This is a genomic window from Rossellomorea vietnamensis, assembly GCF_008180615.1.
Classification (GTDB): Bacteria; Bacillota; Bacilli; order Bacillales; family Bacillaceae_B; genus Rossellomorea; species Rossellomorea vietnamensis_D.
In genome coordinates this window covers 57,672-111,429 of sequence record NZ_VTEH01000015.1, presented here as the reverse complement: position 1 = coordinate 111,429, position 53,758 = coordinate 57,672, and the positions used below count along the sequence as shown (strand labels likewise).

The window sequence follows — 53,758 nt, the reverse complement described above, 5'->3', positions numbered from 1 at the left end:
GTGCCGCCCTATTCGAACGGCACTTGTTCTTCCCTAACAACAGAGCTACGATCCGAAAACCTTCATCACTCACGCGGCGTTGCTCCGTCAGACTTTCGTCCATTGCGGAAGATTCCCTACTGCTGCCTCCCGTAGGAGTCTGGGCCGTGTCTCAGTCCCAGTGTGGCCGATCACCCTCTCAGGTCGGCTACGCATCGTTGCCTTGGTGAGCCGTTACCTCACCAACTAGCTAATGCGCCGCGGGTCCATCTGTAAGTGGCAGCCGAAGCCGCCTTTCCACTTTTCCTCATGCGAGGAAAAGAACTATCCGGTATTAGCCCCGGTTTCCCGGAGTTATCCCAGTCTTACAGGCAGGTTACCCACGTGTTACTCACCCGTCCGCCGCTGACTTCAGGGAGCAAGCTCCCATCAGTCCGCTCGACTTGCATGTATTAGGCACGCCGCCAGCGTTCGTCCTGAGCCAGGATCAAACTCTCCGAAAGAAGTTTGACTTGCTCATTTGCTAATTAAAGTGTTAGCAACTTTGTAAGAAACATGTTCTTACTAGATTTACGTTGACGTTTTGTTTGTTGTTTTGTTCAGTTTTCAAGGTTCAAGGTTCAAGCTTCGTTCGCTGTGTTTCAAAAGCGACTTTATTATCATAACACCGCACTCCCTTAATGTCAAACATTTTTTTAAAATGTTTTTTTGAAGCGGTGTGTTTTGTTTTGTCGTTTGCAGCGACGAATAATAATATATCATGATAATATTATTCGTGCAATACTTTTTTGAAATCTTTTTTGAAAATCATAATTCTTTTCCTTCCTGCATAGATTTCATTGTATACATATAGAGGAAAGGAGTCCTATTAATCTAATGGTCGTACAAGCCGCCCTTATTCTTTCATTTATCATGGCTATATATTTGTTTGCCTTTTCTTTTGTACAAGCTATCCAAATTGGTGAATCTGAAACAGAGGTCAGGGGAGGAACATTTATTTTCTCAGTGGTCATGGCATTTGTTTTCTCTGGACTCACTTATGTTTTTATTCAATAAAACAAAAATGGAGGAAGGCCCGCCAGGTACCCTTCCTCCATTTTTTATATTGAGCAGAATAGTATTATCTCATTATCTTTCATAGTCTTCCTGCAATAGTGCAGACAGGGATGCATCGACAAACTTACCTTTTTCGAAGAAACGTTTTCGCTGTGTTCCTTCATATACAAAGCCGCACTTCTCAAGAGCGTTTCTGGACCTATCATTCGCAGGGTCATAAAAGGCTTCGATTCGATTAATTCCCATCTCTTTGAAGGCGTATGTAAATATGGCATTCAACGCTTCATTCATTATTCCTCTGCCCCAGTAATCGGGACTAAGTTCATATCCAGTTTCTACTTTATAATGTTCTTTTTCGATTTCATGAAAGCCGCAGGTTCCTATTAATTCATTTTCAGGTTTAAGAGTGATCGCCCATCTCAATTGGGTATGGGTCTTGAAACCCGCAGCAATTTTTTTTATGAGCGCTTCCGCTTGAGCGACTTCCGTAAAAGTTTCCAGGTCATAGTATTCGGTTACTCGGTCATCGGAAAAATTTTTATATAGGGCGTTTGCATCTTCCGGTATGATTTCTCTTAACATCAATCTCTCTGTTTCCAGACCCGGAAACTGTCTAAAGGCCTTCTCCATTGTTATTATCCTCCTTTCAACCTTAAGGCTGTTTGCTTTTTGATTTTCCGTTCTTCCCGCACAAAGAGGAAGATCCCCAATAAGATAATTCCACCGCCAATTACCTGAGACATAATAACCGCTTCACTCAAAAGATAATAAGCTAGTACCGAAGCGCCGATCGGCTCCAACAGGATCGCCATTGAAATGGTTGAGGTGCTAAGCCATTTCAGAGACCAATTAAACAAGGTATGCCCAAGCAAGGTGGGTATGATAGCCAGCAGTATAAAGTAAATCCATTCTTCTTTTGGATAAGGACCAAGTTTTTCTCCTTTAATTAGTACATAGAAAAACAGCACAATTGTACTCATTAGATATACGATAAATGTGTAAGTAATCAAAGACAGCCGTTTTCTAACATTCTGGCCGAACAATAAGTAGGCCGTTACCAATGCACATGCCAAAAGCGCAAGCAGATCTCCCCACAAAGCCATTCCGCTTATACGGAAATCTCCCCAGCTGATGATGACACTTCCGCCAATAGCGAGCAGGGCTGATAGCAGTGCTGCTCTGCTGAACTTTTCTTTAAAGAAAAGATAAGTCCCCGCAAAAGCAAAGAGAGGCTGCAGCGTGACCAGTACTGTGGAACTGGCAACGGATGTGTAATTCAATGATTCAAACCAAAGAATAAAATGAAAAGCCAGAAAGAATCCGGCTGCTACTGTGGATCCCCAATCTTTTATGGTAATGTTCTTTAGTTCATTTCTATACTTTAATAAAAACACTGGAGACATCAGCAAGATGGTGAATAACAGTCTGTAAAATGCGATGGTTCCCGCATCTGCGCTGGACACCTTTACCAAGATGGCTGATGTTGAAACTGATATTACCCCAATCATAAGAATGAAATAGGGATTCATGCGGATTTCCGGCATCTCCACGTCTCCTTTCACACTGCGGTATCCTATCTTACCCAAGTCTACTCTCAGGAGGTATTAAATTCTACCCTTAAATAAAAATGTCCTTCACGAACTTCAGAAAAGTGAATTCGTAAGCTCAACATTGTTGATTCTTCCTCATCAGGATACAAGAGTTATTAAGCTGCAAAAGAACACAAAAAACCGACCTTATTTTGGCCGGTTTTCTCAAGTTCTTTTATTTATATTCGCCGAAGTGATAAATGACATCCCCTGCATTTTCTCCAGTAAATCAGCTAAATCGGTTTTCTGCTTAATGGATAAAGAAAGAGTATATTTCAACAGTCCTTTATCATCCGATTTATCTTCTTCAAGATTAAATTGGGTAATCTCAATAGAGTGCGAAAAAAGTTCAGTATTAATCCTCTTGATATGCCCTTCCCCTCTGCTCAAGGCAATCGTCATAAGCATATGTTCTTTTGTATCTACCTTTTTTTTGTAGAGTTTTTCAAATCTGTTTAAAAAGAATAATGTGGTTATAATGATGATTGTCGCCAGGACTGCTTCATAATACATACCTATTCCAACCACAATCCCGAGACCGGCCACAACCCAAATACTCGCAGCCGTGGTCAGTCCTTTGACTGTTATGCCCCCCTGAACGAGTATGGTCCCTGCTCCAAGGAAGCCAATTCCGGAAATGATGTAAGAGGGGATCCTGCTCGGGTCGAAACCTCTCATATCCTCGTGGGCTCTGATATAATCCTCGAATCCAAAGAGTGACACAAGTGTCAGCATACATGACCCCACCCCAACCACAATGTGGGTCCTCAACCCCGCGGGATGATTCTTGACCTCCCTCTCAATACCAATGAGCCCGCTCAAGAGTACAATAACCAGTAACCTTATAGTAGAAGTTAACATTTCATCAGTAAAAAAAGACATCTATTCTCCTGCCTCTCCCTTACACTTTCACTTTTGTTCTCTGCATTTTTTCATATTATTTAACCTAAAAGAAGCTTGATTAAACAGCTGGCTGAGAGGGAATACTCGAAATGCGCGGCGGAAGAGCTGTTCACCTGTCTTTACTATTTATATGCAGATCTCCCGTCTTCATTAAAATTATTTCGAAATATATAAGGGGGCTTTATGGAAGAGTGGCAGAATCTTTTCGAAAAATGGCAGCAGGAAAATAAGCTCTTGAATGTAGAATACCTCATTGAAAGAAAGGGGAAATTCTCCTTGACCGGCCGTTTACTTCAATACTCCCCCGCAAACCGAATAGTCATTTTCTATGATGACGATACAAAAACGGTCCTTTCCCTCCATTTAAATCAGATAGAGAATATTTCACAAGCAATAGACTGAGAATATTTGGAAACATCCATTTCCTTGCCATATCTGGCAGCCAGGAGGAATAAAAAGCCTTCTCCAACAGGGCCTCAGCCTTAAAAATCACAGCAAAACAGCCACATCCAACCCTCTTGACGAAATAATTCAAGGGTGATAGGATTAACTTAATTGTTTTTGTTCGGTAACACTGAAAGATTCGTCTTGATAGATTGTTTAGAGCAAGAATGGTAATACATTGTGGCCTAAAGCCACGCAGGAGGAAACACATATGTTACAAGGTAAAGTAAAATGGTTCAACGCAGAAAAAGGTTTCGGTTTCATCGAAGTTGAAGGTCAAGAAGATGTATTCGTTCACTTCTCTGCTATCCAAGGCGAAGGTTTCAAATCTCTAGATGAAGGTCAAACAGTTTCTTTCGAAATCGAAGAAGGCGCTCGCGGACCTCAAGCTGCTAACGTAACTAAGTAATAATGATAAAGGACTCCCAATTTGGGGGTCTTTTTTTATGTCTTTTTCTTTTTGGTATGGATCCGTTCAGACAGAGGGACCTCAAGGTACTGGTACGTTAAGCCAGAAAACGTTCCATTAAGTATGAGCAGCGCAAAGATATCGGTATGATTAACAGAGTAACGCACCATTAAATCTGGGCACCTCAAAGATGTTGGTATGATTAACAGAGAAACGTACCATTAAGTCTGGGCACCTCAAAGATATTGGTATGATTAACAGAGTAACGTACCATTAAGTCTGGGCACCTCAAAGATATTGGTGCGGTTGCAAAGGAAGCGTACTATTAACCACTGCACGTTTACTAAAAGCATTCTTACTAACTAACCAGGGAGAACCCAATTATTTTAGTTTGCTTTACGAAAAATTCAGGTAAGTATATAATGAACATAACATCATACAATAAAAAAAGAGCCCTGACGGCAATCAGGACTCTCTTACAGCGAATACCTGCATGGACATGCAGCGGCTCAACTTTAAGCTGAATCCAAGAAGTAATCATCTATAACCTTTGGCCGGGGATGGGATGGTTACTTCTTTTTTTCTGTCACCGCGATAATCGCGACAACCAGAGTACCAAACGCAATCATGATCTGAAGAACGTCTCCAATAGCAACCATAAGCGTATCACCTCCCTTCATCCGGGAGTATGAGCCGCTGCCCCATCCTGTATTTCACTGTATCTCTATTATACCATCCTAAGGCTTTTTTTAACTCGGCAAAAAGACCCCAAAAAAGCAGAGGCTGCAAATCACCTCCGCTTTCTCCGCTATAATTTCTTCAGTTCATTTGAAAGGAATTCTACATCTGTACCGACGACCACTTGCAGATCTTTTTGATTCAGTTTGATGACTCCTTTGGCACCCAGGCCTTTCAGCTCCGGTTCGTTCACGAGTCCTGTATCTTCCACCAAAAGCCTCAGCCTGGTCACACAGTTATCGATGGATATAATATTCCCCTTCCCGCCTAGTGCAGCAAGGTATTTTTCAGCCAGCTCTTTATAATTCCCGCCTGCACCTGGAGAGAACTCTCCTTCCACTTCGACTTCGCGGCCTGGTGTTTTTAAATTAAATTTGATGATCATGAAGTAGAAAATCACAAAGTAAAGGACTCCATATACGAGACCAAGTCCCAGGAGCAAAAGAGGCTTCTGGGCAATATTAAAGTTTAGGATATAATCAATCGCTCCGGCTGAGAAGCCAAATCCGTGGTGTATATCGAGAACATAAGCCAGTGACATGGCAGCTCCTGTTAACACGGCATGAGCAAGATAAAGGACAGGCGACAAGAACATGAACAAGAACTCAATCGGTTCGGTGATTCCTGTCAGAAAAGAAGTAAACGCAATTCCTATCATCGCTCCGCTGATCAACTTACGCCTTTCTTTTTTCGCTGCGGCAATCATGGCCAAAGCAGCTGCAGGCAGACCGAACATCATGACAGGAAAGAAGCCGGTCATAAAGGCACCTGCATCAGGATCTTTGGCGAAAAATCGCGTCAAGTCGCCCTTGACGACTTCACCGGCTGCGTTCGTAAATTCCCCAAACTCAAACCATACCAAAGTATTTAAAACATGATGCAGACCAAGCGGGATAAGCAATCGGTTCAAGAAGCCAAACATGCCGACCCCCAGTGCACCTGCTCCGACAATCCATTCACCAATCCCATTGATTGCATCTTGAATCGGCGGCCACACATAACCAAATACACCGGCCAACAGGATCATCACCAGTGAGGTTATAATAGGAACAAAACGGCGGCCCCCAAAGAAGCCAAGGTAATCAGGCAGCTTCTTATCATGGTATCGGTTATAAAGCAGGCCGGCTATGACCCCTGACAATATCCCCCCTAAAACCCCCATATTAATATCAGCACTAATCGCTTTCGTTCCCTCTCCTAATACAAGAAATCCAATGGCACCCGCTAAACCGGCTGCACCGTTCCCATCCTTGGAAAGACCAATCGCAACACCAATGGCAAATAATAAGGCCAAATGGTCAAAAATTGCTTTACCCGCAGCAGAAACAAAGGCAATATCCAATAAGTCAGGCTGTCCCAGCCGCAAAAGCAATGCAGCTGCTGGAAGGACAGCGATTGGAAGCATCAAAGCTTTACCGATCCGTTGCAAAAATCCTAACATGTCAATCCCCTCTCTCCTATAATAGTAGTAATCCTTATAAGGGCCCGTACTCTAAAATATGAGAAAGAGAGGTCAGATTAGAACATTACCAAAGAAATAAGAGCGCTTCATCAAGAAAGCGCTCTTGGCATGCCGGTAAATAGATGCTATAGAGTTACCGGAAAAAATAGTCTATAACTTTTCCTGTTTCAGCATTTACCTTTATTTCAATCCTGTGAGGTGCATAGCCATAGGGCTGTTCAACTTCTGCTATCCAAAAATGTTCAGTCTGATTGATAGTGACATAGGGTGTTTCCTTGAATGCAGTGACATACTCGTCTTGATTCACTTCTACGTTCTTTCCATCCTTTTTCAAAATGTATACACCATTCTCTTCGGTACCCACAGACTCCCCGGTATGATTTTCGAACCATTCATTGATCTCCCTGTCTCTCCTAGCGAGATCAATGATATTCTCTTCGGTCACTTCCTGTTCCGGAAACGAAACATCCAAGAGAAAATGTTGATTTAACGCACAGGTTTCTTGGCTTTTTTCACTGTACTTTCCCTCGTAGCCACATACATCCAGCATAATTCCCTCAAGCGGAAGTTGATGGTTTTCGATCTTTTCCAGCCCGTTAGCAGACACTAAGAATTTCTGCGCTTCCCTGACAGCATATCCGTGCCGGTTTCCTTCAGAACTGATGGTGTAATACTGAATTCCCGACTGGTTAAACATCTCTGAAGATAGAGCATCAAGATGGCTGAAGAAGTAGATAGCTTCTGATTCTTCAGAGATCATCATCCCTTCTTCCTGCCGGTACCTCTTTATCTTCAGATTTTTTTCCTCGTCAAGCTGAAGATGGTAATTGACATAACCATCGGGAGACGGCTCTATCAGCTTGATATCCAGAGAATAAAGTTCACCGTCCTTGTCAAAAGTCGTTTCAAATCTTTTAACGACAGAATAACTTCCCATTCCCAGCTCCTCTTGCACTTTCTTCCACTCTTCTTCAAAACTGATGCTATTCAAATGATGACTTTCCAACTCAACAACCGCCGGCCATTCATAAGCTGTTTTTTGTAGAAGGGGAATCGCCAGAGAGATCAGAAAGACTGCAAAACCGAGAAAGGCAGCCTCCCGCTTTCTTTTAAAATTTGTATCAGGCTTGAAAAATAATATAAAAACGATGAAGCCAAGGGGCAGCTTTATAGTATTAAAGCCAAATGAAAATGCCCCAAGAGTACTGTAGCCAGCTAATTTCAGCAGAATATTAGGTTCGTCTGTTTTGGACCTGGAATAAATATAGAAAATGCCCATCGCCTGAAGAAGAAACAACGCCCCCATTATTATGTTATCCATAAAATTCTTCCTTTCATCTGAAGCACTTCCTATTAAGAATCCTATGCTATAATTTCTCAGGAATAGAAATACCCTTAAAATCTTGCTATATTATAAAGGTAGACAAGCAACGAAAGGATGTTGTGATATGACAAGCAATGACGAGAACCAAAACGAAAACATTGTTTACTATAAAGACGAACCTGATGAAGTCAGCGGCAGGTGTGAATGCGGAAACAAGCTGTTCAAATCGACCGTTAAAGACGGCATGTTTTACCGTAAGTGCAGAGAATGCGGCAAAACGAAAATCGTGTAAAAAAAGGCGGCTCTTCAAAGGCAGCTACAATCAGACAGTTCAAAAATACAGCCTTCCCCAATAAGGAAGGCTACATTTTTACATTCGTGTTTCGGTCATTGTCATACTTCTTAAATAACTGTCTTCCTGCAATGACGAGCAGCGCTAACGCTGCATATACCATAAACAGAACCAGGAATCCCCATAACCCGATGACTGCATCTGCAAATTCCATATTGCCCCTGTTTGTGATGGCCTGCTGGATCTCGATTGCAAACACTAGTACGAACATGAAAGTCATCGTATATAAAAAGGATATCATCGTAATTCCAAAAGGCATTTTTGACAGCCACTTCGTTACCGCAAAGATAAAGAAAAAGACACCGATCCCGATAACTCCCATAATCCAGAAATGCAGTTCTTTGTCTGTTAAATTAAGCCCCAGTACATCATTGGAAATTCTAATCAAAATATCATGAAGTCCATTCACCGCTTCTGCCCAGCAGCTTTATGCCATCTCTCAATTCTTCTCACCCATTTCTCGCTGAAAATTATTTCTTTTCATTATAACAATATAGAAAAGGGTGTGATACATGTATAGTGGTTGATCCTGCATTTTGGTTCAGATGAGTCCCAGAATCCGTATTTCCCCCTGGATACTTTGGTTTTTGCTTGTACCAACAGAGAGTGTTTTTCTCTCTTGCTTAAGAGGATTTTTCCGTTTTCATTAGCTAACAGCCGGAAACTTTATAAAAAGACTCTTTCAACAAACCTTCCCCCTCAGCTATGAACCGTGACCGGACTTGATGAATGCCACCTATTGATAAAAGCACTCTCGATAAAAGAATTGTTTTGGCCGTACAAGCGGATAACATCTTTAATTTCCTCTGGCAGGTATTTCTCATTTCGATTATGAGCCAGATCCGGGTAACCTGAACCTCTCTGTAAGTAATCCGATGAGCCCGCTTTATACCACCTATCTTCTTCAAGCGGCTTTTCCCCAATCAGAATTTGATTAACCTTGGTACCGTCATGCTCTATTTTTGCTCCGGAAACGTGCAGCCTTCCCACAAATCTTCCTCTGAACCCCGGCCCTTTTCCATCCGCCAGGCAGACTTGTGCATCAAGCGACTGCTCGATCGCTGCTTTCAAATGTTTCCCCTGTATTTCAAAGATCGTCGGGTTCAAAGGCGATGGACAAATCTCTATTAGTTTTTTATTAGAAAGATAATCAAAAGCCCCTGCATTCACGATACCGCTGTTGATCAACCCAATATCAGCGTCCAATATATCTTTTAATCCATCTGCGATTAAGTTGCTGATTGGGTTTTCCTCCACTACATCATGCCAAAGCGGCCGTGGCAGAGGGTAGAGCGGCTCGCTTAGTACTGAGATGGCTTTTTCTTTACTTTGATTTAAAAGGAAGACCACTTCCTCGTCCTCTTGTTCGCCCCTGGTCGGCAGCGTTTCAGAGTGAATTAATTTCACTCCTTCTGCTGACACTTCCACTTCGATAAGACCGACATGTTCTCCATAGCAGCCGGCACTGTTCAAAATCGTATCATTGATGACTTTGGCTTTTGTATAAAGCTGATGATCATGAGAAGAAATGACGATATCTATGCCGTCTAATTCCTTTGCGAGTTCATCATCCGCAAAGGTGCCAACATGGTTCAGCACAATGCTGACATCATATTTACCTTTATTCCGATCCAGTTCCTGAAGAAGTGCTTCTTTATAAGGACTGATATGGACTCCCAATCCATCATTAAAATCTCCAAGATCCGGAGAAGATCCCGTAATCAATATCCGGAGGCCATTCTTCTCTATAATGGTTGAAGTGACCACTCCATCCAGAACAGACTTATCTTTTCTTAGCAGGTTATTGCTGATAAATGGAACTGAACTTCTGCTTGCCATAAATTGCAGTGTCTCCACTCCATTGAACGTTTCATTATTGCCGATGGTGATGGCATCATATTCGGCGGACTCCAGCAGTTCAATCGCAGCCGCTCCCCGTGTTCCTTGAAGTTCAATACTTTTAAAGTCAGCAAAATCGCCCGCATCCAGGAGCAATGTATGTTCATCCTTAAGCTTTCTTATCAGTGATACAGCTCTCGAATAGTGGTCAAAGTGACTATGCAGATCGTTTGTATGCAAAATTTTTAATTTCATGTTCCACCTCAGTTTTCTATAGACATCCAGTCCATCTCTAGTCTTTCTAAAAACTTTTCCATATTCCTGCAAAAAAATAAAAATTCGCAATATTTTAATTCCATTTTCTTCTTATTAAACTGTTTAAATTTGTCTCATTTAGGCTATAATACCTATAGGAACGGAGATGTTATATATGAATAAAGACATTGAAACCCTGATGTTTATCAAAGAGCTGGGCAGATTGCTCGATGATTATAAAAGATGTCCTGACATTCAATTAAAAGCGTTTATAGAGGACGATATAAATTTATTAACACAGATTATACATCCAAACTAACTTTACCATAACAGCCTTGCTCCAGATTTTGGAGGAGGCTTATTTTTTGTTTCTAACTTTAGTATGTTAAAACACTAAAAGGGACTGTCCCTTTTAGTGTTTTAGAGTGTTGAAGCATAAAATCACTTTCCTGCTTCCTCCTTTGAAATATATGGATTTTTTTACTAGAATGGTCAGGTTAGCAGTTACTAATCTATTTCATGTGGTAATATAATATCGATAGCCAACTGAGTATACGAGAGATGCTCGTAATTATATTGCTGGAGGAAGAAAAATGACGACTGAAATTCAAGCATTGGGTAAAATGTTATTAATAAAGAAGCACGAAATTTCATTAGAGATACATAAAGATAGAATGGCTGATGTGCCGTTGACTGAATCACAAAAGCGCGATTTTGCAAAAATTGAACCGAAGATCCTTGAATTACGAGCAGAATTCATCAGTCTGTTTGGGGAAGCTTTAGCTGAACATGAGGATAAACAAAAAGCGATGGAGCGGGTCCGTGAGTGGGGAACCAAGAACGGGGAGTATTTTTTCCATTTGGGTGCACCGTTGAAAGAAGCACTGAGAGACACCAGTTTTTACAGAGAGTATATTTGGAAGGCAATTAGGAAGGCAGCTGAAGAGAGTCCGATTTCATCTGACACTCTTTTTGAGATTGTATTTATCATTGATCCTTTACTGGATAGTGCCGTCTATTATTTCAGTCTCACTTACGTTGACAGCTTTCAGCGGTCGATGGAAAATGCCCGTTCTGCTTTTATGGAATTATCAGTACCTGTTGTTCCGCTTGGACCGGAAGTCGGCATCTTGCCTTTGATTGGAAATATTGATACGGAACGAGCAAGGCTTTTAATGGAAGAAACCCTGAGGCAGTCCGAAAGTTTAAAACTGAGCACCCTCGTCCTCGACCTGTCAGGGGTCCTGACCGTCGATACCATGGTAGCCGATCAATTATTCAAAGTAATTGAAGCCTTGTCGCTCATCGGGGTGAAGACGATTATTACGGGTATCCGCCCTGAGGTTTCCCATACTATGGTGACCTTGGGAGTGGATCTGAATCACCTGACGATCAAAGGAACTCTTCACCAGGCACTGAAGGACCTGAAGTTTTATTCTCTATCTTAAATGGTTTTTCCAGGCAGGCACGGTATAACGTGCCTGCCTTTTTTATTTAGGAGGTTTTTGCGAACATTATTGTATTTGAAGAAGGCTGTACTTAATGAAGGACTGATTGAAGTATAAGGGAGATAAACACCATACTAGAATGCGAAATCACCTTTATAGCAGGTGTCGGCTGCTTTGACAACATGCTAGAGTGCCAGTTCATCTTTTTGCTAGGTTATTTACCGCTTAAACACCATACTAAAATGGCTATTCATCTTTTTAGTAGGGGGTTTACCGCTTAAACACCATACTAAAGTGGCTATTCATCTTTTTAGTAGGGGGATTACCGCCTAAACACCATACTAAAACGCCAATTTATCTTTTTAGTATGGTGATTACCGCTTAAACACCATACTAAAATGGCTATTTATCTTTTTAGTATGGGGATTACCGCCTAAACACCATACTAAAATGGCTATTCATCTTTTTAGTAGGGGGATTACCGCTTAAACGCCATACTAAAACGCCAATCCATCTTTTTAGTAGGGTGATTACCGCTTAAACAACATACTAAAACACCAATTCATCCTTTTAGTAGGGGGATTACCGCCTAAACACCATACTATAGTGGCTATTCATCTTTTTAGTAGGGGGATTACGGGATACATGAGTGTTTTCAATCGTACTAATGGGCGGGGCTGCATTGAGGCAAGTTCCTTATGTTTCAAATCATCCAAAGCCAGGCACTTGATACATTGAATGTTTAGAGAGGAAATCACACCAGAATATAGTCTCATTTTAAATCCTCTTCTAATCATTACAAAGCTTCCTCTCAACCTAAAAAATGTTATCCCTCCTTTATTCAGTAAAATACCTTACCGTCCTGCCTATCCTTTATATAGCGAATTTATCATACACCGTTTTAATGTATTTACCGCTATTGTTGTAGAAGACTTCTTTCATATAGTACCAGTGAGAGTCTTTGTCGCTGTATATTTTTATATACCCGGTAGAAGTGTAGGTCGTTTTGACGTATGTCCATGTGTGTCCTTCTCCTATCGGAACATACAATGGGCTGATTTCATCTTCAGCTTGGATCTCTGCTGTTTCCTCAGATCCTGCTGCTGAAGCCCCTTCAGCACCTATTAGTCCTGCTGCAAAAATTGTTCCTGCCATACTTATTGCTGCTTTTTTACTAACCATCATTGTCTCCCCCTGTACTTTCACTTTTAAAAAAACTATTTCATTTTCTGTTATTCTAGCTTTATCATATAGTTCTATTCTCTTATACTTCCGCATATCCCTTCCGATGTGTTGAAATTCAGGTGCTGATTTAATCATTCTTTTTGTCCATATTCCTCCAATGGCCCCTGGAGCCAGAATGAAGCAGGGTGATTAAAGAGGAACAGTCCCTTCAGCGCTCTAACCAATTAAGTCCTTTCAATCAAAAAAACCCTCAATCAACATGAGTTAATTGAGGGTTTGCTTTCCGTATATAAGTTATCTTACATTCATTTCATTCGGATGAGGACCTTTGCGTCGATCCTTGTTAAGACCGTCAATTTGCTTCATCTCTTCAGCAGAAAGTTCAAAGTCAAAGACATTGAAGTTTTCTTCAATTCTGGATGGAGTGACTGATTTCGGGATGACAATCGTATTGTTTTGCAGGTGCCAGCGAAGCACCACTTGTGCAGGCGACTTGCCATGAGCTTCAGCAATCTTGGTAATTACTTCATTTTGCAGTACTTCACCGCCCTGCTCCAGCGGACTCCAGGCTTCAACAAAAATGTCATGCTTCTCACAGAATTCCTTCAATTCATTTTGGGCAAGGTGTGGATGACATTCCACCTGGTTTAAAACAGGCTTGACTTCACACTCTTTCATCAGGCGCTCCAAATGTTCAATCTCAAAGTTACAGACACCGATTGCTTTAACTTTACCGTCATTATAAAGCTTTTCAAGTGCTTTATATGTATCCACATACTCATCAAATTCAGGAGTCGGCCAATGAATCAGGTACAAGTCTACGTATTCCAGTCCAAGTCTCTCTAAGCTTTCATCAAAAGCACGCAGTGTATTCTCATACCCTTGATCGCTGTTCCAGACTTTCGTCGTGATAAATAACTCTTCACGAGGAACAGTCATTTCTTTCAAGGCTTTTCCAACACCTTCTTCGTTTTGATAAATCATGGCAGTGTCGATAGATGTATAACCAGTTTCAATAGCCTTTGAGACTGCAGCCGTCGCTTGATCATTCTCTACCTGCCATACCCCGAACCCAAGCTGCGGCATCTTAAGACCGTTATTTAGAGTCACGAAATTCATTGTACATTTCTCCTTTTTCATAAATTCCTTATAAGAGTTGAACAATTATAAGGTTTACTCCGTGCGCTTTCTTTATTCAAGCCATCACCATGCGGCCTATTGTCATTATACAAAAGCCTGCCTTCTTTTTAAAAGCAACTTGACTCAAAAAAATGGGACGAAACCAATTTGATTTCGTCCCGATTTGTAATCCTGAAAAAATTACTTCCCAGGAGCCAATTCTGCCGCAACCTTCTTATTCACCGGCATTTCCTCCAACGGATCTTCTGCTGGTGTCGAGCGTTTAATGAATAAAGATAAAACCAGTGCTGCGCCAGCAATGAAAGCTGCTACCAGGAATGCATCATTTATTCCTTGGAGCATCGCTTCCATGCCAACCTGCTGCTGCAATTGAGCCAAAGCAGCTTCTGTCGGCTGACCAGTAAGGTTCTTCATAGCATCCTGCATCAATTCTTTGGTGTGAGTGACAGTCCGGTTTGACATTATCGTGATCAGCAATGCTGTCCCTATCGCACCGGATACCTGGTTCAATGTATTATTCATGGCTGTTCCATGAGGATAAAAACGGGCCGGCAGTTGATTCAACCCATTTGTTGAAACAGGCATCATGACCATGGACATCCCGAACATCCGGATCGAGTTCAAAACGACCAAGTTCGTGTAGGATGTATCCTGAGTCAGTTTACTGAACAGGTACGTAGTCACGACCGTAATCATCAATCCGCTTGTCGCCAGAACCCGGCCGCCGAATTTATCGAACAGCTTCCCAGTGATTGGTGACATGAATGCCATCACAAGAGCACCTGGCAGCATCAACAAACCGGCATCCAGAGGAGAAATCCCCCTGATTGTCTGTACATAGATCGGGATCATTAACATCCCGGAAAACAGAGCCATATTCAATACCATCGTAATGGATGATGATAGTGCAAACATTGGATATTTGAAGACTCCGAAGTTCAGCATTGGTCTTTCCATTTTTGATTGACGAAGGATAAATACCACTAAGGAAACAACCCCTAGAACAATCGTCCCGTAAACCCAAGGACTATCCCAGCCTTTTGTACCTGCCGAGCTGAAGCCATACAGTACACTTCCGAAACCGGCACTGGACAAAATCACTGAAATGAAGTCCAGGCGGATATCCACCTTTTCCTTTTTATCCTTCAATAGGAAAAAGCCGATTAAAAAGACGATTATGGCAATCGGTGTGACAAAGTGGAACAGCATTCTCCAGTCATAATTCTCTACGATCCAGCCGGACAGTGTCGGGCCGATGGCAGGAGCCGCCATCATGATCAATCCGAACATCCCCATTGCCGCTCCCCTTTTTTCAACCGGGAAGCTGACTAACATGACATTCATGAGCAGCGGCATAAGGATCGCAGTCCCGGATGCCTGAATCATTCGGCCGGCAAGCAAGACAGGGAACACATGGGCTATCCCTGCTAGCAGGGTACCAACTGTAAACAAGCCCATTGCCACCAGGAATAACCGGCGCACAGAATACTTTTCAATTAGAAATGCGGTTGTCGGGATCAAGACTCCGTTAACCAGCATAAAGCCGGTTGTCAGCCATTGAACGGTAGATGCTTCAATCTCCAGCTCCACCATTATAGACGGAAGTGCTATGTTCAATAATGTATTATTTAAAAATGCGATAAAAGCTCCTACCATTAAAACTGCCAATATCCCATATTGAGGACGTACATTCTTTTTTGTACTCTCCATTCATTCTCCCCCTTATACTAACAGTCCATTTTTTTATACTGTCATTTTAAACAAGATATATCATATACCATCGGTCCAAAAATTTCAATTGGAAATTTAATTTTCCCTATAAAAGTTTGTAGAAATAGCGGTATTGGGGTATCATCGACTTTATACAGTCAGTATAGTCAAGGAGGAAATCATGAATAAAAGAAAGCAGCATGTCATCACCAAAGCACATGGGCTGTTTATCGAAAAAGGATTTCAGCAGACATCCATACAAGACATCTTGGATTACAGCGGCATCTCGAAGGGAACTTTCTACAATTACTTTTCCTCAAAGAATGAATTATTGATAGAACTGTTCAAATCCATTTACAGTGAAATTGAAAAAAAGCGAAATGACCTGCTGATCAGCCAGGATCCTTCCAATATAGAAATATTCATTAAACAAATCGAAATACAAATGATTGAAAATAAGGAAAATAAACTGATCCCGCTCTATGAGGAAGTCATGATGTCGAATGACGAGGACTTGAAAAACTCGGTCAAAAGAGGGCAATTGAAGATGATCTATTGGCTTCACGGCCGATTCCTGGACATTTTCGGCGAGAGCAAGAGACCATACCTTTTGGACTGTGCAATCACATTCCTCGGCATCCTCCATCACAACCTTAGATATTATTCAATGGTCAACAACACGACAACCGGCCTTCACCGTGTAGTCCATTACAGTGTTGATCGAATCGTCAATATCGCCGAGGAACTAGGTAAAGGACATAAACCGCTGTTTCAGCCTGAACTCCTGAAGGTCTGGTTTCCTGAACATCAGTGCGGCATCCAGAATACAAAACAAGAGCTACAGCATACTGTTTTATTTCTGAAGCAGCAGATCACCGACACCACTGATCAGGTGAAATACCAGGAATTATTGGATTTTATCCAGGAAGAATTACTCCACAGCGAATCTCCACGGAAGTTTCTTATTAAAAGTGCTTTCGCTTCTTTGAAAGAAGGAGAAGAATTATTTGAGGAGAGCCATTTTAATAAGCTGGAAGAATTGATAGAAAAGTTAATTGTATAAATCTAAAGAGATGCACATAATTTGCGCATCTCTTTTTTGTCTGCAATATAACCTCAAGCGCTCGTTCCTTTTCACCTTCAGGATTCACTTTATAGCTTGCTTACACCACTTATGTTAAATCTTTTTATAACACACGCATGATAATAACTTCTCTAGTTATCTACTATAAAAAATCCAATTGTAATTAGCAGCAATCAGCTTAAGACACCTGCGGAATTCTGTGCATAAAGTAAAAATTCAATACTTAAATAGAGCCACAATCTCTGCGAGAAAATAAAAAAACGCAACCCATGAGGTTGCGTTTTTCAAGTATGGAGCATAGCGGGATCGAACCGCTGACCTCCACGCTGCCAGCGTGGCGCTCTCCCAGCTGAGCTAATGCCCCGCAATAGAATGTTGCGACGTTTTTTATTATATAAAGATTATTCTGTTTTAGCAAGTAGTTTGGTGAAAATTTTCTTTTTTTATTTCCTCTTCTTCTCGAAAGTGTTGTAAACGTTTTCTTTACCTTCTATAATGAAAGAAAATTCAGATTTCTTTAAGGGGGATTTTATGCTGCAAGCTGAAGTTTTGCCAGAACAGAAAAAGCCGTTCAACGAGTCCCATATAGGAACCAGTGAGATGCAGAAAAGCTATCGAGTGGATCTTCGCACGTTTTCTGAGAAAGAGTATAACAAGTTCGTCAAAGTGAACACAGTCAGTGACTGGTCACCGCTGTCCTGGAAAGATGTCGGCCGTCCGTTTGAGGTTAAAAACTATTCTGTGGATAGACATCAATATGAAGAAGAGCATGGCAAACCCATGAGTGCTCATACTTCCTGGCAGTATTTCAACAGATCTTTTCATGAGTGGTTTTCGAAGGATGTTCCTCTGGAAAAGCAGAGAGAAAAAGAAAAATTCCTGGAAAGCCTCAAGTCCTTCAAGGCAGGGACAGTAAAGGCTGCCCTTGGCGATGTTGTGAGAATTCAGCTTTGGAATTATGTACATCGGATACAGGACGGCATCTGGGATCCGCGTGGAAAACGGGCATTATTTGAGGGCCTTGATGTGTCCAAGCCGCGTATTCTATTTCTCGGTGCAGCCGAGGGGTATGAAGCAATGCAGCTTGCCGCCATGTACCCTGGGTCAAAAGTGACGATGGTGGATTATGATGAGTATTGCAAGACTACGAGGTATGAACACTTCCCGGATTCCTATCCATTCCTTGGTGAAAATCCGCAAACCGGCCAGCCCAAAGTCTATTATAAGGATGAATTAAATATTGAGTATGTCATAGACGATATTCGCAATCTTTCTTATGGAAAGGAATTTGACATTGTCATATCGGTTGGCCTGCTTGAGCATTTTCCTGACGAGTATAAACCGGAAGTAGTGGACTGGCACCGGAAATTTCTCAAACCGAATGGCTATGTGGTCATGACGACGCCGCGTAATCAATTGCGGTCGCGAATTTATTATAATATTTTTGCTGATGTGATGAATCACACGTACCGTGAGCTGATGACGGTCGAACAGATGGGTTTATATATGTATGAAAACGGCTTGGATATAGTAAATTCCGGTTATATCAAGGTTCATAATGGCATCATTGCAAAAGCTCGATAAGGTTTATTTTTCCTCCTATGTAACATTTTCATATCATCTTCGTCTACTTCAGTAACAAATGAAATGATTGGAGTGATGAAGATGAAAAAGCTATGGATCGGAGCTGGGGTCCTCCTGCTCGCTGCTGCACTCGTGTTTGTTTATTTTAAGCAGCCTGCTGTAAAAACCGGCGCTCAAAACAACGATAGAAATATTGTCCTTTCTGATAAAACATGGAACCTCGAGTTTTCTCAGCCCCTTAAGAAACTCAGCAAAGATGCTATTTATGTAAAAAATCAAAATGGCGAAAAGGTCCCTGTTAACATCGCCATCAGCGATGACCGTAAAAGCGTCCTCATCCATCCGCCCGAAGAAGGCTATTCTACCGAAACAGAATCTTTCACCCTGCATATTTCCTCTGCGGTTAAATCTTCTCTGGGGCTTCCGGTCCGAGGAAATAAAACAGTAGAATTTGCAGTTGTCCCTGCCCTTCCGGAAGTAAAATCACAGAAAGACCTTCAACAGTATTTCAAGTACGCCATTAAAAGAGAAAAAGAAAACAGGCCGAAGTTTTCTATATTTGACAGGGGTGTCTCAGAAGACTCTGCAGACGACAGCGGCTCCGGAGCTGAAGGAGCGATGGAGACCCAGCAGGAGTCTTCTTCCAATGAGCACAGCACGACCAATAACCAGGTTCAGGGAGTGGACGAAGCTGACATCGTCAAAACGGACGGCACCTACATCTATCAGATTGCCTCACAGCAGCTGGTCATAACAAAGGCTGAGCCAGTCAGTGATATGGAGATTGTTTCATCCATATCCTATGGAAATAATTTCTCCCCTCAGCACCTGTTTCTAGAGGATGACAAACTGGTTGTCATCGGAAACAGCTGGAATGACGAATACCAGGACAGACCTCATGCCGAAAAAAGCTCGGTTGAAGCTCACATCATGCCGATGCACAGCATGATGAAAACCCATATTTATGATATCTCTGACAAGACAAAACCAGAGCTGTTAAGGGAGTTCAGCATGGAAGGAAATTATGTTGCAGCCCGTAAAGCAGGTTCTTACGTATACCTTGCTGCCAGCCACCACCCGGACTACTGGATGCTAGAGGAGAAAGATAATGTTGAGCTGAGACCTCGGATTTCAGACAGCTTAAACGGTGAATCACCCTCTTTCCTTCAATATGAGAACATAAAGTATATGCCCCAGTCCACTGAAACCAACTTTACCTTGCTTGCGGCAATCAATCTTGATGAGGTTACTTCCGACATTCTCGTCGAATCTTATCTGGGAAGCGGCCATCAAATCTATATGTCTAAAGAAAATCTTTATATGGCATTATCCAGATATAACCCTGCAGGGGAAAATCCATTGGCATCTGCAGACACGGAAGTCTATAAGTTTTCAATAGACCAATCCCACATCGAATTCGCAGGAATGGCGAATGTAAGAGGAACAGTCCTCAATCAGTTTTCTATGGATGAATACGAAGGGAATTTCCGGATTGCCACAACCAAAGGAAACACATGGGGAGACGACCGCAGCCCCTCGGCCAATAACCTGTATATCCTTGATGAAAATTTGAAGCATATTGGAAAAGTCGAAGACCTCGCCAAGGGGGAGCGGATCTATTCGGTCCGTTTTATGGGAGACAAAGCTTATATGGTAACATTCAAACAGGTTGACCCGCTCTTTGTCATTGACACAAGCGACCCTTACTCACCTGAAGTTCTCGGAGAGTTGAAGATCCCCGGGTTCAGCAACTACCTCCACCCATTGGATGAAAACCATCTAATCGGTTTCGGCTATGACACCAAGCTTGTAAAGGATGACAAATCGTCTAATACAGAGCCACTGGTCCTGACAGGCGGCATGAAAATCTCTCTGTTTGATGTCTCTGATTTCCATAATCCAAAGGAAAAAGATACCGAGATCATCGGCGGCCGCGGAACCCATTCTTATTTAATGGAGGACCATAAAGCTCTCTTTCAGCATCGAGAGAAAAGCTTGTTCGGATTCCCAGTTTCCGTTTACCAGGATAAAGAAGGAAGTATGTATGAACAGATTTTTGACTACCAAGGCTCTCTTGTTTACGAAATCACCCCTGAAAATGGAATCGTCAGAAAGGCACAGATAACGAATTCTGAAGAAGATGAGATCTATGAGCGCTGGGAGCATCAGGTGCAGCGGATGCTCTATATCGGAGAAAATCTCTACACCCTTTCTCCTGAACAGATTCAAGCTTACAAACTGAATGACTTCACTAAAATGGGAGTTGATTTCATGCGGTTCTTTCATTTTAATTGGCTCTATTTGAAAGATGTTGCTTTTAAGGTTATTTATCGATTTTTCCTGAACGTAGACGGATTGGAGCGGAAGGTGTGCGACCTCCTGCGGGACTAGCGGGACAGGTGAGACCCCACAGGCAAAGCCGAGGAGGCTCACCGCCCGCCCCGCGGAGTCGTGCACCTGGAGCGGAAATCCATTCTTTTTACTCAGCCACAATCTTTGCGAAGAGAGCTTTTTATTATGGTTTTGTCCCAGCCTCTTTCATATTTACGGATTTATTTTACCTCTGAAAAATCTTTGCTCATAGAAATAGGATAAAAACCACTACAACTTTTTTTACAATATTAGCCTATTTTTTATGTATAAAGGCAATAATGGATAGCAATGCGGAAAGGAGACTTTGCATATGAGTGTTTCTTTTTATCAGAGATTTCTGAGGTGGCCCATCCTTGTGAGAACTTTGGTCATAGCCCTTACAGCCATTTCTGCTTTTGGAATCCTAATACATATTATAGAACCTGTCAATTTCCCTACTATTTTTGATGGCATATGGTGGGCGTTGATTACGACTTCAACAGTCGGATATGGAGATTACGTCCCTTTAACAATTTTGGGGAGAATCATTGCCATGCTGCTCATTTTTCTGGGAGCCGGTTTTCTGACAACCTATTTTGTCACGCTGGCTGCCTCTACTGTTACCACGCAAAATGCTTACTTAGAAGGGAAAGCTTCTTTTATGGGAAAGGAACATACAATCATTGTTGGCTGGAACGAACGGTCAAGAGAAATCATTGATCAATTGCTTTCCTTTGACGGCAGCAATCTGGTTACCTTAATCGATGATTCCTTAACGGAGAATCCTTATAAAAATCCCCGCATCCATTTTATAAAAGGACAGTCATTTAGGGATGATATTTTAAAAAAGGCAGGAGTCGATACTGCTGAAATTGCAGTCATCACCGCCGATCAGAATAAAAATGAAATCGACGCAGACATGAACACAGTGATGACACTGCTGGCAATGAAAGGAATCAACCCGAAGCTTTACTGCGTAGCTGAAATTCTGACAGGAGATCACATCGCCAATGCTGAACGAGCAGGTGCTGATGAAGTCATCCAGACGAATAAACAGACCAGTTATATTATTATGGACAGTATTTTATCCAAAGGAATGAGCACAACCATTCTTGAGCTCTTGAATCATCTAAAGGGAAATAATCTTCAAGTGATCGATCCCATAGAAGAATGCCATAATAAAACATTTCAAGAAATAAGCAATTTGCTCCTGGAGCGGAATATTATCCTTTTGGGATTAAAAAAAGGAGAGCGCACAATTGTGAACCCTCCATTGGAAACAATCATTTATGCTGACGACGGACTACTGGTGATTTCCACTGAAAAGTCCAAAAAGAAATCAAGTTAGCAGCTGGTCTTCCAGTTCTTTCACCAGCTCCACGCCAACAGAAATATATTCTTCTGGAAAACTGGCGTCTGGATCCTGCGGCTCCGAGAACTGGTTGGTCGTCCCAGAAAATGTTCCGGTGGAGGCGTGGTCATCCAACCCGCGCTGATATTTGTGAGAAAGCAGGAACGGCCTTCCGAATTCCACTGTGGCTCCGCGGGAATCCAGCTGCCCGTCCACGGCAGCGAACGGCAGGCGCAAAAATTGATACCCGACCTCATCGTCGATTTTATAATCAAAATATCCATGATCATAATCCCAATTTCCGCCAATATCATATCCTAACGGCTTCAGCTGCTGCTCCAGCTTATACAACTGAAAATGCTGCCCCTCCAGTTTTGAAGGAAGTTCAATCATCCCAAACACTCCTTTCTTTTACGTTAGTTTTTCCCAGAGTGAATGGAATAAGTCATTAAAAACAAAAAGCATTGAGTGAATAGAAGTGTGAAGGCGTCTGGAGTATAAAACATTCAGTTCAGATAATTACTAAGCGCCTGTTGTTGAACTGGCGGGCAAACCATTTCCATCAGCCACCTCTGGAATCCTGGTTTACGGGCCGTTATCCTCCAAAAGAGAGCTGCTCAATGGGCCGCAAATCCTGGTTACTGGCCATTATCCTTCAAAAAGGGGAGCTCATTGGACCGCAAATCTTGGTTATGGGTCATTATCCTTCAAAAAGGGGAGCTCATTGGACCGCAAATTCTTCTTACGGGCCATTATCCTTCAAAAAGGGGAGCTCATTGGACCGCAAATTCTTCTTACGGGCCATTATCCTCCAAAAAAGGGGAGCTCATTGGATCGCAAATCTTGGTTACGGGCCATTATCCTTCAAAAAGGGGAGCTCATTGGACCGCAAATCTTGGTTATGGTCCATTATCCTTCAAAAATAGGGAGCTCATTGGACCGCAAATCCTGGTTACGGGCCATTATCCTTCAAAAATGGGGAGCTCATTGGACCGCAAATCCTTCTACAGATTAGTTACTACTTTTACTCTGTTTGATTTATTAACAAAGTGGAGATTGAGTTTATACAAAAAAGCTGACACCCAGTGGATGTCAGCTTTTCTATTTCTTATTTCAAACGCTTCTCAAGCTCTGCTTTCTTTTCTTCAAATCCTGGTTTACCTAATAGAGCGAACATGTTCACTTTGTAAGCCTCTACTCCAGGCTGGTCGAATGGGTTGACTCCCAGAAGGTAGCCGCTGATTGCACAAGCTTTTTCAAAGAAGTAAACAAGATATCCGAATGTGTAGGCATCCATTGCCGGTATCTCGACAATCAGGTTCGGCACGCCGCCGTCTGTATGAGCAAGCAATGTTCCTTGGAACGCTTTGTTGTTCACAAAGTCGACTGTTTGGCCTGCCAGATAATTCAAGCCGTCAAGATCGCTATCCGCTTCTTCAATGGTCAGTTCATGGCGTGGTTCTGAAACCTTGATGACCGTTTCAAACAGGTCTCTTCTTCCTTCCTGGACATACTGCCCCATAGAATGAAGATCAGTGGAGAAATTAGCTGATGCAGGGAAAATTCCTTTCTGGTCTTTTCCTTCACTTTCGCCGAACAGCTGCTTCCACCACTCTGAGAAGTATTGAAGACCCGGCTCATAGTTGATCAGCATTTCAATTGTTTTTCCTTTATTGTAAAGGACATTTCTTACTGCTGCATATTGGTACGCAGGATTCTCTTCTAAGTTGTCCGTGCTGAAGTCCTGGCGAGCTGCAGCTGCACCTTTCATCATGGCATCAATATCGATTCCACTAACAGCGATGGGCAGAAGCCCCACTGCTGTAAGAACAGAATAGCGTCCACCTACATCATCAGGTACCACGAATGTTTCGTATCCTTCGTCGTTCGCTAATGTTTTAAGGGCGCCTTTAGCTTTATCCGTTGTTGCATAGATACGTTTTTTCGCTTCCTCTGCACCGTATTTCTCTTCCAACTTTTTGCGGAAGATACGGAATGCGATGGCAGGTTCCGTTGTTGTTCCTGACTTGGAAATGACGTTGATGGAGAAATCCTTATTTTCAAGAAGATCCATCAAATCAGTCATATAAGTGGAGCTGATATTGTTTCCTAAAAACAGGACTTGAGGCGTCTTGCGCTGTTCACCGGAAAGCGCGTTATAAAAGCTGTGGTTAAGCATTTCAAGAGCTGCCCTTGCTCCCAAATACGAACCGCCGATTCCAATAACAAGAAGGACATCAGAATCATTTTTAATTTTCTCGGAAGCTTTCTGGATGCGGGAAAACTCTTCTTTATCATAATTTTCCGGAAGGTCGACCCATCCTAGAAAGTCGCTTCCTGCCCCTGTTCCTTCATGTAAAGAGTTGTGCGCCGTTTTTACAGCATCTTTCAAGTATGTAATTTCATGTTCTCCAAAAAAGGAAAGAGCTTTTGAATAATCAAAGCGTACATGTGTCATATCTATTACCTCCTATTAAATTATTCCTTAATCCACTTTATCGAAAGCCGTGATGATAATCAAGAAAGGAACTGATGTGAAAGCGATACCAAATGGTTTTTTCTATAAACTTTCACGAAATAGCCGTGAATCGTTCAGAATCCTCCATGCAATCAGCTTATATCCCTTCTCATTCGGATGCAGGGAGTCACTGAAATATTCCTCTTTGGACTTGTTTTTAAAAACTCCGTTCAGGGGGATGAAATATATTCCCTCATACTCTGCCGCAAGCTTCTTATTCAAGTCGTTCCATTGGTCGATGTGTCTTTCTATCTCCGAACTACCGGGATACGGATTATATAGACCGATTAAGTGAATGGGCGCAGAATGATTTTCTTCTCTTAAGGTATTCAAAATCGAAGTCAAATTCCTGCGGTAATCTTCCTTTCCTTCGTGGATTTTCGCTTCTTGAAGATTATCCAAGTCGCCTCCGTTGCTGTTGATCAAGTCATTGGTGCCAATAAATACAATCATTCCGTCGGCTTTACTTGCTTCTTCACGGGTTTCCGGGTTCTCGAGCTGGTTCAGTATGCCGTTGGTTTCCTGCCCGACAATTCCATAGTTGGCAATCTCAATCGGCCCTGTCTCGTATTTTTGGTTAAGGACAGATTCAAGCTTATCAACATACCCTTCATCTCCCTTATCCCCCAAGCCATAGGTCAGGGAATCTCCAAACGCAACGATGGTTCTCTCCTTTGACTCATAGTGTGCCCAGCCCAATAAAGCAGAAACCGCAAAGATGCCCAAAATCGCATAAAATACAGGTCTCATTTAAAAATCCTTTCCTGTAATGGGACTAAGATGAACAAAGGGGACTGCACCCGTTAAAGGACAGTCCCATAGTAATCTTTATAGTGAAGCTTTCAAGATAGCTTTTACATCCTCATGTTTCAAGGAGCTGAAATAACCAAATTCTCCATTGGCCATTGCTTTGTCCGCCATTACATCGATGTTCTCGTCATTGATGTCATAATCGGCAAGTTTTGAAGGAGCTCCGAGGCTGCTCCAGAATGCGGAGAGCTTATCGATTCCTTCCAAACCGATTTCCTTATCTGTTTTACCCTCAGGGTCCACATCGAAAACACGAACAGCCATTTGTGCAAAACGGGCTGGATTGACGTCAATATTATGTCTCATCCAGTTTGGGAAAAGAATTGCCAAACCGCCTGCATGCGGAATATCGTATACAGCTGATACGGCATGCTCGATATTATGAGTCGCCCAGTCACCGCGATAGCCCATTTGAAGCATTCCGTTCAGGGCAATTGTACCGGAGTAAAGGATAGTTTCTCTATGCTCGTAGCTTTCCAGGTTGTCCAGAAGCTGTGGCGCTGTTTCAATCACTGTTTTCAATGTGGATTCACACAATCTGTCCTGCAAAGGAGTATGCGTCGCATTATGGAAGTACTGTTCAAACACATGCGACATCATATCAACCATTCCATATATGGTTTGGTCTCTAGGTACTGTAAAGGTATTCTGCGGATCTAGAATCGAGAATTTAGGGAATACAGCCGGACTTCCCCAGCCATATTTCTCATGTGTTTCCCAATTGGTGATGACCGATCCAGCATTCATTTCCGATCCTGTCGCAGCAAGTGTAAGAACGGTTCCAAACGGAAGGGCTTCTTCAGCAGCAGCTTTCTTTGTCACAAGATCCCAAGCGTCGCCATCATACTTAGCGCCCGCAGCAACAGCTTTGGTGCAGTCGATGACACTTCCGCCTCCTACTGCCAGCAATACCTCGATGCCTTCGTTTTTACAGATTTCCACTCCTCTTCTTACAGTGGAGATACGCGGATTCGGTTCCACACCGGAAAGTTCATGGACTTCAGCATCTATTTCTTTTAAAAGGCCAGTCACTCTATCGTAGAGACCATTGCGTTTAATGCTTCCTCCTCCGTAAACTAGAAGAACCTTTTTCCCGTACTGAGGAATTTCTTCCTTTAATTTTTCCACTTCATCTTTACCAAAGATCAATTTCGTCGGATTATAAAAAGCAAAACTGTTCATTTAGTTGCCTCCTCTATTTACTATGCAGCATCTTTAATTCTCATTTGTTTATAAGGGATACCCCATATGTAAAAGCTTGGGTTTCCTTACCTTGTCTTTATTATCGAGTATAATGTTCCCTTATTGCAAAGAAAATGCACAGCGATATTTTTTTAAAAGGGAATGCATAATAAAACAGGAAAAACAACAAGCTATGAGTGAAACATTAAATAAAAAGTGCCGAGTGTACTTTCTATCGTAACCGGCGCCTACTCAATAAGGAGGTAACAACATGAGTACAATTCAACGCATTGCACTGGTCCTTACTATCATTGGAGCTATCAACTGGGGCCTTGTAGGGTTCTTCCAATTTGATCTTGTTGCCGCTATCTTCGGCGGACAAGATTCAGCGCTTGCCCGTCTGATTTATGGTTTGGTCGGGATCGCCGGCTTAATCAATATTGGTCTTCTGTTTGCTCCTTCTGAAGAAGCAGAGCAGTCTCCTGAAGCCCGTCCAACTCGATAAAAATGACAAAAGACAAACTCCGGAAAAGGGAGTTTGTCTTTTTTTGGGAGCTAAGTTTACTGCGTTAACCACATCCAGCTTCAACGCCTGAGGGTCCGTACCCACTAGAACGGAATTAGCCCCTCGGAGTCAAATAACCCTCAGAGAATAAGAGGGAAGACCGCTTTTTTTCTCTGAGGAACATTTGCCTGTCGGGGCTGTTCAAGGCGCTTACGCTTTTGTTTCGTCCAGCTTCAGCGCCTAGCCCCTCGGGGTCAAATAACCCAAAGAGAATAAAAGGGAAAACCGCCTTTTTTTCTCTTTGGAACATTTGCCTGTCGGGGCTGTGCAAGGCGCTTACGCTTTTGTTTCTATTTTAGAAGTCTGCGCAGGATTTTCAGCCCATTTTTGGAGTTGGGGTATTTAAACGAAAAATCAAAACGCGTGGTTTGCTTCAGGATACTTTTATAATGTGAAAACGTCGAGAAACTGCTCTCACCATGATAGCTGCCTATCCCGCTTTCCCCTACACCTCCAAATGGAAGATGAGGAGTCACGATATGCATGAGCGTGTCATTTATGCATCCGCCCCCAAAGGAAAGATTTTCAGTAATGTCTCTTTCTACATTTTCGCTTCCAGTAAACAAGTAAAGAGCAAGCGGCTTAGGCCTGCTTGTAACAAAAGACTTAACCTCTTCCAGGCTGCCATAGGTAAGCACCGGGAAGATCGGTCCGAAAATCTCTTCTGTCATGACAGGGACTTCGGTTGAACGGGGCTTCAACAGAGTAGGTTGAATCTGAAGAGTCTCGTCACTGAAACCTCCTCCATAAATCACTTCTCCATCACTTAAATAGCTTTTCAAGCGTGTATAGTGACGCTCATTCACTACCTTACCATACTGATCACTTTGGAAAGGCTCGTTCCCATAGAACTCATGAACCGCTTTCTTGTATTCTTCTACGAATGATTCTTTCACATTTTCATGGACGAACAGGTAATCCGGTGCTATGCAGGTCTGTCCGGAATTGGCCAGTTTTCCGAATGCCACCCTCTTCGCCGCGAGAGACAAGTCTGCATCCTCGTGCACAATACAAGGGCTCTTTCCTCCTAATTCAAGCGTGACAGGAATCAAACGCTTCGATGCTGCTTCCATCACTATTTTCCCTACAGGAACGCTTCCTGTAAAAAATATATAATCGAATGGCTGATCCAGAAGAAGCTGATTCGTTTCGACGCCGCCCTCCAAGACATGAATTAATCCCTTTTCAAAGTCATCAAAGATTTCAGCCAGAACCCTGGAGGTATTCGGAGTGATTTCAGATGGTTTCAAAATGGCTGTGTTCCCTGCCGCCAAAGCCCCGATTAACGGTGAAATCGCCAGCTGGATAGGGTAATTCCACGGCGCGATGATTAAAGAAACGCCATATGGTTCCGGTATACGATACCCTTTAGAACCAAAATGGGTCACCGCTGTTTTCACTTTTTTCGGCTTTGCCCAAGAGTCCAGATTCTTCAATGTAAAGTTGATTTCTTCAAGTAAGATCCCTATTTCCGTCGTGTAGGCTTCTCTTTCAGATTTATTTAAATCATCATGCAAAGCTTTCAGGATTTTGGATTCATTCTCACGAAGCACTTCACCCAATTTCTTGAGGTGAGCTTTTCTTGCTTCCAGCGGTCTTGTTTTGCCTGACCCATAATAGGCTTTCTGAAGGTCAACCGCTGCCGTCACTTCCTCTTTTGATTTCTCTGGTATGGTTATTCCGCTCATTAAAAACTCTCCTTGAATTGAGTGATTTAGTATCATTATATACCTTTACCCGAGTATTTACTTTTAAACTTCGGTTGTCCTGCTCTCTAAATTGGTTTCAGGTGATTCAACTTCCGTGCTGGAGCCGCCGGGCAGAGTATCGGCGGTAAAAGAGGATTTTTCGGCGAGAGCCGCTCTTTTATCAGCGGTTCCCTAAGTTTATCGGCATTATTTAAAATTTATCGGCGAAAAACACGTGTTTATCGGCGAAACGACATTTCTCTAAAAGCTGTAGCTATTAGGTTCCAGCGCCAGTGAGCCGCCATTCCTTAAAAACTAAAAAAACCGAACAGGCACAAAACCTGATCGGCATTCTTTTAAACCCAGCCTCTGAACCTGGAAGCTTCCGCCATCTTGCGGGCTCCTACCATGTAGGCTGCCAAGCGCATGTTGACTCTGCGGTTCATAGACGTTTCATAAACATTATTGAACGCATCCACGATTTTGGAGTGAAGTTTTTCATTCACTTCTTCTTCTGTCCAGTAATAACCTTGGTTATTCTGCACCCACTCAAAGTATGAAACCGTTACTCCTCCGGCACTCGCCAATACGTCCGGCACTAGGAGAATGTCCCTCTCTGAGAGGATCCTTGTTGCTTCAAACGTTGTTGGGCCATTCGCTGCCTCGACTACGATGGATGCTTTGATTTTATCGGCATTGTTTTCAGTGATTTGATTGGAAATGGCCGCAGGGACAAGAATGTCGCAGTCCAGTTCCAATAATTCCTGATTAGAGATGATGTTATCAAATAAGGTTGTGACGGTTCCAAAGCTGTCACGGCGATCTAACAGATAATCAATATCCAAGCCTTTAGGATCATGAAGTGCTCCGTGTGCATCTGATATTGCTATGACTTTCGCGCCTGCATCATGCATGAATTTTGCCAGAAAGCTGCCCGCATTACCGAAGCCCTGCACGACAACCCTGGCACCTTTTATATCGATGCCTTTTTTCTTGGCAGCTTCCTCGATGCAGATTGTGACGCCTTGAGCTGTTGCTTTTTCACGCCCTTGCGATCCGCCCAGAACCAATGGCTTTCCTGTGATAAATCCAGGGGAATCATTTTCACGCAGACGGCTGTATTCATCCATCATCCAAGCCATGATCTGTGAGTTTGTATAAACGTCAGGGGCCGGGATGTCTTTCGTCGGACCGACAATCTGGCTGATTGCCCGGACGTAGCCTCGGCTGAGCTTCTCCAGCTCAGTGAAGGACATCGTTCTCGGATCACAGATAATACCGCCTTTTCCCCCGCCATACGGCAGATCGACAATTCCGCATTTCAAGCTCATCCACATCGATAATGCTTTCACTTCTTCTTCATCCACTTCAGGATGGAAGCGGACGCCGCCTTTTGTAGGGCCGACTGCATCATTATGCTGAGCTCTGTAACCTGTAAAAACTTTAATGCTTCCATCATCCATACGTACAGGGATACGTACAGTCAGCATACGAATCGGCTCTTTCAGCAGCTCGAACATTTCTTCGTTATAGCCAAGCTTGCCAAGAGCATCGTTGATGACATGTTGAGTAGATGTAAACAGATTCAGGTTTTCTCCCATTGAAAAATTCGCCTCTTTATTGTGTAGTCTAAACCGTTGTTATTGTAACATACAACCTTACTATTTCTTAATATATTACAGGATATTAAATGCTATATTTCGTAAACATATCCCAAGTATAAAGTAGATTTCCGCTCCAGGCGTACGACTCCGCAGGGCGGGCGCTGAGCCTCCTCGGCTTCGCCTGTGGAGTCTCACCTGTCTTCAAAAGTGGAAGCACCTTGGTCAGCCCCGACAGGCAAATGTTCTCAAGAGAAAAAAAGCGGTCTTCCTTTTTATCTCTTGGGGTTATTTGACCCCGAGGGGCTAGGTGCTGGAACTAGACGCCCGCTAATCCCGCAGGAGATCGCACACCTTCCGCTCCAATCATACCTCGTTAAAACATTGGGTTGGATATTTATATTCCTTGGAAACACCCATAAAAATATAAAACTGTATGAAAGGACGATTTCCAATACATTTAATATAGGGTATTCTACTCAAATCAGGGGCCTTACTATGTGAAGAGCCAAGGACCGGCCGGCCTCACTACACCCATTCAACCTACATGTCTCATTCAGCTTCTGATGACAGACAGCTGATTAAACCTTGAAGAAAATAGAAACCTTATTTTGAAAGGACTTTCTGGATGCGCTCAATCGCCCAATCAAGGTCTTCCTGGCTGATGATCAATGGAGGAGCGAACCTGATGACTGTTTCATGAGTTTCTTTGCACAACAGGCCTTCTTCTTTCAGCTGCTCACAGTAGCCGCGGGCAGGTTCAGTCAGCTCAACACCGATGAATAATCCTCTTCCACGGACTTCCTTGATCTTAGGGTTATCAATCTCCCTCAGCTTGTTCATAAAGTACTCTCCCAATTCAAGGGAACGCTCGGAAAGCTTTTCATCTTCCAGCACTTCCAGTGACGCAACCGATACGGCACATGCCATAGGGTTTCCTCCAAAAGTTGAACCGTGGGAACCTGGATTGAATACACCCAGCACCTCGTTGTCAGCCACAACACAGGAGATTGGGAAAACACCGCCGCCCAGGGCTTTGCCAAGGATATACATATCCGGTTCAACATCTTCCCACTCACAGGCAAACATTTTTCCAGTACGCGCAAGACCGGCCTGAATTTCGTCCGCGATGAACAAGACATTATTTTCTTTACACAGCTCATATGCTGCTTTCAAGAATCCTTCAGGAGGGATTACGATTCCTGCTTCCCCTTGAATCGGTTCAATCAAAAATGCAGCTGTATTTGGAGTGATCGCTTCTTTCAATGCTTCGATGTCTCCGTACGGCACCAGGTTAATCCCCGGAAGCATCGGTCCGAAGCCTCTCTTGTATTCTTCTTCAGAAGAAAGAGAAACAGCGGACATTGTACGGCCGTGGAAGTTTCCTACACAAGCGATGATTTCAGCCTGATTATCTGCCACACCTTTCTTGTCATAGGCCCAGCGGCGAGCAGTTTTGATAGCTGTCTCAACGGCTTCAGCACCCGTGTTCATCGGAAGTGCCATATCTTTATTTGTCAGTTTACAGATTTTTTCATACCATGGTCCAAGCTGGTCATTGTGGAACGCGCGTGAAGTCAGTGTCACACGGTCAGCTTGATCTTTAAGGGCCTGGATGATTTTCGGATGGCGGTGGCCTTGATTCACCGCGGAATACGCACTGAGCATATCCATGTATTTGTTTCCTTCAGGATCTTTCACCCATACACCTTCAGCTTCAGAGATGACGATTGGCAGTGGATGATAGTTATTTGCACCATATTCTTGGGTTTGATCAATGATAGATTGAGAGTTTTTTGACATTCGAATTTCCTCCTGATCAATTAGTTTTAGTAAGTATGAAAAAAAAATTATGAAAATATGTCTATTTATAAGGCTCTTTTCGTAAACTTTGTTGCGGTTTATTATCACTTCGAAAAATATCTCTTATTAACCTGAAGCATCCTGGTAAGCCTGAAAGAAAAGAGCTGCTCTCTCCATTGAGCGGAAAAATTTAGTATCCAGAAAAAAATCCGGCTCTTGAGATTTTCCCGAAAGCAACGATCTTTAAGAAAATAGCCATTTATAATCAATGGAGCCTCCGCTTGAAGGCTCCATTATATTGTCAGTCTTATAGCATTTCTGATGTTGTTTTAGCTTGCATATGAAGAAGCAAGTAGTCTGGTCCGCCCGCTTTGGAATCGGTACCGGACATATTGAACCCGCCGAATGGCTGGTATCCAACGATTGCTCCTGTACATCCGCGGTTGAAGTATAGGTTACCGACATGGAAATCTTCACGAGCCTGCTCGATGTGTGCACGGTTATTCGTGATGACGGCACCAGTCAAGCCGTAGTCTGTGTTATTCGCTACTTCGATGGCATGGTTGAAGTCTTTTGCTTTTGAGAAAGCGACAACAGGTCCAAAGATTTCTTCTTTCATGATGCGTGCTTCCGGATCAAGGTGTGCAAAGATCGTTGGCTTGATGAAGTAACCTTTAGAGTCGTCCCCTTCTCCGCCGATCATCAATTCGCCTTCTTCTTTACCGATTTCGATGTAGCTCATGATCTTATCGAATGCAGCCTGGTCATTAACAGGTCCCATGAATGTTTCACGGTCTGTGGTATCGCCGACTGTTAATTCTTTTGTCAGTTCAACGGCACGTTCAAGAACTTGATCGTAGACATCTTCCACAATGATTGCACGGGAGCATGCAGAACATTTTTGGCCTGAGAATCCGAATGCGGAAGCCACGATTGATTTAGCCGCTAATTCAAGGTCTGCTTCTTTATCAACCACAATTGTATCTTTACCGCCCATTTCAGCAATGACACGCTTCAGCCAGATTTGGCCAGGCTGTACTTTAGATGCACGCTCATAGATGCGTGTTCCTACATCGCGTGAGCCTGTGAACGATACGAAACGTGTTTTCGGATGATCGACGATATAATCGCCCATCTCAGATCCGCTTCCTGGAATAAAGTTGATTACACCTTTAGGAAGTCCGGCTTCCTCAAGAACTTCGATGAACTTGGCTGCAACAACAGGAGTCGTTGATGCCGGCTTCAGAAGGACTGTATTACCGGAAACGATTGCCGCAACAGCTGTACCAGCCATGATTGCGAATGCAAAGTTCCAAGGGGAAATGACTACACCTACTCCCAGTGGAATGTAGTTGAATTGATTGTATTCGCCAGGACGGCTTTCCACTTTGAAGCCTTCTGCGATGCGCAGCATTTGGCGGCCGTAGTATTCCATGAAGTCAATTGCTTCCGCTGTATCTGCGTCTGCTTCATTCCAAGGCTTACCTGCTTCTCTTACAAGGATAGCCGAGAATTCGTGCTTGCGGCGGCGTACAATCGCAGCTGCTTTAAATAGAATGTCTGCACGAGTCTCAGGCTTTACTTTTCTCCAAGTCTGAAACGTGTCATATGCTTCGTTCATTGCTTTTTCAGCTAATTCACGGCTTGCTTTTGAAACACGTCCGACAACCTGCTCCTTGTTTGCCGGGTTCACAGAAACGATCTTATCTTCAGTCGTAATCTTTTCTCCGCCGATTGTCAAAGGATAATCTTGACCCAGATAGCTGTCCACCAGCTTTAGGCCCTCTTTAAAAGCTTGCTGATTTTCTTCTTTAGAAAAATCTGTGAATGGTTCATGTTTGTACGGAATCAAATTCATTTCCCCCTTTATCTAGAATAAAAAATTAGTATTTTCATTTTATGAAGGATTAGAAGCGCAAAAAATATTTGCATTCGGAAAACCCTTACATATATAATAATGCAAAAGATAGTTGCGTTTTTCAAGCTTTTTGTTTAATTTTTTTACAATTCTTTAAAAACGGTTGAACTTCATATGTATGAAGGTGGATTTTCGTCCATTCATGAAAAGCTTCAAACGCTTGCTGAAAAACTATCTTGCACATTACACTATTACACTGTTAAACAGCCTTTCAAACTTATAAACCTGATTCTTTGAAATTTTCCTGAAACTTTTACAGAGGAAGCAGACAAAAAGGAGAGAAACCATATGCTTGGGAACGGGATGCAGGAGTTAGTATATCTCTATGAAAAAGTAGTGGACTCTATCGATGCAGGCGTTCATGTTATTAACTCAGAAGGAAAAACGATAATATATAACCAAAAAATGATGAATATTGAGGGAATGGATGTCGAGGACGTACTCGATAAAAACCTTCTAGAAGTCTTTCAATTTCACTATGGCGAAGAGAGCACCCTGCTGAAGGTACTGCGTACGGGAATCCCTGCGCTGAATGTCAAGCAGACTTACTTTAATGTAAAAGGCAGCGAGATCACCACCATTAACAACACTTATCCTATTTTCCATGACGGCGTGCTTTCCGGGGCGATGGAAATTGCGCGCGATGTTACCAAATTGGAAAAACTCATCCGCGAGAATCGCAGCAAGAAAGAAGATTTTCATTATACATTTGACCATATTATCGGAGAGGATTCCGGATTCAGGGAAGTGGTGGAAAACGGCAGGCGTGCTTCCAGGACTTCTTCCCCTGTCTTGATTTCAGGTGAAACAGGAACGGGTAAAGAACTTTTCGCCCAGAGCATCCATAACGGCAGCCCCCGGGCAAAGGAACCTGTGATCAATCAAAACTGTTCAGCTTTGCCCGACTCTGTAATGGAGGAATTGTTATTCGGTGTTCATAAAAAGGTTTCTGAAGAGACCATTGAAAGCCCCGGCTTATTCGAACAGGCTGGAAACGGAACATTGATTCTTGATGAAATCAATACGCTGAGCCTGCCGCTGCAAACAAAGCTGTTAAGAGCATTGCGGGAGAAGAAAGTCCGCCGGCTCGGCTCGGATGCCGGCAGCCCCATAGAATGCAGGATGATATGCACCATAAACGAAGATCCCATTGATGCCATTTCGGAGGGCAGACTTCGGAAAGAACTCTACTATCAGCTCAGCGTCGTTTCCATCTTTATTCCACCGTTGCGGGAAAGAATGGGTGATTTGGAAACATTGATTCATTTCTTCATCGAAAAATATAACGGGCTTTTCGGCATGGAAATCAAGGGCTTGGAAGATTCCGTGCTGGATAGATTCAAAAACTATGACTGGCCCGGGAATGTTCGCGAATTGGAACATGTCATTGAAGGCGCCTTTAATTTGATGGGCACTGAAGACACCATCGGCTACACCCAGCTGCCAGTCCATTTCAGGCAGCGGACACAGCTTTCAAGTGAGAAGGAGCTGGACACGAATGCTGAAGATTTTCTGTTTGACGGAGACAAAGAGATCAAACCACTGGAAGAGTACATGGCGCAGGCGGAAATCTACTACATTCAGAAAGCTCTTTTACATCATGACTACAATGTCACCAAAACGGCAAAAGTCCTCGGGATGAGCAGGCAGAATCTGCAATACCGAATCAAGAAATTTGATATTGGGCGTCCAGATTAAAAAAGAATAAAAATAAAGCAGCTGACCGAAATGGGCCAGCTGCTTTATTGGTTGTTGGGATTCCTTGCTTATAGATTTAGACTAGTCAGCTGCTAATAATGGCAGGGCTGCTTTACTCTTTTTTATCTTCTTCGTCTTTTTCGTCTTCTTCTTTCAACTCTTCCATAGCCTGGTGTGTCTGAGGAAAGCCATTTGCCGACCATTCAGCTCGGTAAGCGTGGTCCAATTCTGTAAGGCCTTTTTCCTCGTCTGTTTTATCCGCATCGGGACTTTCCCTCTGATCAATCTTCTTGCTGTTTCTCATATCTGTATCCTCTATCACTTCAGGATCATCACCTTTCTTCTTCTTGATGGCTGCCGTAGCCAGTGCTGCTCCACCTGCTGAAACCAGTGATCCCACGATCAGACCCTTAGTCGATTTTTTCATGGTAACCCTCCATTTCAATTTTGTGTCTATTACTCTATACCCTTTTCCCCGTCTTTTAAAAACTTGGTTTTCAAAAGACTATAGTGAGCAGAGGATTTTGGTGCCTGATGATTCACTCCGCAATATCCTGTACGAGGGAAACCTGACATAAGAAAATACGCACGCTGGTGTTTCTCAAAAAGACGACGAGGAACACCTCACATGTAAAAATCGCACGCTGAGATCTCTCAGGAAGACAACGAGGGTCACCTGACACCCCAAAAGCGCATTCTGGTGTCACTCAAGAAAACGACGAGGAACACCTGACACCAAAAATGCGCATTCTGGTGTCACTCAAGAAAACGACGAGGGACACCTAACACCCAAAAAGTGCATTCTGGTGTCACTCAAGAAAACGACGAGTGACACCTGACAAGTAAAAAGCGCATTCTGGTGTCTCTCAGGAAGACGTCGAGGGACACCTGACACCAAAAAAGCGCATTTTGGTGTCACTCAAGAAAACGATGAGGGACACCTGACACCCAAAATGCGCATTCTGGTGTCACTCAAGAAAACCACGAGGGACACCTAACACGTAAAAATCGCACGCTGGTGTCACTCAAGAAAACGACGAGGAACACCTGACACCAAAAATGCGCATTCTGGTGTCACTCAAGAAAACGACGAGGGACACCTAACACCCAAAAAGTGCATTCTGGTGTCACACAAGAAAACCACGAGGGACACCTAACACGTAAAAATCGCACGCTGGTGTCACTCAAGAAAACGACGAGGAACACCTGACACCCAAAAAGCGCATTCTGGTGTCACTCAAGAAAACCACGAGGGACACCTAACACGTAAAAATCGCACGCTGGTGTCACTCAAGAAAACGACGAGTGACACCTAACACGTAAAAATCGCATTCTGGTGTCACTCAAGAAAACCACGAGGGACACCTAACACGTAAAAATCGCACGCTGGTGTCACTCAAGAAAACGACGAGGAACACCTGACACCAAAAATGCGCATTCTGATGTCACTCAAGAAAACGACGAGGGACACCTGACACCCAAAAAGTGCATTCTGGTGTCACTCAAAAAGCCAAAAAGGGACACAAAAAATAACAACCAAACTCACAAGAAGAGTTTTTTTACACAAAAAAAAGAACCGGCTGCAAAAAGCCGGTTCCGGTTCTCATTCAAAAATTACTTCTTGATAAGGTCTTGACGCTCGGATTGCTCGATCCACTCTTCAAGCTTGTCTTTAAGAGTGTTGAAGCCCGTTGGAGCAGCTTCAGTTGCCGGAGCAGGTTTTACGCTTCCTTGACGGCGCTTAGGCTTTTTCACAGCAGCTGCAGCTTTTGGCTCTTCTGCAGGAGGCTCTTCAGTCGCGCGGATAGAAAGGCTGATTTTGCCTGCCGCTTCATCAACTGATAAAACTTTTACATTAACTTCATCTCCGACACTTAGATGCTCATTGACATCTTTAACGAATCCGTGTGTGATTTCGGAAATATGAACAAGTCCTTGTGTATTTTCATCAAGAGCAACAAATGCACCGTATGGCTGAATGCCTGTTACTTTACCTGTTACAACGTTTCCTGTTTCGTATTTTGTACTCATGGGAACAACTCCTAATTATATATAAATTTTCTCCTTTTTACGCAATTATAAATTATATCACAGTTGGCAAGCTTACGCAAAAGTTCTCTACTTCTTATTAGATAGTTTTCCCGTTTTACCTATCATAAAACATCCATCACAACAGTTTTTTCCCTTAATTTTAACGTTCATAAGGCAAATAAAATTCATCCCAGTGAGCAGGTTCAGTAAAACCATTCTCTTTCAACTTTTGATAGTAAGGCATGATTCGTCCAACAGTTTCTGAATCAGGATGAAGCTCAATCATTTTCTCAAAGGATTCTTTTATATCCTCTTTCAACGTTCCATCTCCATGAAAAAGAGGCTGCGCAGGGGATCCTTTAATATAGGCCCTCAGCAAGGTATTGTATTCCATTTCGAACTCTTCAAGAAATTCAGAGCCTTCAGGAAGACCTTCAAGCGTTTCTTCATAAAGAAGAAGGTCTCCACCCGCTCTCATCCAGTTCGTGGTAATGATGCCGTCATTCAGGCTTTCCGGTAAACTCTTTAGTCTTAGGACATTTCTAAAGGCATCGGGAAGTTCAGAAGATGAAAGTATGAATGAAATATATTCCAGATCAGTTTCTGCCTGGAAATGCCCGGAAACTTCTGAGTAAGTTAGTAAAATTCCATTGTCCGTTGCACCTTCCACCAATCGAATCAATTCCTCCGAGTAGCTGCTCTCTCTATCCATCAAAAGATCGCGGCTCTCAAGGCTCCCATCTGAAGCCTCTTCCTCCCACTCTTTTCTGTATTTCAGCATTTCATCTTCATATATCGGCAAAAGCCCTTGTTGGATCTTATGATACTCCTTTACCCACTGACCTGCTTCTTTTTCCGTAAGTGTTTTTCCTTTTATATCAAACAGAATTTGCTGAGGTGTTCTTAACATATCATCCAGGTTTTCCTTCACTCTTTTCAAGTGATTACCGTCCTGTACTGGCACTTCTCCCTCTTTTAATTGCTGCAGATTGAAGGAAACATACTCTTCTGCAACTCCTCCCATTTCTGATCGCCGGAATCCTTCTCCCGTCATGCCAAGGCTTCCAACCGCCTGTGTTTTTCGGATAGTGTAATGGCTTTCTATTTCATGGGCAATCTCCTCCGGGTCTGAAGCCGGCATCTCCGCCTGTTCCCTGTCATTAAGCAATCCAGCGCTTTCTCCTCCAATAAATTGAACCATCAGGATAGAGGCAATGACCAGAACACCGATAAAGCTTGCAGCGTATGGCCAATGAATGCCAGGCCGGTTCTGTTTTGCGGGTTTTTGCTCTTTTTCGATGGCCTTCATAACTTGAGATACATCTGTTTTAGCAGGCATCCTCTCATACTGATCATTGAGCTTGTTCATCCGTTCTTTCAATGATTGATCATCCATGTTTCTTCCCCTCCTTCTTTTCTTCTTCTGTAAGAGCTTTTTTCAGCAGGTTCTTCCCTCTGAGCAGCCTGGTCTTGACAGTCGAGAGATTCAACGAAAGGATGTCTTGGATCTCTTCGTACTTCTTATCATGAAAATAATAGAGAATAATCGGGATTCGGTACTTTTCATCTAGTTTTTTTATGCATTCATGAAGAAGCCTTTCCTCCTCTTCCTTGAAAAGCATGTCTTCAGGAAGCTCTTCAGCGGGAAAGGGTTCCTTAGCCAGCTTTTCTGCTTTGAAGAGGTAGCGGTTTTCTTTTTTTATAAAATCCCTCGTTACATTCAATGTGATTTTATACAGCCAGGTAGTGAATTTTGAATGAGTAAATTGATGTAAAAATCGGTAAACTCTTATGAAAACTTCTTGAGAAATGTCCTGAATATCTCTGGGGGAAGCCCCCAATTGAAACGCAAAGCGTTCGACAACCGGTGAAAACCTCTTAACCAGCTCGCTGTAAGCAGATAAATTCCCATTTTGAGCCTCCCCAATAAGAAAAGCATCTTCCATTTCCTGACCTCCTTTTCTCTTCTTTTGTCATTTAACGCTTGTTTTCCAATAATTGTTTCAATTTATAAGGAAATATATCTGATTAGTAGAAATCGTCTATACACTGAGTGGAAATCATAGTAACATGGTGAAATCATCTTGAGGAAGGAGAGAATAACTTTGAAAAACAGTGATCAGTGGTCATCCAAATTAGGCTTCATTCTGGCCGCAGCCGGTTCCGCTATCGGACTTGGCGCAATATGGAAATTCCCTTATATGGCCGGCACCAATGGAGGCGGGGTATTCTTCCTGCTCTTTATTCTTTTTACTATACTCATCGGTACCCCAATTCTGCTGGCTGAGTTCGTCATAGGAAGACGCGGCGGCGGAGATGCGGTCACTTCTTACCGGGCTCTTGCTCCTGCTTCACTCTGGCCGCTGGTAGGCTATTTCGGTACATTCATCTCATTGGTTATTTTATCATTTTACAGTGTGGTAGGAGGATGGATTCTTTCTTACCTGGTGAGGAGCCTGTCAGGAGGTCTGACCGGCATGTCCCAGCAAGGATATGGAGCTTTGTTCGAAAGCATTATCAGCCGGCCATGGGAAGTCCTGCTGGCTCAATTTATTTTCATGGTTATGACGGTCTTTGTCGTAAAAGGAGGCATAAAAGCAGGCATTGAACGAGCCAGTAAATTCATGATGCCTGCTTTATTCGTTCTTTTCCTTATCCTCGTTGTCCGTTCACTGACATTGGACGGTGCAATGGAAGGAGTACGCTATTTGCTGCAGCCGGACTGGAGCTATCTAACGGCTGAGACAGCTCTGCTTGCTTTGGGACAAGCTTTTTTCGCCCTAAGCGTCGGGATTTCTGTAATGGTCACCTACTCTTCCTATTTGCCTAAAACAGAAAACATGCCAAATTCCGCTTTCAGTGTCGCTGGATTGAATATCCTTATCTCATTACTCGCCGGACTGGTCATCTTCCCTTCCGTTTTCGCTCTGGGATTTCAGCCTGATGTAGGACCAGGACTGGTCTTTGTCGTCATTCCTGCGGTCTTTAACGAAATTGCGTTCGGCGGGATGTTCCTTGCCATCTTTCTCGTTTTGCTGCTGTTTGCTACATTGACATCCGCTTTCTCTATTCTTGAAATCATCGTTGCCGTCCTGGAAAGAGGCAATCCCCGGAAGCGCGGAAAGTCTGCTTGGTTTGCGGGTACCCTTGTATTTGTTGTCGGGATCCCAAGTGCTCTCTCATTCGGAGTCTTAACCGATTTTCAAATCATCGGGAAATCATTTTTTGACTTCGCCGACTTTATCGCCAGCAACATCGGCCTGCCAGTCGGGGCCTTGTTTATCAGCATCTTCACTGCGTATGTATTGAAGAAGTCCGATGTAAAAGAAGAACTGCAGAGAGGATCCGGCATGTCTGACGGTCAGTTTGAAACGCTCTATTTCCTGATCCGCTTCGCCGTTCCGATTGCCATTATAGCCGTCTTTCTGAACTCAATGAACATCCTTTAACCCTTTAAAGCACGATAAGGGACTGTCCCTTATCGTGCGTTGAAGCGTTAAATCAGCAAAGCAGATTCCTCACATTTTGTTCAATGATACTATGACTGATAATGGTGCTTACATGGTAATATAATAGTATAAAGGTTAATTTGATGGAGGGATCTATATGTCTCATTTCGGTCAAAATTTAAGGTTATTGCGTGAAGAACGGAATATCAGCCAAGAAGAATTAGCCATGCGGGCAAGACTTGGAAAGAAAACGATTGAAAAGTATGAAAGCGGCAGCCAAATACCTGATACCCAAACCATCCTGAAGCTGTCTACCGTCCTTGATGTTCCGGCTTCTGAAATGCTGGAAAAAGAACTGCTGGAAAACCATCCCCAAGGAATCGATCATGAAATCGAACAGCTGATCAGCGAGATTGGCACGAAAAAAGCAAAGCTCATCCTGCGAAAAGCAAAAGAATTCTCTGAAGATGACTTTTTGCGGGTCATGCAGATGCTTTATGAAATCAAATACGGTTCAACCGTAGAATAAACTTTTAAACAATATGTATAATTTTCACTTCAAGGGGCAATGCTTTTACTAAGCTTTTTAAGTATTCCCCCTTTTGTTTTCATTGTGGACGATATTTTATTATCGTCCTATTTTTTGTGTTTCAGCGGCTCTCTTTTAACTCCTCCCTGAAGCAGACCTTCTTTATCTTGCTTCACTTAAGACCCAGCGTTTTAAAGAAGCTAAGGCTAACAGCACTGCTCCTCCGTCCCCCCTTTGCAACCTTCTTTAAACAACTCCTAAATCAACTTGCCAATAATGCGATTTAATGGTGTTTTTTTATTTATGCAGGGTAAGATACAAGTACGTATTCTTATCAGGAGTGAGAGTAAAATGAATGATATCACTTACAAGGAAACCATTAATGGAGCAGAAATATTCTATGAACACCACCGCCATCCGTCTGCCCGGGAAACTTTTGTCCTTCTTCACGGGTTTCTTTCCTCTACTTTCAGCTTCCGGCATCTGACTCCGCTGCTGAAGGAGCAATATAATGTCATATCCGTAGATCTTCCCCCTTTTGGACAAAGCGGCAAGAAAACTGATTTTATTTATTCATACGAAAATCTCGCCAAGACCGTTGTCCTGCTTATGGAAAAGCTTGAAATAGACAACATCCATCTCATCGGCCATTCGATGGGTGGGCAGATCGCTCTCAATGTCATGCAACAAAAGCCGGATCTTGTGGAGAAAGGGATTCTGCTTTGCAGCTCAGGTTATTTGAAAAAAATGAACTGGCCTGTGATGATGTTGAGCTATATTCCTTTTTTCCATGTGTATGTAAAACTATGGCTTTCAAAATCGGGCGTGCGCCAAAACCTCGAAAATGTAGTCCACGATGCCAAGATGATTAATGATGAAATGATGTACGGCTATCTGAAGCCATTCCTGGATGATGATATTTTCCGGGCACTCACAAGGATGATCCGCCACCGCGAAGGCGATTTAAGCCAGCAGGATCTTCAGCAGATACAGACACCCTGTCTTCTAGTGTGGGGGAAGCATGACCGGGTTGTTCCGCTCAGCATTGGAAAAAGACTGGATAAAGACCTGCCTAATTCTAAATTAATAGTGCTTGAGAAAACAGGTCACCTGGTACCTGAAGAACGACCGGAAGATGTTTTCAATTACATCCGCTCTTTTACTGACCGGGAGTACGAAGAACAGAAAGCAGAAATGAAAAGCAAGAAACCGATTTCAAACACCTTGCCCGTCACTTAAGTACTGTTTAAAAGAACAGCATTCAAGACATTGAGTGGTTATGGCGGTGCCTATGCAGATCAGCCACTGGAACAGAAGCCTTATGTAAATCAAGAAATCACCTTTTAAGGAAAAGGGATGTTCACATAGGAGAAATACCGCTTTTCACCGGCAGTATTTTCCTCTGAATGAACATCCTTTTTTTACAGAAGAGAAAGCACAACGAGGTACTTACTGCCTGCTCTCTTTACAATAACCTTCCGAGCTTCTGGATTGTTCAGTAAAAGAAGATATAGCCCTTTTGAAAGTTTCTCACATGTAATATTCATCATTTTCACCTGGATGAAGTATATTTCAAGCATATGTTTTTAATCTTGCTTCTTCCTGTTTTACCATATGATCTATACTTCTTTTTTGAATAACGATTATCAACCTGCTTGGCCCAAAGACGGACTTATACTAAAGCCAGCTTAAACTTAAGAAGGATGTGATGATGATGCATAATTTTGATAGTTCTCCCGACCGCAAAGGAACCTCATCCGTAAAGTGGGATCTAACCAAGACGGTTTTCGGCCGTGATGATGTGCTTCCCATGTGGGTGGCTGATATGGATTTTCCTCCCCCGCCAGAAGTGCTGGATGCACTCCATAAAAGAGTCGAGCACGGAATATTCGGCTATACGTATACCGGCGGCTCACTGGGAAAAGCAGTCAGCAGCTGGATGAAAGAGCGGCACAATTGGGAGGTCAAGGAAAGTTCACTATTGTACAGTTCCGGCATCGTACCGGCCATCGCCACCATTATCAAAGCCTTCACAGAGAAAGGTGATGGCATCCTAATGCATTCCCCGGTGTATACCCCTTTTTTCAGCCTTGCCGAGAGTAATGGCCGCATAGCAAAAAAAGCTCCATTAGTAATTAAAAAGGGCCAGTTCACTGTGGACTTTCATGCATTTGAAGAGGCTTTGAAACAAGGCGTCAAACTTTTCCTGCTTTGCAGCCCCCATAACCCGGGCGGCCGTGTCTGGACAAAGGAAGAACTGTTGAAGATGGCAGAACTCTGTAAAAAGTATGGTGTCCTTATCATCTCGGATGAAATTCACGCTGACCTTGTTCATAAGCCAAATACACACATCCCGATCGCTTCACTAAAAAAAGAGATTGAAGATATTACCCTTACACTTGCTGCTCCGAGTAAAACCTTTAATATCGCGGGCCTTCAAGCTTCTGTAATGATCATTCCCAATAAGGAACTTCGGGAAAAGGTTGCTGAAGAGCACCAAAAGCAAGGCATCTTCACTCTGAATACATTTGGTGTTGTCGGCATGGAAGCGGCTTATTTACATGGAGGAGACTGGCTGGACAGCTTGATATCCTATCTAGCTGATAATATAGAGGAAGTGAAAACCTTTGTAAAAGCGGAACTTCCTGAGTTGTCCGTCATGGAACCGGAAGCCACTTATCTCTTATGGATTGATTTCCGCGATACCGGCAAAACAGAAACAGAACTTCAGGACCTGCTCCTGAATAAAGGAAAGCTGGCTCTTGAACCTGGCAGTAAATTCGGTGAAGACGGAGAAGGTTTTTTCAGAATGAATATTGCCTGTACAAGGGACACACTGAGAGACGGATTAGAGCGGCTGAAAAAAGCGCTATCCTGAAAAACAAGCAAGGGGCAGAAACCCTTGCTTGTTTATATTGAGTGCCCCCTTGAATTCACAGCCACGACTCAACTAAACTCACTCTCTGCATCTTATTCCGGTCAAGATTTTAATAAAAATAAAAAAACCGACAACCAATTGGTTATCAGTTTCATTCTTTTTCTTTCTCACTCGTAATTTCTCCGCAGGCAATCCTCTTTCCCGAATCTCCGGCAGGCTGGGACATTCCATCATCCTGTCCTTCATTAATAACAATGGATGTTCCTTCTTTAGTGAAAAGAGAAGCGGCCCCTTTGGAAAGCGTCACTAATGGAGCCATGATTTGCCCTTTAAAAGATCCATCATCTTCCACAATCAAATTAGGCAGATCTCCTGCATGAGCTCCTTTTGGATGCAGCAGGCCATGTTCCTTATCCTCCGGGTTAAAATGATTTCCTGCCGATTCAAAATCAGGCGGCTCGCACTTTCCAAGCTCATGAATATGGATGGCGTGAACACCCGGCGGGAGACCCACGAGATCCATGTCCAGTTCCACACCCGAAGCCTGCTCCTGGATGGTGATTATTCCTAATGAATCACCAACAGGGTTCTTTATATCAACCTCTGTTTTCTTTGGGTTCTCCAGTGCGCAGCCTTGCAGCAGTACGACTGAAGCAAGCAGCCCTGTCGCTAACTTTGTATGCATCCTATCTCCTCCAACAACAAAATCGTCTATACCATTGTTGCCTTTGCTGGAAAAAAATATTCTCATACAGCGATTTTGCCGGCTGTTACCAAGGATAAGGAATTTTATATGGTGAGGTTCGGCTTCATACACGTCTCACTCTCAAAACAGGCGCTCTTGACCGACGTTGGCTCTGCTTCGGACAATCTCACTCTCAAACTAGATGCGCTTGACCGACGTTGACTCTGCTTCAAACATAACTCAACCGCAAACCAGCAGAACTTGACCGACGTTGGCTCTGCTTCGGACACATCTCGCACTAAAACTAGACGCTCTTGACCAACGTTGACTCTGCTTCGGACATAGCTCACTCTCAAACAAGCAGCTCTTGACCGACGTTGACTCTGCCTCGGACATATCTCACACTCAAACGAGCAGCTCTTGACCGACGTTGACTCTGCTTCGGACATATCTCACTCTCAAACAAGCAGCTCTTGACCGACGTTGACTCTGCCTCGGACATATCTTACTCTCAAACGAGCAGCCCTTGACCAACGTTGGCTCTGCTTCGGACACATATCACTCTTAAACAAGCAGCTCTTGTCCTCACCAAGACTGCCAAGGAAGAATTACTTTCCACCATAATACCAAGAGCAGTCGACCGCAAATACTCAACCCCTGCGATCTTCCTCCGCAGCCTTTCTCGCTTCTTCCTCGGCCTGTTTCGTTTTTTCTTCTTCTTTTTTCGATATTTTAATGATCCAGCGGAATGTCAGGACGGCAGCAGTGCCGAATAAAATCATCCAAAATGCAGCTGGGATATATTCTGTTTTGTCTTCTGGAAAATATAGAAACAGATTCAAGATAAATGCTTGAAGCATAGTAGTCTCCTTTCAAACTTGCAAACTGTAGCTATTATATCAATTCCTCTGGAGTAAAACCATGTCCAAAAACCAAACAAAAGCAGCTGCTCCTTATGGCTCAGCTGCTCCCAACTTTTCTTATTCTTTAACGATCTCTATCTTCTCAATGACGACATCTTCGGCAGGCTTGTCGTTGGCACCAGTTTCAACTGCCGCAATTTCATCGACAACGTCCATGCCTTCGATTACTTGTCCAAAGACTGTGTGTTTGTTATCAAGGTGTGGTGTTCCACCGCGCTCCATATACGTTTCAATCGCTTTTTTACCGAAGCCTGCTTGAACCATCTGCTGTTCCAATGAAGGATCAACACTTGAATTCTGGACGATAAAGAACTGACTGCCGTTCGTGCCCGGACCTGCATTGGCCATGGAAAGGGCACCGCGGATATTCAACAATTCTTTAGAAAACTCGTCCTCAAATGGTTCACCCCAGACGCTTTCCCCGCCTGTGCCGGTGCCTTGCGGGTCTCCTCCCTGAATCATGAAGTCAGTGATGACACGGTGAAAAATGACACCATCATAGTACCCTTCCTTGCTGTGGGTCATGAAGTTCTCTACCGCTTTAGGAGCTTGGTCCGGGAATAATTTTATAGTGATATCCCCCATAGTGGTCACCATTTTTACAGCTTTTTCATTCTCCTGAATTTCGTCTGTCAATTGTGGATAGACGACATCACTGTCATCCACCGCTTCTGCCGTTTCCTGTTCACTTTCTTCAGGCTGGCTGCTGCCGGTATTCTGGTTCTCTTCCTGTTCATTCGAAGTCCCGCAGGCTGACAATAACAAAAGGAATGCTGCAGCGGCGATTGCTAAGTACTTTTTCATCGTAATTCCTCCATCATTTAAAAATTGTTTTGTATGTATAATAGTTGATAGTCCCTTTATATGGCAACACTCTCTATTATGAATTAGAATGAAAGTAAATGCTATATGTAATTAAGGCTGTTTTCGTCTATATTGTTTTATTAAAAGGGCTTTGGCTTCCAGTTGAAGTAGATGAACCCAATCAACTTTAAAAAGAATTCAGCAAGAAGCAGCCGAAATAAAAGGCTCTTTTCTAAAGGATTGTTGCTTCTTAATGCTTTTTAACCTACTCCCCTTTTGACATAGAAAGAATGGAGCGGAAGGCGTGCGACTCCCTGCGGGACTAGCGGTCGTCTAGTTTCAGCGCCCAGCTCCTCGGGGCTGACCAAGGTGCTTCCACTTTTTATACAGGCGCAGCCGAGGAGGCTCACCGCCCGCCCCGCGGAGTCGTCCGCCTGGAGCGGAAATCCATTTCATTTAAAGCAGCCACAATCTTTGCGAAAGCAGTCTAATAAAAATACTAGGAGGACGGCACATGTCTGATTTCAAAAACGGAGACATCGTAACAGCTCTCTATAAAACAGGAAAATACATAGGGGAAGTAACAGATTCACGGCCGGGGGTTTATGTGGTCAAAGTTTTGGCGGTTTTAAAACATCCGCGGCAAGGTGACCTGCATAATCCCAAAGAGGTGGATGTCCCTCTATTTCATGAACGAAAAGCACTGGCTTTCAGAGAAAGGGCCAATATCCCGGAAAAAATGGTCAAACCTTTTGAAGGAGATATCCCAGAATACAATGAGTCCCTGTCCAGCACGTTCAATGAATTGAAGAAACAGCTGGCATCTGAGGAATCGGCATTTGCAGCTAAGAGCCTTGAAACCCTTGAGAGCATTAGAAGGGAATATGAGTTGATGTATTCTATCAAGCTTTAGAACAAGTTAAAACCCAAATCAGCTTTTGATTTGGGTTTTGTCATGCCATCTGGTTAAAAAGCTTGGACAAGTCTATACGATCGCCGATTGTTGTGGGCTCCGCTTTATCCAGGTACTTTTTATCCTTTTCTACTAATTTATAGATGTGGTAAGTGGTCAAGGCGTCATCCAGCGCTTTGTGATGCTTGCCTACACCCTCACGCCCATATTCCTGGACGGCTTTCCATAAGCCGGTTTGGTTCTGGTCTCCGAAGAACCGCTTGTATTCCATCGATAAGTCAATGAATTCCCCTGTAAAAGGAAAACTGATTCCCGCCTTGCTGCAGTTATTCCGAAGCACCTTCATATCCATATTGCCCCAGGTGATAATCTTGTTCTTTCCTCTCCGGTTCAGTTCACTCAGGTACTGAATCAATGAATGAAACGGGATCCCGTTATCCACATCCTGTTGAGAGATCGATAAAAACTGCTTGCATCGCTTCGTTAACACCGGGAACGCTGCGGGTTTTACATAGGATGAAAACTTATCGGTGACTTTTCCATTTTGAACTGCTACCAGGCCCGTCTCAATGATTTCAGGAAAAAAGCCCCTCGGGTTCTGGTGCCTCTCCGGCATCGAAAATTCAAAATCAATGATGATCAATTGACTGCCTTTCAACTGATTTCCCTCCCGACATTCGGTTATCCTTCAAGAAAAACAAACTGTCAAATACCTCTGCATCTTTATTCTATTTATTATATCATGATTACACCAAAAATTATGACAATTTAAAAACTTTTGTCAAAAAAGGAATCATGACTGATGTACAGGCTTTTCGGGTACTAATTAGTGACAGTCACTCCCCGAAATATGTCGAAACAAAAGTGGAAGCGCCCTGTTCAGCCCCGACAAGGAGATGTACTCAACAGAAAAAAAGGCGGGCTTTCCTTTTATTCTCTTGGGGTTATTTGACCCCGAGCGGCTGGGCCCGTTCCATTGGGTACGAATCCTCAGGCGCTGGTACAGGATATGGGTGGCATAGTTAAAAGTAAGATATGAAAGTTGATTTATATTTTCCAAATCACCAACAAGTGTCAATGGTTGCATAGACAGGAGTATAGTTTATACTATTAATATTTAGTAAACCGAAATATATAATAATATTATTACGAACTAAAGAAGGTGTTGTGTATCTCTATAGAAAAAAGAAACTTAACGATCATGTGGTTCGCCAACTTCCTTGTCGCAGCCAGTGCCACTATGGTCCTGCCGTTTCTCTCTTTGTATCTTGAGACCTTTGGGAACTATGATAATGCATTTGTCCAGCGGTGGTCAGGCTATGTTTTCGGCATAACCTTTCTTGTCGCATTCTTTATTTCTCCTGTATGGGGAAGAGTCGGGGACAAGTATGGATTCAAACCGATTTTGCTGATAACCGGTTACGGCATCTCCCTCTCGATTTTCATGATGGGCTTTGTCGATTCTGTCATGGGCTTATTTCTGCTCCGGATGGCTATGGGAGCAGTGACGGGGTTCATCCCTACCTCGCTTGCTCTGATTTCTTCTCAAACCCCTAAGGAGATTGCCGGCAAGACCCTCGGCACCTTGCAGATGGGGACCGTATCAGGAGGACTGTTCGGACCGGTCCTTGGAGGAGTGATGGCCGATTCTTTCGGATTTTCTTATACGTTCATCATCACGTCCATTGCCATTGCCCTGGCGGCGACCGGTGTGTTGTTCGGGATTCAGGAAGTCAGAAAAAGTCCGGGTAAGACCAAGGCGACCCGCTATTCCAGCAAACAGGTATTTCAGCATATCTTGCGACACAAACTTTTATTTACAGTGATGGTCATCTCTTTCATCATCCAGGTAGCGAATTTCAGCGTCCAGCCGCTTTTAGCCCTGTATGTGGATGAGCTGACCGCCACGACGAATATTGCTTTTCTTGCCGGCCTGGCCTTTTCTGCTACAGGTGTAGGCAACCTGCTGGCCACGAGAAAATGGGGAAAACTTGGGGATGAAATCGGATATGAAAAAGTTCTGTCCATTTTACTGATCCTGGCATGTATCTTCATTATTCCACAGGCTTTGGCCGATGAACTATGGCAGCTGATCCTTTTCCGCTTCTTATTCGGAATAGCGATTGGCGGGATGATTCCAAGCGTCACGGCCTATATAAGGCAGGAAGCACCCCTTTCTATGCAGGGGGAGGTACTTGGCTATAACCAAAGTTTTCGCTTCCTGGGAAATGTTGCCGGTCCAGTATTAGGTGGCATCTTATCAGGATTTGCAGGGATTTCCTCTATTTTCTATATTACGGGTGCTTTATTCTTAGCGGCTTTTGGATTATTATGGTGGAGTATGCGTCATTCCGAAAGCCAGGTAAAAGAACAATATTAGTTCTTTGCCTTCCAAATCCTTACTAAAGCATGAGATGAGTTGAAAGCATGAGAACCGTTGCCGGTTATATATTAGTATTTTCATTGTTTCCTTTTTTTCTGTTCATCCTTTTTTCCACGGTAAAAGAGATTAATAAAGTTCAAGGCTTTCAGGGGGCTCTTGAGCAGGCTGTCAGTGAAGACAACTTTGATATCTCGAAAACCAGCTTGCTGACCGATAAAGACGGCAAAATTTTTTCCGAGATGAACAGGCCGTTCCGGCTGTATGCGGACGACGAGGATATTCCTGACTTTGTTAAAGAGATTCTCGTCGCCTCTGAAGACCAGCACTTCTATGACCATGTCGGTTTTGATGCAGGCGCCATCATCCGGGCACTTGTTAAAAACCTGGTCTTCACCCACATTCAGCAGGGAGGAAGTACGATCACCCAGCAGCTGGCACGTAACCTTTATCTTGGACAAGAAAAAACCTATAACCGCAAACTAACCGAGTTATTCTACGCGCATGAAATTGAAAAGAGTCTGACCAAAGAAGAAATCATGGAACTGTACCTTAATATCATTTACTTCAGCAACGGCGTATATGGTATCGAAACAGCTTCACAATACTATTTTCAAAAAAATCTTGGGGACCTGAACCAGGCAGAACTTGCCTTCATCACAGCCATTCCCAACAACCCAAATAAATATGACCCTGTCGACCATTTTGATCAGACAAAGATCAGGCAGGAACGGCTGCTGGACATCATGCAGCAAACTGGAAAGCTGACAGAAAAAGAAGCCTCCCAGCTAAAAGAGGTTCCGATCAAATTGAATGTACGGAAAAAAGTCGATCACTACCCCGATTACGCTGTGTATGCTCAATCTGAATTGAGAGAGCTCGTTGCCACCCAGGAAGGGTATTTAAAAAAGGTGGAAGCAGCCGCCAGCCCTGAACAGAAGCAGAAGATTTACGATGATTTTGATAGGCGGATGAGTGAAGTGATCAATTCAGGCATCATTGTCCACACCTCACTTCACCGTGAAATGCAGGAAAAGAGCAAAGCTGCTTTCCAGAAAAGGTTAAATTATCAAGAAATTGAAGGTGCCAGCATTACGGTTGATAACCAGTCGCGGCAAATTGTTGCGATGGTCGGCGGAAAGGACTACCAAAAGTATAATTTCCACCATGCCTATCAAGCCTTCCGCCAGCCGGGCTCTTCCATAAAGCCGCTGCTTGTGTACGGTCCATATATCGAAGAGACCGGGGCGTCTATTGCCGAGAGGGTTAACGCAGATAATTATTGCATCGGTAATTACTGCCCGATCAACTACGGCAGCAGACAGTTCGGAACGGTGACAATGAACACGGCTTTTTCACAGTCCTATAACACACCGGCACTTCGTTTATTTGAAAAAGTCGGAATTGACAAAGCGTTTGCTTTCCTTACAAAGTTTAATTTCGAAAAAGTCCAGGAACAAGACTACACCTATGCGGCTTCCATCGGAGGCTTCACCCATGGCATGTCGCCGCTTGAGATGACGGACGCTTATACTTCCTTCATAGATGGAAATTATCAGCCTTCGCGTTCGATCACAAGAGTGACGGACTATAATGGGAAGGTACTGTACGAATGGAATGAACCCAAAGAAACCATTTGGTCGCAGGGTACAACCGAGAAAGTAAGAGCAATGTTAACAAACTCTATGCAGAACGGAACAGGAAAATGGGCAAAAATAAACGCCCCTTATGCTGGTGTCAAAACCGGAACAACCAACAATTATCATGATTACTGGGTTCTTGGCCTGACTGACCAGTACACGACAGGCGTATGGATCGGGTCCGATATCCCGAAGAACATGGAAAAGATCGAAGGCGACCGTCCCAGTCATTTGATTTGGAGAGATATTATGAACTAACACAGACCAGATTTTCTGGTCTTTTTTTGCGGAGTGATCTAATTAGACTGAACTCCCGGGGTTTCTGATGCAGGATTAATCTTCATTTTGGATATCGGCATGAGGTCATGGAAATCCTGGCGAGCAGAACAGACAAGGCCGTACCAGGACCGCGAGTAAGAAAAGAGCATGAAAAAAGCACCTGCTTGCTGCTAAGCTTGCAGGTACTTTTTGTGTAAAAATGTTGTTAGGTTCAATCCGGCTTCTTTACTTTTCATTCTCTTGAAGACCGCCCCAGCAGCCCCAGAGTGATAAAGACTCCGATCCCCGCAGCGAATAGCGTAAAGTTGGAGAAGGCTGAGGGATAGGTGTACCATCCAGCAATCAAGCACACTGATATCAAGAAAATATTAAAGAGAATCCGAAGCTTTTTTCTTTTCCCCATCACCCTTCTCACCTCCAGAAATTTAACAGAAGTAAAGGCTATTCTCCCCCTCCGCATCCACCGCCGTCTCCTCCTCCGAAACCGCCTGAGCTGTCACAGTTATTGGAATCACTGTAACTTCCCATAAAAAACGGAGAAGAAGCGTCCCCTCCAGTTCCTCTCCGCTTTGCAGGCTGAGATAAACCGACCGCTATAAAAATAATGAGTAATGGGAGAAACATAAAAATAATTGTCGCTGACATTGTCATCACCTCTTACATAACTATACGATTGATTCGTCAGAAAGTTTCAATAATTACCAGAAAAGGAAAAGGTACCAATAACAAATCATTTTGATACCTCTATCAGTTCGTGTTGGTTTACAAAAGACCCGGGCATTAACTAAGCGAATCTCAAGGTTAACGGCGTGATTGGCGGGGAAAGATACCATTAAGCAGAGTAAATCAGAAGTTACTGGTACGATAAGCCGATAAGCCGAGAAAATCACCAGCTCTTGGTGGTGATTTTCTAATATATAAAAGATAATGGACCATTCACAAAGCTTACGTGCCATTGAGATTACAATTTACACATCATAACGGCCCGCAAACAAAGCTTACGGGCCATTGAAATTCTCATTTTCACATCATAACGGCCTGCAAACTAAGCTTACGGGCCATTGAGATTACAATTTACACATCATAACGGCCCGCAAACGGAGCTTACGGGCCATTGAAATTCTCATTTTCACATCATAACGGCCCGCAAACGGAGCTTACGGGCCATTGAAATTCTCATTTTCACATCATAACGGCCTGCAAACAAAGCTTACGGGCCGTTGAAATTACAATTTACACATCATTACGGCCCGCAAACAA

47 protein-coding genes, 1 tRNA gene and 1 rRNA gene are annotated in these 53,758 nt (G+C 43.3%); 19 read left to right on the top strand and 30 right to left on the bottom strand.

Features of this window, described 5'->3' with window-relative positions; all coding sequences use genetic code 11:
* A 16S ribosomal RNA gene (locus FZC79_RS17425) occupies positions 1-482 on the bottom strand; the annotation flags it as partial.
* 373 nt (positions 483-855) lie between these two features.
* Here FZC79_RS17425 and FZC79_RS17420 point away from each other — a divergent pair.
* Positions 856-1,035, top strand: a complete 180-nt coding sequence (locus FZC79_RS17420; RefSeq protein WP_148948026.1) for a hypothetical protein — start codon at positions 856-858, stop codon at positions 1,033-1,035.
* A 72-nt stretch (positions 1,036-1,107) separates the two neighbouring features.
* Here FZC79_RS17420 and FZC79_RS17415 read toward each other — a convergent pair whose 3' ends face one another.
* From FZC79_RS17415 to FZC79_RS17405, 3 genes are all read right to left on the bottom strand, one after another.
* On the bottom strand, positions 1,108-1,665 hold the full coding sequence (locus FZC79_RS17415; protein WP_148948025.1) for a GNAT family N-acetyltransferase: 558 nt from the start codon (positions 1,663-1,665) through the stop codon (positions 1,108-1,110).
* A gap of 5 nt (positions 1,666-1,670) precedes the next feature.
* On the bottom strand, positions 1,671-2,579 hold the full coding sequence (locus tag FZC79_RS17410; protein ID WP_148948035.1) for a DMT family transporter: 909 nt from the start codon (positions 2,577-2,579) through the stop codon (positions 1,671-1,673).
* 210 nt (positions 2,580-2,789) lie between these two features.
* A complete protein-coding gene (locus FZC79_RS17405) occupies positions 2,790-3,485 on the bottom strand; it encodes an MgtC/SapB family protein (RefSeq protein ID WP_353733617.1) in 696 nt (231 codons plus the stop codon).
* Positions 3,486-3,710: 225 nt separating this feature from the next.
* Between FZC79_RS17405 and FZC79_RS17400 the strand changes: the two genes are divergently transcribed.
* Both FZC79_RS17400 and FZC79_RS17395 read left to right on the top strand, forming a co-directional pair.
* A complete protein-coding gene (locus tag FZC79_RS17400; RefSeq protein WP_148948023.1) occupies positions 3,711-3,929 on the top strand; it encodes a hypothetical protein in 219 nt (72 codons plus the stop codon).
* A 253-nt stretch (positions 3,930-4,182) separates the two neighbouring features.
* Positions 4,183-4,380: a cold-shock protein gene (locus FZC79_RS17395; protein ID WP_113930824.1), complete on the top strand. Its 198-nt coding sequence runs from the start codon at positions 4,183-4,185 to the stop codon at positions 4,378-4,380.
* Between the two features lie 569 nt (positions 4,381-4,949).
* On the opposite strand, the gene FZC79_RS23655 is transcribed toward FZC79_RS17395, so the two are convergent.
* The 3 genes from FZC79_RS23655 to FZC79_RS17385 form a co-directional block, all read right to left on the bottom strand.
* Positions 4,950-5,039, bottom strand: a complete 90-nt coding sequence (locus tag FZC79_RS23655) for a putative holin-like toxin (RefSeq protein WP_240628433.1) — start codon at positions 5,037-5,039, stop codon at positions 4,950-4,952.
* 149 nt (positions 5,040-5,188) lie between these two features.
* Positions 5,189-6,559: an N-acetylglucosamine-specific PTS transporter subunit IIBC gene (gene nagE, locus FZC79_RS17390; RefSeq protein WP_148948022.1), complete on the bottom strand. Its 1,371-nt coding sequence runs from the start codon at positions 6,557-6,559 to the stop codon at positions 5,189-5,191.
* Positions 6,560-6,713: 154 nt separating this feature from the next.
* Positions 6,714-7,901 (bottom strand): hypothetical protein, encoded by a 1,188-nt coding sequence (locus FZC79_RS17385; RefSeq protein ID WP_148948021.1) that lies wholly within the window; start codon positions 7,899-7,901, stop codon positions 6,714-6,716.
* A 127-nt stretch (positions 7,902-8,028) separates the two neighbouring features.
* On the opposite strand from FZC79_RS17385, the gene FZC79_RS23300 reads away from it, so the two are divergent.
* Positions 8,029-8,196, top strand: a complete 168-nt coding sequence (locus tag FZC79_RS23300) for a hypothetical protein (RefSeq protein WP_187442848.1) — start codon at positions 8,029-8,031, stop codon at positions 8,194-8,196.
* A 70-nt stretch (positions 8,197-8,266) separates the two neighbouring features.
* Here FZC79_RS23300 and FZC79_RS17380 read toward each other — a convergent pair whose 3' ends face one another.
* Both FZC79_RS17380 and FZC79_RS17375 read right to left on the bottom strand, forming a co-directional pair.
* Positions 8,267-8,665: a hypothetical protein gene (locus FZC79_RS17380; RefSeq protein WP_148948020.1), complete on the bottom strand. Its 399-nt coding sequence runs from the start codon at positions 8,663-8,665 to the stop codon at positions 8,267-8,269.
* A 290-nt stretch (positions 8,666-8,955) separates the two neighbouring features.
* Complete coding sequence (locus tag FZC79_RS17375; RefSeq protein ID WP_148948019.1) at positions 8,956-10,350, bottom strand: bifunctional metallophosphatase/5'-nucleotidase; 1,395 nt, start codon at positions 10,348-10,350, stop codon at positions 8,956-8,958.
* Positions 10,351-10,525: 175 nt separating this feature from the next.
* Between FZC79_RS17375 and FZC79_RS23295 the strand changes: the two genes are divergently transcribed.
* Both FZC79_RS23295 and FZC79_RS17370 read left to right on the top strand, forming a co-directional pair.
* Entirely contained in the window at positions 10,526-10,669 is a 144-nt protein-coding gene (locus FZC79_RS23295; protein WP_187442847.1) for a hypothetical protein, read from the top strand.
* 274 nt (positions 10,670-10,943) lie between these two features.
* Positions 10,944-11,798: an STAS domain-containing protein gene (locus FZC79_RS17370; RefSeq protein ID WP_148948018.1), complete on the top strand. Its 855-nt coding sequence runs from the start codon at positions 10,944-10,946 to the stop codon at positions 11,796-11,798.
* 873 nt (positions 11,799-12,671) lie between these two features.
* Here FZC79_RS17370 and FZC79_RS17365 read toward each other — a convergent pair.
* The 3 genes from FZC79_RS17365 to FZC79_RS17355 form a co-directional block, all read right to left on the bottom strand.
* On the bottom strand, positions 12,672-13,118 hold the full coding sequence (locus tag FZC79_RS17365; protein ID WP_148948017.1) for a hypothetical protein: 447 nt from the start codon (positions 13,116-13,118) through the stop codon (positions 12,672-12,674).
* A gap of 159 nt (positions 13,119-13,277) precedes the next feature.
* Positions 13,278-14,102 (bottom strand): aldo/keto reductase, encoded by an 825-nt coding sequence (locus FZC79_RS17360; protein WP_148948016.1) that lies wholly within the window; start codon positions 14,100-14,102, stop codon positions 13,278-13,280.
* Positions 14,103-14,303: 201 nt separating this feature from the next.
* Complete coding sequence (locus tag FZC79_RS17355; protein ID WP_148948015.1) at positions 14,304-15,833, bottom strand: DHA2 family efflux MFS transporter permease subunit; 1,530 nt, start codon at positions 15,831-15,833, stop codon at positions 14,304-14,306.
* Between the two features lie 181 nt (positions 15,834-16,014).
* Between FZC79_RS17355 and FZC79_RS17350 the strand changes: the two genes are divergently transcribed.
* On the top strand, positions 16,015-16,896 hold the full coding sequence (locus FZC79_RS17350; RefSeq protein WP_148948014.1) for a TetR/AcrR family transcriptional regulator: 882 nt from the start codon (positions 16,015-16,017) through the stop codon (positions 16,894-16,896).
* Between the two features lie 312 nt (positions 16,897-17,208).
* Here FZC79_RS17350 and FZC79_RS17345 read toward each other — a convergent pair.
* Positions 17,209-17,281: transfer RNA gene (locus FZC79_RS17345), tRNA-Ala, on the bottom strand.
* A gap of 167 nt (positions 17,282-17,448) precedes the next feature.
* On the opposite strand from FZC79_RS17345, the gene FZC79_RS17340 reads away from it, so the two are divergent.
* The 3 genes from FZC79_RS17340 (at position 17,449) to FZC79_RS17330 (ending at position 22,201) form a co-directional block, all read left to right on the top strand.
* Positions 17,449-18,501 carry a class I SAM-dependent methyltransferase gene (locus tag FZC79_RS17340; protein ID WP_148948013.1) on the top strand — a complete coding sequence of 351 codons (1,053 nt, stop codon included), beginning with the start codon at positions 17,449-17,451 and terminating at the stop codon, positions 18,499-18,501.
* A gap of 81 nt (positions 18,502-18,582) precedes the next feature.
* On the top strand, positions 18,583-20,892 hold the full coding sequence (locus FZC79_RS17335; protein ID WP_187442846.1) for a beta-propeller domain-containing protein: 2,310 nt from the start codon (positions 18,583-18,585) through the stop codon (positions 20,890-20,892).
* 337 nt (positions 20,893-21,229) lie between these two features.
* A complete protein-coding gene (locus tag FZC79_RS17330) occupies positions 21,230-22,201 on the top strand; it encodes a potassium channel family protein (protein ID WP_316246797.1) in 972 nt (323 codons plus the stop codon).
* Here FZC79_RS17330 and FZC79_RS17325 read toward each other — a convergent pair.
* The 4 genes from FZC79_RS17325 to FZC79_RS17305 form a co-directional block, all read right to left on the bottom strand.
* Positions 22,193-22,597 carry a YugN-like family protein gene (locus FZC79_RS17325; RefSeq protein ID WP_113926699.1) on the bottom strand — a complete coding sequence of 135 codons (405 nt, stop codon included), beginning with the start codon at positions 22,595-22,597 and terminating at the stop codon, positions 22,193-22,195. The genes FZC79_RS17330 and FZC79_RS17325 overlap by 9 nt on opposite strands.
* Before the next feature lie 715 nt (positions 22,598-23,312).
* Positions 23,313-24,662 carry a glucose-6-phosphate isomerase gene (locus tag FZC79_RS17315; protein WP_148948009.1) on the bottom strand — a complete coding sequence of 450 codons (1,350 nt, stop codon included), beginning with the start codon at positions 24,660-24,662 and terminating at the stop codon, positions 23,313-23,315.
* Between the two features lie 102 nt (positions 24,663-24,764).
* A complete protein-coding gene (locus FZC79_RS17310; protein WP_148948008.1) occupies positions 24,765-25,472 on the bottom strand; it encodes a GDSL-type esterase/lipase family protein in 708 nt (235 codons plus the stop codon).
* Between the two features lie 78 nt (positions 25,473-25,550).
* Positions 25,551-26,714: an iron-containing alcohol dehydrogenase gene (locus FZC79_RS17305; RefSeq protein ID WP_148948007.1), complete on the bottom strand. Its 1,164-nt coding sequence runs from the start codon at positions 26,712-26,714 to the stop codon at positions 25,551-25,553.
* Positions 26,715-26,985: 271 nt separating this feature from the next.
* Here FZC79_RS17305 and FZC79_RS17300 point away from each other — a divergent pair, with 271 nt between their 5' ends.
* Positions 26,986-27,219, top strand: a complete 234-nt coding sequence (locus FZC79_RS17300) for a DUF378 domain-containing protein (protein WP_148948006.1) — start codon at positions 26,986-26,988, stop codon at positions 27,217-27,219.
* A 350-nt stretch (positions 27,220-27,569) separates the two neighbouring features.
* Here the strand turns inward: FZC79_RS17300 and FZC79_RS17290 are convergent, their stop codons facing one another.
* The 4 genes from FZC79_RS17290 to pruA form a co-directional block, all read right to left on the bottom strand.
* Positions 27,570-28,967 carry an aldehyde dehydrogenase gene (locus FZC79_RS17290; protein ID WP_148948005.1) on the bottom strand — a complete coding sequence of 466 codons (1,398 nt, stop codon included), beginning with the start codon at positions 28,965-28,967 and terminating at the stop codon, positions 27,570-27,572.
* A gap of 356 nt (positions 28,968-29,323) precedes the next feature.
* Positions 29,324-30,568: a Glu/Leu/Phe/Val family dehydrogenase gene (locus FZC79_RS17285; protein WP_148948004.1), complete on the bottom strand. Its 1,245-nt coding sequence runs from the start codon at positions 30,566-30,568 to the stop codon at positions 29,324-29,326.
* A 606-nt stretch (positions 30,569-31,174) separates the two neighbouring features.
* Positions 31,175-32,371 carry an ornithine--oxo-acid transaminase gene (locus FZC79_RS17280; RefSeq protein WP_148948003.1) on the bottom strand — a complete coding sequence of 399 codons (1,197 nt, stop codon included), beginning with the start codon at positions 32,369-32,371 and terminating at the stop codon, positions 31,175-31,177.
* Between the two features lie 307 nt (positions 32,372-32,678).
* On the bottom strand, positions 32,679-34,229 hold the full coding sequence (pruA, locus tag FZC79_RS17275) for an L-glutamate gamma-semialdehyde dehydrogenase (RefSeq protein ID WP_148948002.1): 1,551 nt from the start codon (positions 34,227-34,229) through the stop codon (positions 32,679-32,681).
* A 348-nt stretch (positions 34,230-34,577) separates the two neighbouring features.
* On the opposite strand from pruA, the gene FZC79_RS17270 reads away from it, so the two are divergent.
* Positions 34,578-35,987, top strand: a complete 1,410-nt coding sequence (locus tag FZC79_RS17270) for a sigma-54 interaction domain-containing protein (RefSeq protein ID WP_148948001.1) — start codon at positions 34,578-34,580, stop codon at positions 35,985-35,987.
* A gap of 112 nt (positions 35,988-36,099) precedes the next feature.
* Here the strand turns inward: FZC79_RS17270 and FZC79_RS17265 are convergent, their stop codons facing one another.
* The 4 genes from FZC79_RS17265 to FZC79_RS17250 form a co-directional block, all read right to left on the bottom strand.
* Complete coding sequence (locus FZC79_RS17265; protein WP_148948000.1) at positions 36,100-36,414, bottom strand: hypothetical protein; 315 nt, start codon at positions 36,412-36,414, stop codon at positions 36,100-36,102.
* Positions 36,415-37,601: 1,187 nt separating this feature from the next.
* On the bottom strand, positions 37,602-38,018 hold the full coding sequence (gene yugI, locus FZC79_RS17260; RefSeq protein WP_148947999.1) for a S1 domain-containing post-transcriptional regulator GSP13: 417 nt from the start codon (positions 38,016-38,018) through the stop codon (positions 37,602-37,604).
* A gap of 160 nt (positions 38,019-38,178) precedes the next feature.
* Positions 38,179-39,414: a hypothetical protein gene (locus FZC79_RS17255; RefSeq protein WP_148947998.1), complete on the bottom strand. Its 1,236-nt coding sequence runs from the start codon at positions 39,412-39,414 to the stop codon at positions 38,179-38,181.
* Positions 39,407-39,964 carry an RNA polymerase sigma factor gene (locus tag FZC79_RS17250; RefSeq protein WP_148947997.1) on the bottom strand — a complete coding sequence of 186 codons (558 nt, stop codon included), beginning with the start codon at positions 39,962-39,964 and terminating at the stop codon, positions 39,407-39,409. The genes FZC79_RS17255 and FZC79_RS17250 overlap by 8 nt, the downstream gene beginning before the upstream one ends.
* 159 nt (positions 39,965-40,123) lie before the next feature.
* Between FZC79_RS17250 and FZC79_RS17245 the strand changes: the two genes are divergently transcribed.
* The 4 genes from FZC79_RS17245 (at position 40,124) to FZC79_RS17230 (ending at position 44,874) form a co-directional block, all read left to right on the top strand.
* On the top strand, positions 40,124-41,467 hold the full coding sequence (locus FZC79_RS17245; RefSeq protein WP_148947996.1) for a sodium-dependent transporter: 1,344 nt from the start codon (positions 40,124-40,126) through the stop codon (positions 41,465-41,467).
* 157 nt (positions 41,468-41,624) lie between these two features.
* Positions 41,625-41,996 carry a helix-turn-helix domain-containing protein gene (locus FZC79_RS17240; RefSeq protein ID WP_148947995.1) on the top strand — a complete coding sequence of 124 codons (372 nt, stop codon included), beginning with the start codon at positions 41,625-41,627 and terminating at the stop codon, positions 41,994-41,996.
* A gap of 351 nt (positions 41,997-42,347) precedes the next feature.
* On the top strand, positions 42,348-43,235 hold the full coding sequence (locus tag FZC79_RS17235) for an alpha/beta fold hydrolase (protein WP_148947994.1): 888 nt from the start codon (positions 42,348-42,350) through the stop codon (positions 43,233-43,235).
* A gap of 469 nt (positions 43,236-43,704) precedes the next feature.
* Positions 43,705-44,874, top strand: coding sequence for a MalY/PatB family protein (locus FZC79_RS17230; protein ID WP_187442845.1), 1,170 nt, complete (start codon positions 43,705-43,707; stop codon positions 44,872-44,874).
* 151 nt (positions 44,875-45,025) lie between these two features.
* Here the strand turns inward: FZC79_RS17230 and FZC79_RS17225 are convergent, their stop codons facing one another.
* The 3 genes from FZC79_RS17225 to FZC79_RS17210 all read right to left on the bottom strand — a co-directional run bounded on the left by FZC79_RS17225 (position 45,026) and on the right by FZC79_RS17210 (position 47,286).
* Positions 45,026-45,559, bottom strand: a complete 534-nt coding sequence (locus tag FZC79_RS17225) for a superoxide dismutase family protein (RefSeq protein ID WP_148947992.1) — start codon at positions 45,557-45,559, stop codon at positions 45,026-45,028.
* A 650-nt stretch (positions 45,560-46,209) separates the two neighbouring features.
* On the bottom strand, positions 46,210-46,419 hold the full coding sequence (locus FZC79_RS17215) for a hypothetical protein (RefSeq protein WP_148947990.1): 210 nt from the start codon (positions 46,417-46,419) through the stop codon (positions 46,210-46,212).
* A 120-nt stretch (positions 46,420-46,539) separates the two neighbouring features.
* Entirely contained in the window at positions 46,540-47,286 is a 747-nt protein-coding gene (locus tag FZC79_RS17210; protein ID WP_148947989.1) for a peptidylprolyl isomerase, read from the bottom strand.
* A gap of 514 nt (positions 47,287-47,800) precedes the next feature.
* On the opposite strand from FZC79_RS17210, the gene FZC79_RS17205 reads away from it, so the two are divergent.
* On the top strand, positions 47,801-48,199 hold the full coding sequence (locus tag FZC79_RS17205; protein WP_148947988.1) for a kinase-associated lipoprotein B: 399 nt from the start codon (positions 47,801-47,803) through the stop codon (positions 48,197-48,199).
* Between the two features lie 40 nt (positions 48,200-48,239).
* Here FZC79_RS17205 and kapD read toward each other — a convergent pair whose 3' ends face one another.
* Positions 48,240-48,857, bottom strand: coding sequence for a 3'-5' exonuclease KapD (gene kapD, locus FZC79_RS17200; protein ID WP_187442843.1), 618 nt, complete (start codon positions 48,855-48,857; stop codon positions 48,240-48,242).
* A 513-nt stretch (positions 48,858-49,370) separates the two neighbouring features.
* Here kapD and FZC79_RS17190 point away from each other — a divergent pair.
* Both FZC79_RS17190 and FZC79_RS17185 read left to right on the top strand, forming a co-directional pair.
* Positions 49,371-50,579, top strand: coding sequence for an MFS transporter (locus FZC79_RS17190; RefSeq protein WP_148948034.1), 1,209 nt, complete (start codon positions 49,371-49,373; stop codon positions 50,577-50,579).
* Between the two features lie 47 nt (positions 50,580-50,626).
* The gene (locus tag FZC79_RS17185; protein WP_148947986.1) at positions 50,627-52,477 is read left to right on the top strand and encodes a transglycosylase domain-containing protein; all 1,851 of its coding nucleotides are present in this window, start codon (positions 50,627-50,629) and stop codon (positions 52,475-52,477) included.
* 462 nt (positions 52,478-52,939) lie between these two features.
* Here FZC79_RS17185 and FZC79_RS17180 read toward each other — a convergent pair whose 3' ends face one another.
* Positions 52,940-53,143, bottom strand: coding sequence for a hypothetical protein (locus FZC79_RS17180; protein ID WP_187442842.1), 204 nt, complete (start codon positions 53,141-53,143; stop codon positions 52,940-52,942).
* Positions 53,144-53,758 lie beyond the last annotated feature (615 nt).

Excerpts from the sequence above, each read along its gene's own strand:
- FZC79_RS17420 (WP_148948026.1), top strand. The coding sequence starts at position 856 with ATGGTCGTACAAGCCGCCCTTATTCTTTCATTTATCATGGCTATATAT.
- FZC79_RS17415 (WP_148948025.1), bottom strand. The coding sequence starts at position 1,665 with ATGGAGAAGGCCTTTAGACAGTTTCCGGGTCTGGAAACAGAGAGATTG.
- FZC79_RS17410 (WP_148948035.1), bottom strand. The coding sequence starts at position 2,579 with ATGCCGGAAATCCGCATGAATCCCTATTTCATTCTTATGATTGGGGTA.
- FZC79_RS17405 (WP_353733617.1), bottom strand. The coding sequence starts at position 3,485 with ATGTTAACTTCTACTATAAGGTTACTGGTTATTGTACTCTTGAGCGGG.
- FZC79_RS17400 (WP_148948023.1), top strand. The coding sequence starts at position 3,711 with ATGGAAGAGTGGCAGAATCTTTTCGAAAAATGGCAGCAGGAAAATAAG.
- FZC79_RS17395 (WP_113930824.1), top strand. The coding sequence starts at position 4,183 with ATGTTACAAGGTAAAGTAAAATGGTTCAACGCAGAAAAAGGTTTCGGT.
- FZC79_RS23655 (WP_240628433.1), bottom strand. The coding sequence starts at position 5,039 with ATGGTTGCTATTGGAGACGTTCTTCAGATCATGATTGCGTTTGGTACT.
- nagE (WP_148948022.1), bottom strand. The coding sequence starts at position 6,559 with ATGTTAGGATTTTTGCAACGGATCGGTAAAGCTTTGATGCTTCCAATC.
- FZC79_RS17385 (WP_148948021.1), bottom strand. The coding sequence starts at position 7,901 with ATGGATAACATAATAATGGGGGCGTTGTTTCTTCTTCAGGCGATGGGC.
- FZC79_RS23300 (WP_187442848.1), top strand. The coding sequence starts at position 8,029 with ATGACAAGCAATGACGAGAACCAAAACGAAAACATTGTTTACTATAAA.
- FZC79_RS17375 (WP_148948019.1), bottom strand. The coding sequence starts at position 10,350 with ATGAAATTAAAAATTTTGCATACAAACGATCTGCATAGTCACTTTGAC.
- FZC79_RS23295 (WP_187442847.1), top strand. The coding sequence starts at position 10,526 with ATGAATAAAGACATTGAAACCCTGATGTTTATCAAAGAGCTGGGCAGA.
- FZC79_RS17370 (WP_148948018.1), top strand. The coding sequence starts at position 10,944 with ATGACGACTGAAATTCAAGCATTGGGTAAAATGTTATTAATAAAGAAG.
- FZC79_RS17365 (WP_148948017.1), bottom strand. The coding sequence starts at position 13,118 with ATGATTAAATCAGCACCTGAATTTCAACACATCGGAAGGGATATGCGG.
- FZC79_RS17360 (WP_148948016.1), bottom strand. The coding sequence starts at position 14,102 with ATGAATTTCGTGACTCTAAATAACGGTCTTAAGATGCCGCAGCTTGGG.
- FZC79_RS17355 (WP_148948015.1), bottom strand. The coding sequence starts at position 15,833 with ATGGAGAGTACAAAAAAGAATGTACGTCCTCAATATGGGATATTGGCA.
- FZC79_RS17350 (WP_148948014.1), top strand. The coding sequence starts at position 16,015 with ATGAATAAAAGAAAGCAGCATGTCATCACCAAAGCACATGGGCTGTTT.
- FZC79_RS17340 (WP_148948013.1), top strand. The coding sequence starts at position 17,449 with ATGCTGCAAGCTGAAGTTTTGCCAGAACAGAAAAAGCCGTTCAACGAG.
- FZC79_RS17335 (WP_187442846.1), top strand. The coding sequence starts at position 18,583 with ATGAAAAAGCTATGGATCGGAGCTGGGGTCCTCCTGCTCGCTGCTGCA.
- FZC79_RS17325 (WP_113926699.1), bottom strand. The coding sequence starts at position 22,597 with ATGATTGAACTTCCTTCAAAACTGGAGGGGCAGCATTTTCAGTTGTAT.
- FZC79_RS17315 (WP_148948009.1), bottom strand. The coding sequence starts at position 24,662 with ATGACACATGTACGCTTTGATTATTCAAAAGCTCTTTCCTTTTTTGGA.
- FZC79_RS17310 (WP_148948008.1), bottom strand. The coding sequence starts at position 25,472 with ATGAGACCTGTATTTTATGCGATTTTGGGCATCTTTGCGGTTTCTGCT.
- FZC79_RS17305 (WP_148948007.1), bottom strand. The coding sequence starts at position 26,714 with ATGAACAGTTTTGCTTTTTATAATCCGACGAAATTGATCTTTGGTAAA.
- FZC79_RS17300 (WP_148948006.1), top strand. The coding sequence starts at position 26,986 with ATGAGTACAATTCAACGCATTGCACTGGTCCTTACTATCATTGGAGCT.
- FZC79_RS17290 (WP_148948005.1), bottom strand. The coding sequence starts at position 28,967 with ATGAGCGGAATAACCATACCAGAGAAATCAAAAGAGGAAGTGACGGCA.
- FZC79_RS17285 (WP_148948004.1), bottom strand. The coding sequence starts at position 30,568 with ATGGGAGAAAACCTGAATCTGTTTACATCTACTCAACATGTCATCAAC.
- FZC79_RS17280 (WP_148948003.1), bottom strand. The coding sequence starts at position 32,371 with ATGTCAAAAAACTCTCAATCTATCATTGATCAAACCCAAGAATATGGT.
- pruA (WP_148948002.1), bottom strand. The coding sequence starts at position 34,229 with ATGAATTTGATTCCGTACAAACATGAACCATTCACAGATTTTTCTAAA.
- FZC79_RS17270 (WP_148948001.1), top strand. The coding sequence starts at position 34,578 with ATGCTTGGGAACGGGATGCAGGAGTTAGTATATCTCTATGAAAAAGTA.
- FZC79_RS17265 (WP_148948000.1), bottom strand. The coding sequence starts at position 36,414 with ATGAAAAAATCGACTAAGGGTCTGATCGTGGGATCACTGGTTTCAGCA.
- yugI (WP_148947999.1), bottom strand. The coding sequence starts at position 38,018 with ATGAGTACAAAATACGAAACAGGAAACGTTGTAACAGGTAAAGTAACA.
- FZC79_RS17255 (WP_148947998.1), bottom strand. The coding sequence starts at position 39,414 with ATGGATGATCAATCATTGAAAGAACGGATGAACAAGCTCAATGATCAG.
- FZC79_RS17250 (WP_148947997.1), bottom strand. The coding sequence starts at position 39,964 with ATGGAAGATGCTTTTCTTATTGGGGAGGCTCAAAATGGGAATTTATCT.
- FZC79_RS17240 (WP_148947995.1), top strand. The coding sequence starts at position 41,625 with ATGTCTCATTTCGGTCAAAATTTAAGGTTATTGCGTGAAGAACGGAAT.
- FZC79_RS17235 (WP_148947994.1), top strand. The coding sequence starts at position 42,348 with ATGAATGATATCACTTACAAGGAAACCATTAATGGAGCAGAAATATTC.
- FZC79_RS17230 (WP_187442845.1), top strand. The coding sequence starts at position 43,705 with ATGATGATGCATAATTTTGATAGTTCTCCCGACCGCAAAGGAACCTCA.
- FZC79_RS17225 (WP_148947992.1), bottom strand. The coding sequence starts at position 45,559 with ATGCATACAAAGTTAGCGACAGGGCTGCTTGCTTCAGTCGTACTGCTG.
- FZC79_RS17215 (WP_148947990.1), bottom strand. The coding sequence starts at position 46,419 with ATGCTTCAAGCATTTATCTTGAATCTGTTTCTATATTTTCCAGAAGAC.
- FZC79_RS17210 (WP_148947989.1), bottom strand. The coding sequence starts at position 47,286 with ATGAAAAAGTACTTAGCAATCGCCGCTGCAGCATTCCTTTTGTTATTG.
- FZC79_RS17205 (WP_148947988.1), top strand. The coding sequence starts at position 47,801 with ATGTCTGATTTCAAAAACGGAGACATCGTAACAGCTCTCTATAAAACA.
- FZC79_RS17185 (WP_148947986.1), top strand. The coding sequence starts at position 50,627 with ATGAGAACCGTTGCCGGTTATATATTAGTATTTTCATTGTTTCCTTTT.
- FZC79_RS17180 (WP_187442842.1), bottom strand. The coding sequence starts at position 53,143 with ATGTCAGCGACAATTATTTTTATGTTTCTCCCATTACTCATTATTTTT.